48 protein-coding genes and 1 pseudogene are annotated in these 49,217 nt (G+C 58.6%); 29 read left to right on the top strand and 20 right to left on the bottom strand.

All coding sequences use genetic code 11. The features are described 5' to 3' along the window. The coding region (locus AC2VNM_RS00440) for a dynamin family protein (RefSeq protein WP_486912688.1) at positions 1–1,877 on the top strand (1,877 nt) is incomplete at its 5' end. 19 nt (positions 1,878–1,896) lie between these two features. Here AC2VNM_RS00440 and AC2VNM_RS00435 read toward each other — a convergent pair. The 8 genes from AC2VNM_RS00435 to AC2VNM_RS00400 are packed head-to-tail and all read right to left on the bottom strand — an operon-like array spanning position 1,897 to position 7,307. Continuing rightward, positions 1,897–2,235, bottom strand: coding sequence for a hypothetical protein (locus AC2VNM_RS00435; RefSeq protein ID WP_483165830.1), 339 nt, complete (start codon positions 2,233–2,235; stop codon positions 1,897–1,899). A 13-nt stretch (positions 2,236–2,248) separates the two neighbouring features. Continuing rightward, a complete protein-coding gene (locus AC2VNM_RS00430; protein WP_486912687.1) occupies positions 2,249–2,923 on the bottom strand; it encodes a glutathione S-transferase family protein in 675 nt (224 codons plus the stop codon). After that, positions 2,916–3,374 (bottom strand): EVE domain-containing protein, encoded by a 459-nt coding sequence (locus AC2VNM_RS00425; protein WP_483189482.1) that lies wholly within the window; start codon positions 3,372–3,374, stop codon positions 2,916–2,918. The genes AC2VNM_RS00430 and AC2VNM_RS00425 overlap by 8 nt, the downstream gene beginning before the upstream one ends. 3 nt (positions 3,375–3,377) lie before the next feature. Then, the gene (gene cyaY, locus AC2VNM_RS00420; RefSeq protein WP_215871005.1) at positions 3,378–3,695 is read right to left on the bottom strand and encodes an iron donor protein CyaY; all 318 of its coding nucleotides are present in this window, start codon (positions 3,693–3,695) and stop codon (positions 3,378–3,380) included. Then, the gene (gene recQ, locus AC2VNM_RS00415) at positions 3,692–5,287 is read right to left on the bottom strand and encodes a DNA helicase RecQ (protein WP_483165827.1); all 1,596 of its coding nucleotides are present in this window, start codon (positions 5,285–5,287) and stop codon (positions 3,692–3,694) included. Before recQ ends, cyaY begins: the two co-directional genes overlap by 4 nt. Then, positions 5,265–6,083: a hypothetical protein gene (locus tag AC2VNM_RS00410; protein ID WP_483165826.1), complete on the bottom strand. Its 819-nt coding sequence runs from the start codon at positions 6,081–6,083 to the stop codon at positions 5,265–5,267. Before AC2VNM_RS00410 ends, recQ begins: the two co-directional genes overlap by 23 nt. Continuing rightward, a complete protein-coding gene (locus tag AC2VNM_RS00405) occupies positions 6,076–6,957 on the bottom strand; it encodes a symmetrical bis(5'-nucleosyl)-tetraphosphatase (RefSeq protein WP_486912686.1) in 882 nt (293 codons plus the stop codon). Before AC2VNM_RS00405 ends, AC2VNM_RS00410 begins: the two co-directional genes overlap by 8 nt. Beyond that, on the bottom strand, positions 6,954–7,307 hold the full coding sequence (locus AC2VNM_RS00400) for a hypothetical protein (RefSeq protein ID WP_483165824.1): 354 nt from the start codon (positions 7,305–7,307) through the stop codon (positions 6,954–6,956). The genes AC2VNM_RS00405 and AC2VNM_RS00400 overlap by 4 nt, the downstream gene beginning before the upstream one ends. Before the next feature lie 176 nt (positions 7,308–7,483). On the opposite strand from AC2VNM_RS00400, the gene secB reads away from it, so the two are divergent. The 19 genes from secB to gatB all read left to right on the top strand — a co-directional run bounded on the left by secB (position 7,484) and on the right by gatB (position 30,357). Next, a complete protein-coding gene (gene secB / locus AC2VNM_RS00395) occupies positions 7,484–7,933 on the top strand; it encodes a protein-export chaperone SecB (protein ID WP_483165823.1) in 450 nt (149 codons plus the stop codon). A 7-nt stretch (positions 7,934–7,940) separates the two neighbouring features. Further along, the gene (locus tag AC2VNM_RS00390) at positions 7,941–8,924 is read left to right on the top strand and encodes an NAD(P)H-dependent glycerol-3-phosphate dehydrogenase (RefSeq protein ID WP_483165822.1); all 984 of its coding nucleotides are present in this window, start codon (positions 7,941–7,943) and stop codon (positions 8,922–8,924) included. 8 nt (positions 8,925–8,932) lie between these two features. After that, a complete protein-coding gene (locus tag AC2VNM_RS00385) occupies positions 8,933–10,387 on the top strand; it encodes a sensor histidine kinase (RefSeq protein WP_483165821.1) in 1,455 nt (484 codons plus the stop codon). Continuing rightward, complete coding sequence (locus AC2VNM_RS00380) at positions 10,380–11,786, top strand: sigma-54-dependent transcriptional regulator (protein WP_483165820.1); 1,407 nt, start codon at positions 10,380–10,382, stop codon at positions 11,784–11,786. The genes AC2VNM_RS00385 and AC2VNM_RS00380 overlap by 8 nt, the downstream gene beginning before the upstream one ends. 80 nt (positions 11,787–11,866) lie before the next feature. Continuing rightward, positions 11,867–12,931 (top strand): phytoene/squalene synthase family protein, encoded by a 1,065-nt coding sequence (locus tag AC2VNM_RS00375; protein WP_483165819.1) that lies wholly within the window; start codon positions 11,867–11,869, stop codon positions 12,929–12,931. Further along, positions 12,925–14,847 (top strand): squalene--hopene cyclase, encoded by a 1,923-nt coding sequence (gene shc, locus AC2VNM_RS00370; RefSeq protein ID WP_483165818.1) that lies wholly within the window; start codon positions 12,925–12,927, stop codon positions 14,845–14,847. The genes AC2VNM_RS00375 and shc overlap by 7 nt, the downstream gene beginning before the upstream one ends. Continuing rightward, entirely contained in the window at positions 14,805–15,533 is a 729-nt protein-coding gene (locus AC2VNM_RS00365) for a phosphorylase family protein (protein WP_483165817.1), read from the top strand. The genes shc and AC2VNM_RS00365 overlap by 43 nt, the downstream gene beginning before the upstream one ends. Then, positions 15,521–17,650 (top strand): hopanoid-associated sugar epimerase, encoded by a 2,130-nt coding sequence (gene hpnA, locus AC2VNM_RS00360; protein ID WP_486912685.1) that lies wholly within the window; start codon positions 15,521–15,523, stop codon positions 17,648–17,650. Before AC2VNM_RS00365 ends, hpnA begins: the two co-directional genes overlap by 13 nt. Next, positions 17,647–19,074, top strand: coding sequence for a hopanoid biosynthesis associated radical SAM protein HpnJ (gene hpnJ / locus AC2VNM_RS00355; protein WP_483165814.1), 1,428 nt, complete (start codon positions 17,647–17,649; stop codon positions 19,072–19,074). Before hpnA ends, hpnJ begins: the two co-directional genes overlap by 4 nt. A 2-nt stretch (positions 19,075–19,076) precedes the next feature. Then, the gene (gene hpnK, locus AC2VNM_RS00350) at positions 19,077–19,946 is read left to right on the top strand and encodes a hopanoid biosynthesis-associated protein HpnK (RefSeq protein ID WP_486912684.1); all 870 of its coding nucleotides are present in this window, start codon (positions 19,077–19,079) and stop codon (positions 19,944–19,946) included. Continuing rightward, complete coding sequence (locus tag AC2VNM_RS00345; RefSeq protein WP_486912683.1) at positions 19,927–22,623, top strand: MMPL family transporter; 2,697 nt, start codon at positions 19,927–19,929, stop codon at positions 22,621–22,623. Before hpnK ends, AC2VNM_RS00345 begins: the two co-directional genes overlap by 20 nt. Further along, positions 22,610–23,653: a lysylphosphatidylglycerol synthase domain-containing protein gene (locus tag AC2VNM_RS00340; protein ID WP_483165811.1), complete on the top strand. Its 1,044-nt coding sequence runs from the start codon at positions 22,610–22,612 to the stop codon at positions 23,651–23,653. Before AC2VNM_RS00345 ends, AC2VNM_RS00340 begins: the two co-directional genes overlap by 14 nt. Further along, complete coding sequence (locus AC2VNM_RS00335; RefSeq protein ID WP_483165810.1) at positions 23,650–24,492, top strand: ferritin-like domain-containing protein; 843 nt, start codon at positions 23,650–23,652, stop codon at positions 24,490–24,492. Before AC2VNM_RS00340 ends, AC2VNM_RS00335 begins: the two co-directional genes overlap by 4 nt. Positions 24,493–24,591: 99 nt before the next feature. Further along, positions 24,592–25,695, top strand: coding sequence for an adenosyl-hopene transferase HpnH (gene hpnH / locus AC2VNM_RS00330; protein WP_483165809.1), 1,104 nt, complete (start codon positions 24,592–24,594; stop codon positions 25,693–25,695). A gap of 30 nt (positions 25,696–25,725) precedes the next feature. Continuing rightward, positions 25,726–26,379 (top strand): ABC transporter substrate-binding protein, encoded by a 654-nt coding sequence (locus AC2VNM_RS00325; RefSeq protein WP_483165808.1) that lies wholly within the window; start codon positions 25,726–25,728, stop codon positions 26,377–26,379. Next, positions 26,376–27,152, top strand: coding sequence for an MlaA family lipoprotein (locus AC2VNM_RS00320; protein WP_483165807.1), 777 nt, complete (start codon positions 26,376–26,378; stop codon positions 27,150–27,152). The genes AC2VNM_RS00325 and AC2VNM_RS00320 overlap by 4 nt, the downstream gene beginning before the upstream one ends. 11 nt (positions 27,153–27,163) lie before the next feature. After that, positions 27,164–27,448 (top strand): Asp-tRNA(Asn)/Glu-tRNA(Gln) amidotransferase subunit GatC, encoded by a 285-nt coding sequence (gene gatC / locus AC2VNM_RS00315; RefSeq protein WP_483165806.1) that lies wholly within the window; start codon positions 27,164–27,166, stop codon positions 27,446–27,448. Positions 27,449–27,457: 9 nt separating this feature from the next. Continuing rightward, positions 27,458–28,924: an Asp-tRNA(Asn)/Glu-tRNA(Gln) amidotransferase subunit GatA gene (gene gatA / locus AC2VNM_RS00310; protein WP_486912682.1), complete on the top strand. Its 1,467-nt coding sequence runs from the start codon at positions 27,458–27,460 to the stop codon at positions 28,922–28,924. Between the two features lie 2 nt (positions 28,925–28,926). After that, the gene (gene gatB, locus AC2VNM_RS00305) at positions 28,927–30,357 is read left to right on the top strand and encodes an Asp-tRNA(Asn)/Glu-tRNA(Gln) amidotransferase subunit GatB (RefSeq protein WP_486912681.1); all 1,431 of its coding nucleotides are present in this window, start codon (positions 28,927–28,929) and stop codon (positions 30,355–30,357) included. 39 nt (positions 30,358–30,396) lie between these two features. On the opposite strand, the gene AC2VNM_RS00300 is transcribed toward gatB, so the two are convergent. The 10 genes from AC2VNM_RS00300 to pilM all read right to left on the bottom strand — a co-directional run bounded on the left by AC2VNM_RS00300 (position 30,397) and on the right by pilM (position 39,815). Next, entirely contained in the window at positions 30,397–30,903 is a 507-nt protein-coding gene (locus AC2VNM_RS00300; RefSeq protein WP_483189490.1) for an SCP2 sterol-binding domain-containing protein, read from the bottom strand. Positions 30,904–31,034: 131 nt separating this feature from the next. Further along, positions 31,035–32,186: a deoxyguanosinetriphosphate triphosphohydrolase gene (locus AC2VNM_RS00295; protein WP_483165802.1), complete on the bottom strand. Its 1,152-nt coding sequence runs from the start codon at positions 32,184–32,186 to the stop codon at positions 31,035–31,037. After that, positions 32,187–32,993, bottom strand: coding sequence for an FAD-dependent thymidylate synthase (thyX, locus tag AC2VNM_RS00290; protein ID WP_483165801.1), 807 nt, complete (start codon positions 32,991–32,993; stop codon positions 32,187–32,189). It abuts the gene before it with no gap. 3 nt (positions 32,994–32,996) lie between these two features. After that, on the bottom strand, positions 32,997–34,079 hold the full coding sequence (gene aroB, locus AC2VNM_RS00285; RefSeq protein ID WP_483165800.1) for a 3-dehydroquinate synthase: 1,083 nt from the start codon (positions 34,077–34,079) through the stop codon (positions 32,997–32,999). Between the two features lie 77 nt (positions 34,080–34,156). After that, positions 34,157–34,669 carry a shikimate kinase gene (locus AC2VNM_RS00280; protein ID WP_483165840.1) on the bottom strand — a complete coding sequence of 171 codons (513 nt, stop codon included), beginning with the start codon at positions 34,667–34,669 and terminating at the stop codon, positions 34,157–34,159. 4 nt (positions 34,670–34,673) lie between these two features. Then, positions 34,674–37,007 carry a type IV pilus secretin PilQ gene (locus AC2VNM_RS00275; RefSeq protein WP_486912680.1) on the bottom strand — a complete coding sequence of 778 codons (2,334 nt, stop codon included), beginning with the start codon at positions 37,005–37,007 and terminating at the stop codon, positions 34,674–34,676. 28 nt (positions 37,008–37,035) lie between these two features. Beyond that, a complete protein-coding gene (locus AC2VNM_RS00270) occupies positions 37,036–37,575 on the bottom strand; it encodes a pilus assembly protein PilP (RefSeq protein WP_483189493.1) in 540 nt (179 codons plus the stop codon). Then, positions 37,572–38,213 carry a type IV pilus inner membrane component PilO gene (locus AC2VNM_RS00265; protein WP_483165797.1) on the bottom strand — a complete coding sequence of 214 codons (642 nt, stop codon included), beginning with the start codon at positions 38,211–38,213 and terminating at the stop codon, positions 37,572–37,574. Before AC2VNM_RS00265 ends, AC2VNM_RS00270 begins: the two co-directional genes overlap by 4 nt. Beyond that, on the bottom strand, positions 38,200–38,775 hold the full coding sequence (locus tag AC2VNM_RS00260) for a PilN domain-containing protein (RefSeq protein ID WP_483165796.1): 576 nt from the start codon (positions 38,773–38,775) through the stop codon (positions 38,200–38,202). Before AC2VNM_RS00260 ends, AC2VNM_RS00265 begins: the two co-directional genes overlap by 14 nt. Continuing rightward, positions 38,772–39,815, bottom strand: a complete 1,044-nt coding sequence (pilM, locus tag AC2VNM_RS00255; RefSeq protein WP_483189495.1) for a type IV pilus assembly protein PilM — start codon at positions 39,813–39,815, stop codon at positions 38,772–38,774. Before pilM ends, AC2VNM_RS00260 begins: the two co-directional genes overlap by 4 nt. Positions 39,816–40,029: 214 nt before the next feature. Between pilM and tadA the strand changes: the two genes are divergently transcribed. The 9 genes from tadA (at position 40,030) to pssA (ending at position 47,774) form a co-directional block, all read left to right on the top strand. After that, the gene (gene tadA, locus AC2VNM_RS00250) at positions 40,030–40,494 is read left to right on the top strand and encodes a tRNA adenosine(34) deaminase TadA (protein ID WP_483165794.1); all 465 of its coding nucleotides are present in this window, start codon (positions 40,030–40,032) and stop codon (positions 40,492–40,494) included. A 2-nt stretch (positions 40,495–40,496) separates the two neighbouring features. Then, complete coding sequence (locus AC2VNM_RS00245; RefSeq protein ID WP_486912679.1) at positions 40,497–40,925, top strand: secondary thiamine-phosphate synthase enzyme YjbQ; 429 nt, start codon at positions 40,497–40,499, stop codon at positions 40,923–40,925. Beyond that, the gene (locus AC2VNM_RS00240; protein ID WP_483189496.1) at positions 40,922–41,362 is read left to right on the top strand and encodes a hypothetical protein; all 441 of its coding nucleotides are present in this window, start codon (positions 40,922–40,924) and stop codon (positions 41,360–41,362) included. The genes AC2VNM_RS00245 and AC2VNM_RS00240 overlap by 4 nt, the downstream gene beginning before the upstream one ends. Continuing rightward, positions 41,362–42,900 carry an endonuclease MutS2 gene (locus tag AC2VNM_RS00235; protein WP_486912689.1) on the top strand — a complete coding sequence of 513 codons (1,539 nt, stop codon included), beginning with the start codon at positions 41,362–41,364 and terminating at the stop codon, positions 42,898–42,900. The genes AC2VNM_RS00240 and AC2VNM_RS00235 overlap by 1 nt, the downstream gene beginning before the upstream one ends. Positions 42,901–42,998: 98 nt before the next feature. After that, the gene (gene ilvB / locus AC2VNM_RS00230; protein WP_483189497.1) at positions 42,999–44,738 is read left to right on the top strand and encodes a biosynthetic-type acetolactate synthase large subunit; all 1,740 of its coding nucleotides are present in this window, start codon (positions 42,999–43,001) and stop codon (positions 44,736–44,738) included. Between the two features lie 3 nt (positions 44,739–44,741). Further along, entirely contained in the window at positions 44,742–45,230 is a 489-nt protein-coding gene (gene ilvN / locus AC2VNM_RS00225; RefSeq protein WP_483165790.1) for an acetolactate synthase small subunit, read from the top strand. Between the two features lie 24 nt (positions 45,231–45,254). Then, a complete protein-coding gene (ilvC, locus tag AC2VNM_RS00220; RefSeq protein WP_486912677.1) occupies positions 45,255–46,271 on the top strand; it encodes a ketol-acid reductoisomerase in 1,017 nt (338 codons plus the stop codon). 98 nt (positions 46,272–46,369) lie between these two features. Next, positions 46,370–47,038 carry a phosphatidylserine decarboxylase gene (locus AC2VNM_RS00215; RefSeq protein ID WP_483189498.1) on the top strand — a complete coding sequence of 223 codons (669 nt, stop codon included), beginning with the start codon at positions 46,370–46,372 and terminating at the stop codon, positions 47,036–47,038. Continuing rightward, positions 47,028–47,774 (top strand): CDP-diacylglycerol--serine O-phosphatidyltransferase, encoded by a 747-nt coding sequence (pssA, locus tag AC2VNM_RS00210; RefSeq protein ID WP_483165787.1) that lies wholly within the window; start codon positions 47,028–47,030, stop codon positions 47,772–47,774. Before AC2VNM_RS00215 ends, pssA begins: the two co-directional genes overlap by 11 nt. On the opposite strand, the gene AC2VNM_RS00205 is transcribed toward pssA, so the two are convergent. Further along, on the bottom strand, positions 47,771–48,424 hold the full coding sequence (locus tag AC2VNM_RS00205; protein WP_483189499.1) for a YidH family protein: 654 nt from the start codon (positions 48,422–48,424) through the stop codon (positions 47,771–47,773). The two genes, pssA and AC2VNM_RS00205, sit on opposite strands and share 4 nt — an antisense overlap. Positions 48,425–48,438: 14 nt before the next feature. Continuing rightward, positions 48,439–49,023: pseudogene (locus tag AC2VNM_RS00200) on the bottom strand (ATP-binding protein); the annotation flags it as partial. Between the last annotated feature and the right edge of the window lie 194 nt (positions 49,024–49,217).

Below are 49,217 nucleotides of genomic sequence, written 5' to 3'. Positions count from 1 at the left end.
TATCTGCTTTTTCGCATCGTCTTGATTTGTTACCCAGTGGAACCATGCTGCGCTTGGAAATGCTGGCGCGAGAAATTCGCGAAGAACGGGTTATTCTTTCTTTTTACGGGGAATTTGCACGGGGAAAATCCGAGCTGATCAACGCCCTGTTCTTTTATGACCAAGAATACCGCTTCCTCCCCTCTGGGGTAGGGCAAACCACCATGTGTCCAGTGGAAATCTGTGCAGCAAGCGATGCCAGTATTGATTTCCTACCGATGCAGGCAAGCAGCATGCATCACAATATTCAAGACCTCAAGAAAGTACCGGAGAAATGGCGGCGCATGCCTCTGACTCTTGCCGATATGGAGAAAACCCAAGCGTCGCTGCACCAGATTCAGGAAATGCAATGCGTCCCTCTTGCAGAGGCGCGGCGCTTCGGGCTTTGCCCACCGCTGGATAGTGCGCGTCCACAACTTACCCGTTGTCCTTCTTGCGGCGAAGGCCGCGTAAAGATCTCCCGCTGGCGCTATGCACTGTTGCGTGTACCGCATCCCGTATTGGCAGCGGGCTTGATCGTCATTGATACGCCTGGACTGAATTCCCTGGGTAGCGAGGCGGATATGGGCCTCGATGCAACTCGCGGCGCAGATGCATCGATTTTTGTTTTGGGCGCGGATACCGGAGTGACGCAAAGCGATCTGCAAACCTGGGAGCAATCACTATCCATTCACAGCCGCCAGCGACAGCTGGTGGTGATCAATAAATGTGACCTCCTCGTCGATGAGATAGAGCCAACTACGTCGTTTGCGGAAAAGATTCGGGAGCAGTGTGACGCCGCGGCGCAGCGCCTGCAGCTCAATGGGAAACAGGTCGTGGCCATTTCTGCTCGTGAAGCACTACTGGGGCGCTTACGCAATCAGGAGGAGCGGGTCCGGGCCAGCGGCATCGATGATCTGGAGAATGCCATTGGCAATATCCTCATCCCGGAGAAGCGCAAGGAGATCGCTAGCTCGACAAAAGGTATTCTGCAGCGCGTGATCAGCGATCAGCGTTACGTTTTGGAGGAGCAGCTGGAAGCCGTTGCGGCTGACATGGAGAGTATGCGACGGTTGGAAGCGCAAGCGGGAGAACAGGTACTTGTCTTGATCGACAGGCAAAAAAAGATCATTGACAATCTGGCGGTCGACCGAGACCAATTTTTGCGGATGCAGCGTGACGTGAACACACAAGAAAAAGGAAAACTGCTGGAATCGCTATCCCTAGATGGGCTGGAAGAAATCGTTGAGCGCGCCAAGCACGATATGCTTGCGGTTTGGACAACGTATGGTATCTACGAGAGTTTTGGGAAGTTCTTTGCGAATACGATTGCCGGATTTGATGAGGCCTTGGCGCGGGCAAATCGACTATCGGAGAAAATGACGAATGCGTATCGTTCTTTGGAGCAAATTTACGCTCTACCAAAACTGGATACCTTGCCTTATATCTTGTTGCCGAGAAGGGCCGAACTGCTTGCCTTGTCAGATTACTATGAACGCTTCGGCAAGCGTCTGGAAATTGCTGCGTATCCTCAGGGAGTGGTAGTACGCAAGGCCTTTTTCAATCTTGCGAAGCAGGTTCGTACCTTCGTTCTGGAAACGCGCAACGATCTTCTGGAGTGGGTGGAAGAAACCTTTGATCTGATGAATTCGCATCTGCAGCGTTGCAGTTTGCAGGCGCAGGAAAAACTGACGGCGCTTACTGCAATCGCCGAATCATCGGCGAGTATTCAGCAGAGAATTGAAGACCTACGTCTGCGCGAGGCCCGGATTCACTACGAAATAGATGAGTTGGCCTCGCTACAGAGCGAACTGGATCGATATTTTCAAGCCATCCCAGACCTGGCGGGCGCGGCATGACGCAGGGTGCTGCTGTTGTTCACGCACCCTTTTTCTGGCGCAGAGTTTCTTCGTCGAAAGCCTGATCCAGGGTTTGCGACAACTGCAATACCTGACGAAAAAGCTGCGCATCCGCGTCATCGGCCTGGCTGCGAAGACGCAAGGCAGCTAGGCCAGAAAAGCAGTCTGCGCGGGTTACCTCACTGTCCGGAGCACTGCAGGCGTTGGCGTGATAGATACCCGTTAGGACCTCGCTCGCCAGCGGGTCTTCCAGCGTGCCGGCTTCTGCAGCCGACAAAGCGCTGCCCACATCCTGGCCGTGCAGGAGAGAAAAGCTCACATGGCTGTCGAGGAATTCCATCAGTTCGGCATAGGTCATCGGTATACTCCTGTCAGGTTGGGCGCATGCCACTGTTGAGCGAGACTCGACAGCTTTCGGCAACACGCTGAAAATAATACTGTAAATCCAAAGGTAAGGTGACGCCATCGAGTAGTCGAAGCAACTGCAAATCGGCGCAGAGAACCAGATCGATCAGGGATAGGCGGCCCACATAAAAACGCTGTTTGGCAAGCAGTTTGGCTAACGCCGGAAGGCGTCCCCGCTGCGCGAGTTGTTGGTAGCCGCCATAGCGGTCATTCGCTAGGGCTTCCAGGCTTTGGGCAAAACGACGTTCGCTTTCCTGGCGAAAATATTCCAAGTCTTCGGGATCATCCGAGATCTCGGCAAAGGCTGGTTGTACAGGAAGCAACAAGCGCTGCAGCAGCGCATCGAGATCCTGACGCCACTGACAAAAGGCCTGCCACTCCGCTGCTTGGAGTATACCGGTATACAGGGACTCGCCCCCGAGAGTAGCATCGAGAGCGGGGAGTTCGCTGAGCTCCCCGGTCCAGCACTGCTCGCCAATTTGCAGGACGGGTAATCGTGCAAAACCGAGATCGAAGGCGATTGCCAGATCTTGCAGGGGGCGGGCTTCTGCCTGGTAGCTGCAACCCTTGGCGCCAAGCAGTAGGCGCAGGCGGAGTGCCTGGGGGTCGGACCAATGAAAATACAGGACTGGTTCAGACAAGTTCGGCGCGCTCCAGAACGGCAGCCCATTGCGTTTCGCTGATGGGCAGAATGGACAGTCGGTTGCCTTTTCGTACCAGGGGGCTGTCGGCAAACGCCGGCCACTGGCGCAGTTCTTCGAGGGAGATTACCTTGGCAAAGCGGGCACGAAAGCCAACATCCACCAGATCCCAGCGCGGCTGCTCGGGGCGGGAGTTTGGGTCGAAATATTTGCTGCGTGGATCAAATTGGGTGGGGTCGGGATGGGCACTGCTGCGCACTTCGGCCAGGCCCACGATTCCCGGTACCGGAACCCGGGAGTGATACAGGAAAATGCCATCGCCAACCTGCATGGAGCGGAGAAAGTTGCGTGCCTGATAATTGCGAATGCCGTCCCAAGGTTCTTCGCCGCGCACGGCCAAATCATCCAGAGAAAAGGCTTCCGGCTCGGTCTTCATCAACCAGTAGGCCATTGGCTACGACTCCAGCGCCACGGGCTGACCCAGCCGTTGCTGGAGAATCCTGCCGAGATAGGCAGGGAGGGTCTGCCCCGAGCGGGAATCCACCCAGCTGCCGGCAGCGTTCCGGTCGAAGCGCGCTGGGCCGTCACTGCAGGCCAGCCAGATCTGTTCGACGGCTTCTTGCCGATTGAGGATGATTTCGCTGTCATCGGGCAGCCGCAGGGAGAGCACGCTATCGATGAGATCGGCCTCGACTTCCGGGGCCTGCGCCTCGATTTGCTCGAGAAGCCCTTGTAAACATTCCTCTACGGCTGCAGCAAAACTTTGGGTCATCGTGATCTCCTTTCGCGCCATGATCGCCTGCCCGACTCTGGGGAGCAAGTGTTTGCGGTTCCCGAACGTAGCCAGATGCGCTGTTCCTTGCGCAGAATGGGGCGACTGCTGGCATGCAGAATGAGTCCGCTGCCTTCCGGATGCGGCTGCAGGTGGCCGCGCGCCAGCAGATGGCGGAAGACTTGTTGCCAGTCGCGCGGTGGCAAACGTCGCCCAATGCCAAAGACCTGCAGGCGATGATGCTGGGCCTGACGGACCCGTGGCGTGTCGCGGCCAATGAGAATATCGATGAGGTGTTGCACGCCGCAGCGCTGGCCACTGCGGTACGCCGCCGAGAGGGCCATCTGCGCTGCCTCGCTGGCATCCCAGAGGGGCGGCGCGTGCAGGCAGTTGTCACAATTACCGCAGGGGTGGTCAAGCTTCTCGCCAAAATAGCCCAGCAGTTTCTGACGCCGGCAACCGACCTCCTCGGTCAGATCCAGCATGGCTTGCAGTCGCTCTTCCTCGGCACGTCGCTGTTCGCTGCTTGCCCCCGATTGCTGAATCATCTGCCGCAGCAGTAGCAGATCCTGCAGGCTATAGTGCAACCAGGCTTCTGCCGGCTTGCCATCGCGGCCAGCGCGCCCGGTCTCCTGATAGTAGGCCTCGATGCTTTTCGGTAGATTGAGATGGGCGACGAAGCGCACATCGGCCTTATCGATACCCATGCCGAAGGCAATGGTAGCGACCATGATCTGGGTCTTGCCGCTTAGGAAGGCGATTTGATGGGCACTGCGCTGTTCGGCGGGCAAGCCGGCGTGGTAGGGCTGCGCGCGATAGCCCACGCTCTGTAACCAGCTTGCCGTTTCCTCGACCTTACGACGGGACAGGCAATATACAATGCCAGCACCGCGCTGCCGCCGTAGAAACTCAGCGAGGGCTTCGCGCCCGCCGCTGCCCTGCTCGATATGGTAGCGGATATTGGGCCGGTCGAAGGATTGCACGAATACCTGGGCGTCGCCGAGGGCAAGGGACTGCTGGATTTCGGCACGGCTGGTAAGGTCGGCGGTGGCCGTCAGGGCAATGCGAGGTACGCCGGGGAACAAGGCGCGCAGGCGTCCCAATTGGCGATATTCTGGGCGGAAATGATGGCCCCACTGGGCCACGCAATGGGCCTCATCGATGGCGAAGAGGCTGATGGGTAGTTCGCGGAGAAGCCGCAGCATGCGTTCCTGCAGCAGTCGCTCCGGGGCACAGTAGAGGATGCGCAATTCCCCGGCGCGGAGCCGGTGTTCTATGGCGTCCGGATCGTTTGCTGCCGAGTGTAAGGCGGCTGCCGCAATGCCTCGTCGTTGCAGGGTCTGGACCTGATCATCCATCAGGGCAATGAGGGGCGAGACGACAATGGCGGTCCCCGGTCGCGCCAGCGCCGGTATTTGGTAGCAGAGCGATTTGCCGCCGCCGGTGGGCATCAGTACCAAGGCATCACCGCCGCCAATCAGCCGCGTTACGATGGCGTCCTGTGGTGGACGGAATTCCCGGTGACCAAAGGTCTCGCGTAGGATTTTCTGCGCTTGCGCCAGGGCGGGATCAGGGGACGAACTGGGTATCACGGGTACCGCGGACGAGGTTGGCAGCGGCGAGCAGGGTGCAACTGCTGGCCCAGATGAGAGCGGGGAAGAGAAATAGCAGGAAAATCAGGGTGAGGGTGCCGGCAAAGGCGGGGTTGTGGAGAATGCTCGTGCCGATGAGCAGCCCCGCCAGGGCCGAGAAAATCATGGCAAGGAACAGGGCGATACCTGCCAACACCAATCCCACCAGTAGCGGAAAAAACAGCCAACCGAGACGATCCCCAAGCAAGCGGCTCGCGCTGCGCAAAGCATCACGCGTACCCAGACCGTAGGCTGCGTAGAGCGCATAGGTATACTGAAAAAACGTACCAACGAGAAAGGAAACCACCAGCGTGACCCAGAATGCCGGGCGCTGCAGGATGGTGAGGGCCATTGCAGGGTCGTTGTGTCCCTGCAGCGCAAGATAGCCCGAAGACTGCAATAACAGCACGTTGATGATGGCAGGTGGCAAGGCGAGAAGCCAGGCATCGCGCTCGCGTAGGCTCCAGAAGGGTGCCAGCGCTTCATAGGGGCGGCCGGCACTGGCCAGGGCGATAGCACGAAAAAAGCCGATCAGCAGCACATTCGTCCACAGGCTCTCGAGGATCGTCCAAAGGATGCGCAGGGCGGCGGCCTGCTGCGCAGCAATGCCGAGGAGTACAAAACCGAAGAGTGCGATCAGGCCGAGGAGCAGGAGATTGAGGGAGAGACCCCAGAAGTGGGTGCGCAGGATCTTACCGGCACCGGAAAACACTTGACCCACCCCCACTCGAGTGGCGCTAAAGAGAGCTTCAGGCATGGCGGATAGTCTCCAATTGTACGCTGAAGGATGGGACTGGGATCGTGGACAGGTCTTTACACTGGATTTGGACGATGCGGGCGGGATCTCGATCGATGCGTGCCGCGCTGAGCTGGCGCCCCCACACGCAGCCACTGTCTAGGGCCAGCAGACGCTCTTGGACCAGCAAACCTTGGGTGGCCCAGTGCCCGCAGACGAATTGTCCCTCGGGCTGTCGCGCAAAGTAGCGCCCATGCCAGGGAAGGTAACTGTTATCCGGCGCCTCATTGGTCCAGGAGTAAAGACCATCTTCACGCACCCAGCGCGCTCGGGTGAAGACGGCAACGCGAAAGCGCTGGGCATCCGCCTCGTTGCGGCAGTCAGCCCAGCGCCGCGGTGCCTCGCTTTCCCAAAGTCCTCTCAAAAAGCGCTTCCAGTTCTTGCCGCAGAGGGCATGCTGGACTTCTTCGGCATGGCCGGCTGCATCTGCCGGACTCCATTCGGCATCGACGGCGGCGTGGACCAGATTCCAGGGCAGTTTACCATCGCTATAAAACAGCGGCTGTTGACGGAGCCAGTGAAAATAGTCGTCAGCCCTGCGGTCAGTGAGGAGGGCGGCCAGGGTGTCGCTCTTCTTGGCTTTGGCGATTCCAGCCCAGCGGCTGATGGCATAGAGGTCGTGGTTGCCCAGGACCAGGCGGATCCCGTCCTGCTGCGCATAGGCCCAAGCAAGCGTCGCGCGGCTCTGTGGGCCGCGATTGAGGAGATCGCCAGCAAGCCACAGACAGTCATAACTGCCAACCTGCGACAACAGCTGCTCCAATGCAGAAAAACAGCCCTGCACATCGCCGATTGCATAGGTCCCGTTTGGGGCGTCGATAAAATCGTTATTCAAAAACTGATCACCTGATCGCTGCTTTTCATGCTGCGCACGAGAGTCGCCATATTGCCAATCTTTACGCCTGGCAGGAAGGGGTCCCCCGCATCGTTGGGCAAGACTATGGCATAGATTTCGCCGCCGAGCTCGCGAATCTCTGCCAGCAGATCGTGATGCACTGCATGCGCAGCCCGAACCCCCGAACGCAAGACCTCAACCGCCGCCTCTAGGAAGAAAACTTTGACTTGAATGTCGTCGGCAAGAGCGGCAATGGCGGTTCGCAAGGCATGCAATACCGGGTTGCCCTCGCTGCCGGCGGCAGAACGGATCAGAACCGTCCATCGCATTGCGTTTTCGGGTCGTTGCATGGCTGCGATCCTCCGTTGCGGGCGAGGGCATGGAAAGATCTTCGCATCCCTGCTGTTTCCTTGAGTGTAGCAAACATTTGCTACACTCGCGGCGACGTGGCGATTTGCCGCCGGAGTAGGTACACTGGCGCCATTGTTTTTCTGAATCACAAAGGGCAATACCGATGGCGGCAAATATGGCAGAGCAAGAACCAGTATTCATGATCGAGCGGATTTACGTGAAGGACCTTTCTTTTGAGTCGCCGAACGCGCCACAAAGCTTTACCATGGCGGAGGCGCCTTCCGTGGATGTTGGCCTGAACACGGAAACCCATGAAGTGCCCGGATCGACGGATCTGGTCGAAGTAGTGTTGACGGTTACGGTGAATGCCAAGAGTGCGGACAGCACCTATTTTGCTGTCGAGGTTCAGCAGGGCGGACTGTTCCGCATGCAGAACATCCCGGCAGAGCATCAAGCCATCCTCCTTGCCGTACATTGCCCGACCATCCTTTTCCCCTATGCCCGTGAGGCGGTGGCAGACTTAGTTGGACGTGGGGGGTTCCAGCCGCTGCATCTGCATCCGGTGAATTTCGAGGCGCTCTATCAGCAGGCGCAGCTCGAACAAAGCCAGCACACCACCCAGTAATCCAGATATGGCAGTACGAACGGTGCTTGGGGCCGGTCATTGGGGCACGGCCCTCGCCGTTACCCTGGCGCGTCGCGGTGGCCAGGTGCGCCTATGGGGTCGATCACTGGATGCTTCGGCTTCCGGCTCCACCAGCCTGCCCTATTTTCCGCAGATTCCTCGGCCTGAGAATCTGCTCCTTACCCACGATTGGCAGAAGGCCGTGCAGGGTAGTCGGGAACTGGTGATTGCCGTTCCCAGCCATGCTGTACGTGATACCTTGCGCAGGCTGCGGCCCGCGCTGCCAAGGGATGTCGCGCTGACGCTGGCGAGCAAGGGATTGGAGCGCGACAGTCAGGCCCGTCTGGATGAGGTCTTCGCCCAGGAAATTCCAGAATGGTCCTGGGGGGCTCTCTCCGGCCCCAGCTTTGCCAGTGATCTGGCTTGTGGAAGGCCGCTCGCCATCACTCTGGCCAGTCATTCCTCCCGCTACCTGGATACCTGGGTACCGGCATGGCGCTCCGAGCAGTTGCGCATCTACCCAAGCTCAGATGTTGCCGGTGTCTGTCTGGCTGGCGCCATCAAAAACGTCCTCGCCATCGCTGCCGGAATTTCCGATGGGTTGGGAAACGGAGATAGCGCCCGCGCCGCGTTGATTACTCGTGGACTGGCGGAATTGCTGCGCCTGGGGGTGGCGCTGGGCGGTCAGGCCGATACCTTTTTTGGGCTGGCTGGCGCGGGTGATCTGATTCTTACGGCGAGCAGTGACCTTTCCCGGAATCGGCGGCTGGGGCTAGGCATTGGTGCCGGAAAATCACCCGCGCGGGTGCTGCAGGAGCTCGGCGAAGAGGTAGAAGGATGGCGCAGCAGTCATGCTCTGTATCATCTGGCGCTGGCACGGGGGATCGAGATGCCCATCGTCACCGAAGTATATCGTGTCCTCCACGCGGGTCGCTCCGCCGCAGAGGCTTCCCGCGCCCTGATGCAACGCGGGCAGGGTGAGGCCAACTGAAATTGGCCATGTTGCGCTTGCCCGGCGGTTCGGATCTGCAACGACGGATTCCTTTTGCGCCCTTCCGCACCATTGGCATTCTGCTGGTCCAATTCGTGGTCTTTGCGTTGTTGCTGCTGGGGGTGCTGCTGGTGCACACCAATCAAGATCTGGCAAAACTGAAAACCTACACGGCGAACATGATCCGCATTGGCGAAATCAACCGCAACTGCAGTCTGGCATGGCGCCAACACGGAGCCCAGGCCGCCATGCAGGTACTGGCCCGTGAGTTGCAGGATTTGCCCCCTGGCTTTGCCGCCCAAGGTGGCGGAGCGCAACTGAAACAGTTGCAGGCATTGTCGGCGCGCGGAGATCCTGCCGATTTGCCCCAGGTCTTTGCCAATCTCAGTGCCTGGAACCTCGCCGCCCATCTGCATGGGCGGGGCTTGGTGCTTGCCGCCGGTCATGACTCGCGCTACACCCTGATCGGCTCGGTAATTGCCCTGATCGCTTTCATGATCTTCGTCATCGTCACCCTGATCTTTTTCCGTACCCGCATCTTGAGTCCGTTGCGACGCTTGCAGGCGGCAATGGGCTCCCTGGAGTTGGGCAGCTTCCAACGGGTGGGAGAGGGGCACGCGGACCCAGGCATTGTTCCTCTGCTGCACTTTTATAACCAGATGGTGGGACGCCTGGAAGAGCTGGAACGGCAACGCCGCCGCTATCTGCAAGACCTGCAACAGGAGGTGCACGAGGCAGCCAGCACTCTGATGGCACAGCAGGCGGCAATGACCCGTTCCGAGCGCATGGCAGCGGTGGGCGAGGCAGCCGCTGCTTTTGCCCATGAACTGCGCAATCCACTGGCTGGACTGCAGGTTGGCTGTGCCAATATTCGTCGGGAAATCCACGATCCCGAGCTGGATGCCAGGCTGGCGCTGATGGAAGAGGAACTGCGGCGGGTCAGCCGCCTCCTCGATCAACAGCTGCGCGGTGCCCGGCAGGCAGGGGAGTCTGCGCAATGGGTGCAGCCCGGCGAGGTTGTGGAGGCACTGTTGAATCTCTTACAGTACCAGTTACCGCTGCAAATCCGCTTACGGCTGGACGTCGCGCCGGATCTGGGTGGGTGCCTGCTGCCGGTGGACCAGTTCCGGCAAGCATTGCTCAATCTGGTGCTCAATGCCCGTCAGGCCCTCGATGCCCAGGCTGGGGAAATCACGGTGGCGCTGTCCCGCGCCGAGGGCGGCCGTATTCGCTTGGTAGTGGGCGACGATGGACCGGGGTTTCCAGCCAATCTTCTGCGCGACGGCATTCGCCCCTTTGCCAGTGCCCGCGAGCATGGCACCGGCCTGGGACTGGCCATGGTGCGGCGATTCGTGCGCAGCCTGGGAGGAGAGGTGCAGCTTGCCAATCGACCCCTGGGTGGCGCTGAGGTTACCCTGCTGATTCCTTGCCCCACTCAAGTAGAGGAGAATTCCCGTGGCTGATCCCCTGCTGATCATCGAAGACGAGATCTTCCTTGGGCGGGAAATGCGCCGCTACTTCGAGAAGGAGGGCTGGCAGGTATTCTGGGCAGAGCGCCTGGCAGATGCCGAACAGTTGCTCAACGACGATCTCAATCCCATGGTCACCCTGGCCGACCTCAACCTGCCGGACGGCAATAGTCTGGATTTGCTCGACCGCTCCCGCGAGAAGGGTCTGCAGGGCGAGTGGATCTTTTTGACCGCCTACGGTAGCGTTCCGGATTCCGTGCGTGCCCTCCGGCTCGGGGCCTACGACTTTCTCGAGAAACCCTGCGAGATGGAACGTCTGGCCATGGTGGTGCGCTCTGCCGGGCGCGCCGCTCGGGCGCAGCGGCGGGTGGCGGACGACACCAGCCAGCATAGCCGCCGCTATGGTCCTTCCGCCTTTCTGGGAACGAGCATGGCGGCGCAGCGGGTGCGCGAGATTCTCCAGCGTCTGGCGCAGGTTCCCTATAGTGGTCTGATCATTTCGGGGGAGACGGGTACCGGCAAGGGCCTGGCAGCACGCATCCTGCACTACAGCGGATTACGGCGCGAGGGGCCGATGGTAGAGATCAACTGCGCTGCCTTGCCGCGCGAACTTCTCGAGTCCGAACTCTTCGGCTATGAGGCTGGGGCATTCACCGGCGCTACCTCGCGTCATCGCGGCTTGGTGGAGCAGGCGAATGGTGGGAGCCTATTTCTCGATGAAATTTCCGAGATGGATCTCGATCTGCAGGCCAAACTGCTCAAGGTAATAGAGGACCGCAGTTTGCGGCGTCTGGGCGCCGATCGCAGCATTCAGGTGGATGTCCGTTTTCTGGCCGCCAGTAACCGGGATCTCGATGCGCTGGTGGCGGAGGGACGTTTCCGGGCCGATCTCTACCATCGTCTCAGTGTCGTACGCCTCGCTTTGCCTGTCCTGCGCGAGCGCAAGGAAGATCTGCAGGAGCTCGTGCCGCATTTCGTGGCGGAGTTTAACGTGCATGCCGGCAAGCGGGTACGTCACATCAGCCCAGCGGTCTGGGCGGCCCTGGAGGCCTATGATTGGCCGGGCAACGTCCGGGAGCTGCGCAATGTGGTTGAACGCGGCGTACTGTTTTCGGAAGGAGAGGAGCTACCCCTGGAATGGCTGCAACTGCCAGGAATGAGCGCTGCAGGACATTGTCCGGCAGCGGGCAACTGCCCCCTGGATGATCGGCAGCAGATCGTCCTGCCCATCGATGGCAGTATGGATCTCGACAGCATGGAGCGGGAGATCCTCGCCCGGGTCTTGCAATCCACCGATCACAACGTCACCCAGGCGGCACGTATTCTGGGTACCACGCGCGAGACGCTGCGCTACCGTATCCGCAAGTATGGCCTGGCGAATGAGGAGCTCTGAGCTGTTTCGACTGTGGAAACTTGCGCGGGCGGCTCGGGGCGTTTACAGTCCCGCCTTAATTCCTTCGGCATGGACGTAGAATGACCGATAATATTGCCCTAGAGCTGGCCCCAGGAATCACTGATCGGGAAGCCGCCCTGCGCTATCAGACAGCGAGCCTGCAGCGCGTTTCGCGAACCTTTGCCCTGACCATTCCGCGTCTGCCGGCTAGATTGCAGGAGACGGTAGGCAACGGCTACCTGCTCTGCCGTATTGCGGACACCATCGAGGATGATCCGCGGCTTGACTGGGAGGCCAAGGCGCACTGGCAAAAGGTTTTCCTTGCGGTCTTGCGCAAGGAGACACCGGTAGAGGAGTTTGCCAGCGGTTTTGCCCGGGTGATGGCAGCAGAGATGCCCGAGGGCGAACATGACCTGATTGCCAATACTCTCTCGGTCGTGTCGTTGACCCATTCCTTCAACTCCGTGCAGCAAAGTGCTCTCATTCGCTGTGTCGAAATCATGGGTGAGGGGATGGCGGAATTCCAACGTCGGGCCTCGCGTGACGGTCTGCGGGATCAGGCCGACATGGACCACTATTGCTATGTGGTTGCCGGTGTCGTCGGCGAGATGCTCACCACCCTGTTCGTGGAGGAGGAGCCGCGGATGCTTGCCGGCGGCGCGGATCTACCGGTGCTCGCGGTATCGTTTGGCCAGGGCCTGCAGATGACCAATATTCTGAAAGACCTGTGGACGGATTGGGGACGGGGAGTGCTCTGGTTGCCCCAGGACCGCCTCCGCGCCCACGGTCTGGCGCCGGGGCAATTGCACCCAGGTATGAGCCATCCCGGATTCACCGCCTTGTTGATGGAAATGATCGCGTTGGCAGCGCAGCACCTGCGCAACGCCCTGACCTTTACCCTACAGATCCCTGCCGAGCAGACCGGGATGCGGGATTTTTGTCTCTGGGCTATCGCCATGGCAGTGTTGACCTTGCGCCGCATTGCGGAAAACCCCAGCTTTTGTAGTAGCGACGAGGTCAAGATCAGCCGGGATACTGTGCGCAATGTCGTCTTGCTGTCGCGTCTGCTGCATCGCTTCGATCCCTTGCTGGATCTGACCTTCCGGGTGGCCGTCAAGCGTCTGCCGCAGGGGCAGTCATGCTGATGCCCAGCGCCCGCTACGGAGTGACGCGGCAGTTGTACGCGCCCCTGGAAAGAACGATTGCAGCTGCGCTCGCCGCACTACGCCGGCGGCAGGCGGAAGATGGGCACTGGTGCTTCGAATTCGAAGCAGACTGCACCATTCCCGCCGAATATATCCTGATGATGCACTATATGGACGAAATCGACGTCCCCTTGCAGCGCAAGATTGCGGTGTATCTGCGGCGGCACCAGGCAGAGCATGGCGGTTGGCCCCTGTATTATGGTGGGGGCTTCGACATGAGTGCCTCGGTAAAGGCCTACTATGCCCTCAAGCTTGCCGGAGACGCCCCCGAGGCGCCGCATATGCGTCGGGCCCGGGCGGCCATTCTCGCGCACGGGGGGGCAGAGCGCGCCAATGTCTTCACGCGCATCACCCTGGCCTTGTTCCGTCAGGTACCTTGGCGTGCCGTCCCCTTCATCCCCGTGGAAATCCTGCTCTTTCCCCGCTGGTTTCCGATGCACATCTACAAGGTGGCATCGTGGTCGCGCACGGTCATGGTGCCCCTCTTCATCCTTTGCAGTCTCAAGGCGCAGGCGAAGAATCCCACGGGTATCGGTATCGCGGAACTTTTTCGCGAGGCGCCATTCGCAATCCGCGACTATTTTGCCTGTGCGCGCAAAGGTATTGTTGCTCGGGTGTTTCTCGCCGGAGATCGTCTTGGGCGGGCAGTCGAGCCATTTATTCCCGGTGTTCTGCGTCGAGCTGCCATCCGTCGCGCCGAGGCCTGGTTTACCGTGCGCCTGAATGGAGTGCATGGGGTGAACGGTATATTCCCCGCCATGGTCAACGCCCACGAGGCTCTCGCCCTGCTGGGATATGCGGAAGACCATCCCTACCGACAACAGACGCGGCAGGCCTTACGTAACCTGCTCGTCGAACGCGTCCATGAGGCATACTGCCAGCCCTGCGTCTCGCCGGTCTGGGACACCTGCTGGGGGTTGCGCGCCTTGCTCGAGATCGCGCCCGAGCCTGACGAAAATGCCTTGGCTGCCATGCGCTGGCTCCTCGACCGGCAGATCACCGATGCTCCGGGAGACTGGCAGTTCAGTCGCCCAGATCTGCCAGGCGGTGGTTGGGCTTTTCAGTACGAAAACTCTTATTATCCGGACCTGGACGATACGGCAGCGGTGGCCTGGACCTTGCTCCTGGCTGGCCGGCCGGAAGACCGACCGGCGTTGGAACGGGCCGCAGACTGGCTGGTGGGTATGCAGTCACGCAATGGCGGTTTTGGCGCCTATGATGTCGATAATACCCACTACTATCTGAATCAGATTCCTTTTGCCGATCACAAAGCGCTGCTGGACCCGCCGACGGCCGATGTCAGTGGGCGGGTATTGACCTTTCTTGCTGCCCTCGCTCGTCCCCAGGACCGCCCGGCCATCGAACGGCTCGTGCACTACTTGTTGGCGCAACAGGAGGCCAATGGCTCCTGGTTTGGTCGCTGGGGCACCAATTACATCTATGGCACCTGGTCGGTGCTCCTAGCGTTTTCCGAGTTGCGGTACAGCGCCCTGCAGCCCGCCATGCAACGGGCCGCGGATTGGTTGCGGAGCGTGCAGCAGGCGGACGGAGGTTGGGGCGAGAGCAACGACTCCTATTTCGATCCTGGACTTGCCGGCCAGGGGCAAGCGTCGACGGCTGCCCACACGGCCTGGGCCTGTCTGGCCCTGATGGCGGCGGGTGACAGCAACAGCGAGGCCCTGCGGCGCGGCATCCAATGGCTGCAGGAACAGCAGAGTGAAGATGGCGAATGGCATGATCCCTGGGTCAACGCCCCTGGCTTCCCGCGAGTTTTCTACATTACCTACCACGGGTACAAACTGTATTTCCCTTTATGGGCTCTCAGCCGCTATCAAAACCTGCAGGCCGGCGTCTAGGTCTGGTCGTCGCCCTCGCGGTCGAGGCCAAGGCATTGGGGCTGCCAGCCTCGCCCATGGGTAAGGTGCACTCCTGCACGGATGGGCATCTTGCCGTTCTTTCCGGGATGGGACCCGAGGCCGCAGCAGAGGCGGGTCGAGCGCTCCTGGCAGCGGGAGCCGAGGCCCTGCTGAGTGTAGGCACCGCCGGCGCCTTGCGGGGGGACTTGCAAGCGGGTGATCTTTGTATTCCCCGGCAAGTTCTCTGGCGGGAGGACGCGTACTCTGCGGATGAAGTTTTGGCAAGTCATTTTCTCGCCCGGCATCCGCAGGCACGGCGGGAGAGCTTGCTGTCGCTTGCCCAGATGCTGGTCGATCGGCAAAGCAAAGCGGTCTATGCCCAGCAGGCGCTCGCCGTGGATATGGAGAGCGGCGCGCTGGCCGCACTGGCAAAGGCCGAGGGGCGTCCCTTTCTCGCCTTGCGCGTCATCGTCGACAGTATCGATGCTGTCGTGCCCGACGCCGTGCGCTTCGGCGTCGATGCCGTCGGTAGTCCGCGTTTGCCCGGGTTTCTTTGGCTGCTGCTGCGTCGCCCGCAGGATCTGCCGCGGCTGCTTAGGCTCGGCGGACAAATGCAGCGGGCCGCTGCCACCCTGCGGCAACTGCGCAGCGAATGGGAAAGTGGAGAATTGCGATGCGGGCACTGATTACCGGCGCCTCTGGTTTTGTGGGTGCAGCAGTATTGCGGCGCTTGACCCTGGAGGGAGTCCCGGTGCGCGTTCTGGCTCGCGCCGGCGCGGATGACAGCGCGTGGAAAAATTTGCCGGACGCCGAACGGGTGGAGGGCGATCTCTGTGATCCGGCCAGCCTGCAGCAGGCGGTGGCGGGCTGCCGTTGGGTCTTCCATGTAGCCGCGGATTATCGCCTCTGGGTGCCGGATCCCGAACCCATGTATCAGGCCAATGTCGCTGGGACCGAGGCGTTGCTGCGCGCCGCCCTGGATGCCGGTGTGGAACGTATCGTCTACACCAGCAGCGTCGCGGTGCTGGGCCTGCGCGACGATGGGCAACCGAGCGATGAAGAAACTCCATCCACTCTGGCAGACATGATCGGTCACTACAAACGCAGCAAGTTTCTCGCTGAGGAGCGGGTGCGCGCCTTGTGTCGTGAGGAGGGCGCGCCGATCGTCATCGTCAATCCCTCCACTCCCATCGGTCCCGAGGATCGCAAGCCGACGCCGACCGGGCGCATGGTGCTCGAGGCGGCAGCCGGGCGTATGCCCGCTTATGTCGATACCGGTCTCAACGTCGTGCATGTGGATGATGTGGCGCTGGGGCATTGGCTTGCCTTGCAGCAGGGGAAGCCGGGCGAACGCTATATTCTCGGGGGTGACAATCTGTCGCTGCAGGCCATCCTCACCCGCATCAGCGGCTTGACCGGGCGACCCTCGCCGCGCCTGCGTCTGCCGCGTCGCCTGTTGTACCCGATAGCCTGGGGCTCCGAGGCCTGGGTGCGCTGGCGTAGCCGCGGCTTGCCGCTGGTCAGTACGGATGAGTTGCGTATGGCCGCACATCGCATGTATTTCGACTCGCGCAAAGCCGAACAGCAGCTTGGCTATACCCATCGCCCGGCGAGGAGGCCTTGCGCGATGCCGTGGCCTGGTTTGCCGAGCATCGCTATTTCTGACCTCGTGCTGATCGCTGCGTACTTTTTTGCTGCAATCGCTGGCGTTTCCTGTATCTACTGGGCCCTCGCCTGGTGGCAGATGGAGACTTGGCGTCCGCAGTTACCCGAGGACGCAGGGCCGCTTTCATCACCGGACGCATTTGGGGTCAGTATCATCAAGCCCTTGCACGGTGTTGAGCCGGAGCTGTCCGCCAACCTGCAGAGTTTTCTGACGCAGCACTATCCTCGTTTCGAGATGATTTGCGGGGTTCAGGATTCTGTCGATCCTGTTTTGCCGCTCCTTGATGGATTCCGGAGACAACCGGCTTTGCGGGTTGTGCAACACACAACGACACTGGGCAGTAACCCCAAGGTCAATAATCTGGCGGGTATCATTGCCCAGGCGAGCTATCCGGTTTTGGTATTGGCCGACGCGGACATTCGCGTCGGACCGGGCTATCTGGCGTGTCTGGTGCGGGAGCTGACCGTGCCCGAGGTGGGAGTGGTCAGCTGTCTCTATCGGGCGCGTCCCATTTCCGGTTTTTCCTCGCAGCTTTTGGCCGTGCAGATCCAAGAGCATTTTTTGCCGTCGGTGCGCCTTGCCGCAGCGCTCGGGCCTAATATTTATTGCGGTGGTGCAACGATTGCCGTGCGCCGCGAGTCCTTCGATGCGCTGGGTGGTTGTGCCGCCCTCGCCAATGAATTGGCTGATGACTATGCCCTGGGAGCCAGGATACGGGCCTTGGGTTACCGCAGCGCGTTGAGCAACTACGTGGTCGAGACGCTGGTGGCAGAAGACGGATTCGCAGCCTTCTACGCCCATGCCCTGCGTTGGGCGCGCACTACCCGCGCCGTGCAACCCTGGGGGCATACCTTTTCATTTTTGACCTATCCGCTTCCTCTGGTACTGATGGCTGCCGCATTTTGGCAGGGATGGGCCTGGAGTACGGTGGCGCTGGTCGCGTGCCTGCGCCTCGTGTACCATTGGCGGATTGGACGAAAATTGCGATCGCCGTTGTCGGCGATGGCGGTGTTGTTGGCGGACATCCTGGGTCTGTGGATCTGGGCGCACGCGCAAATCGCCGGAAAGGTACGCTGGCGAGGTCGCAATTTTTCCATCGATGCCCACGGGCAAATGCATGACGGAGTACAGCGATGACCATGAAAACCTTGTTCCTGCAGGCGCCTTCCTTTGAAGGGTTTGATGGGGGAGCGGGCTCCCGCTACCAGGCCAAGCGCGAAATTCGCTCTTTCTGGTTTCCCACCTGGCTGGCCCAGCCGGCAGCCATGATTCCCGGCAGTCGTTTGCTCGACGCCCCGCCGGCCGATATTACCGTGGATGAGACCTTGCGCATTGCTGCCAGCTACGAGTTATGCATCATTCACACCAGTACTCCTTCCTTTCCTTCCGACGTCCGCATGGCGGAAATGCTTAAGGCGCATTACCCCAAGATGATGATCGGCTTGGTTGGTGCCAAGGTCGCAGTGGAGCCCGAGGAGTCCCTGCAGGCATCGCCAGCCATCGATTTCGTAGCGCGGGAAGAGTTCGATTATACGCTGAAGGAGATCGCCGAGGGGCGTCCGCTAGCGGAAGTGGACGGTATCAACTACCGCGACAGTAATGGGTTGCTGGTGCGTACTCCCGATCGCGCCATGATCGAGGATATGGATGCCTTGCCCTTCGTTTCAGAAGTATACAAGCGCGACCTGCACATCGAAGACTACTTCATCGGCTACCTGAAGCACCCCTACATCTCTTTTTACACCGGGCGTGGCTGTCGCTCCCAGTGCACCTTCTGCCTTTGGCCGCAGACGGTCGGTGGTCATCGCTACCGCACCCGCAGTGCCGCCAGTGTCATCGAGGAAGTAAAGTACATCCAGAAGGCCTTCCCGCAGGTGCAGGAAGTCTTTTTCGATGACGATACCTTTACCGACGATCGTCCGCGTGCGGAGGAGATCGCCCGTGGCCTCGGCAAGCTCGGCGTCACCTGGTCCTGCAACGCCAAGGCCAACGTCCCCTACGACACCCTCAAGGTGCTGCGCGATAATGGCCTGCGCCTGCTGCTGGTCGGCTATGAGTCGGGCAACCAGCAGATTCTCAACAACATCAAGAAAGGCCTGAAGGTAGAGGCGGCGCGTAAGTTCACCGCCGACTGCCACAAACTCGGCATCGCCATTCATGGCACTTTCATTTTGGGATTGCCTGGCGAAACCAAAGAGACGATTCAGCAAACCATCCAGTTTGCCAAGGAAATCAATCCGCATACCATCCAGGTTTCCCTGGCGGCACCGTACCCCGGCACCTACCTCTATAACCAAGCCAAGGAACAGGGCTGGCTTACCGAAGAGGATGAGGCGCATCTGGTCAACGACCGGGGTGTGCAGATCAGTCCCATGAGTTATCCCCACCTCAATCACACCGAAATTTTTGATTCCGTTGAGGTGATGTACAAGAAATTCTACTTCCGTGCGGGCAAGATCGCAGAAATTACCGGAGAGATGCTGCGTAGTTCGCAAATGATGAAACGTCGCCTGCGGGAGGGGGTGGAGTTTGTGCGCTTTCTTCGTCAGCGGCATGGCTGAGTGTGGCGACCGAACGAAAAGTCATTTTCAATGCAGATGATTTCGGCCTGGATACTTCCGTAAATGCCGCAGTTGCGTCTGCGCATCAACACGGGGTGCTCAATAGCGCAAGTTTGATGGTCTCGGCCGCGGCGGCTTCTGAGGCCATACAGCTTGCGCGGAATCTGCCTGATCTTGGAGTTGGTTTGCATTTGACTCTGGTGGATGGTTATCCGGTATTGCCTGCGGCGCAGGTTCCTGATCTGGTCGATGCCCATGGTCGTTTTGCCGCAGACCTCTGGCGTCGCGGCGTGCGCTATTTTTTTCTGCCGCAGGTGCGGCGCCAGCTCGCTGCCGAAATCGCCGCTCAATACGCGGCCTTTGCCGACAGCGGTCTGCGTCTCGATCATGTGAACGCGCACAAGCACTTGCACGCCCATCCTACTGTGTTGCACCTACTCATCGAAATTGGCAAGCGCTTTGCCTTGCGTGCAGTACGCATTCCGCGGGAGCCGTTGGCACTGGCGCGGCAGCTGGCGCCAGTGACGGGTAGCGCCGCATTGGGCGCGCGGTTATTGCTGCCCTGGGTTGCGCGTATGCGGCGCGTCATCCGCTCGCAAGGGCTCTTCTGCAACGATCTCTTGCTGGGACTGCAGTCCACTGGACAGATGGACGCTAACCGACTGCAGCGTGCCCTCGCCGTGGCTCCGGCAGGGCAGGTGACGGAGCTGTATTTTCACCCCGCGCAGGAACAGACCGCGCAACTGCGGCAACTGATGCCAGACTATCGGCCCGCGGCAGAGTGGCGGGCGCTCTGTGCGCCAGAACTCGCGGCAAATCTGCGCGCCCAGGGTATTCGTACCGGAACCTATCATGATTTCGCCTGCGGCTGAGCGCTTTCTCGCGCGCTTTGGCGAGTGGTACATGCGCCGCATTTGTATGCTCATGGCCTTCTCGGTCCGCCATGCCAAAGCGGTTTTTCTCTTTTTTGTCCTCCTGCTCTTGGCGTCGCTCGCCTACATTGCCACCCATTTCGCGATGAATACCAACACCAGCGATGTGTTGTCTCGTGATCTGCCGTTTCAGAAACGTGAAATCGCCTACCAAAAGGTCTTTCCCCAGGATCGCGACAGTATCGTCGTCGTTCTGCAGGGAAAAGACGCGAGCGCGACGGCGAACGCTGTTGGGCGTCTACAAAGCTGGCTGGAAGCGCATCCCAAATATTTCCGCAGTGTTTATGTTCCGGGCGGTGGCAAATTCTTTGCCCAGAATGGCTTGTTATATCTGTCCGAACAGCAGGTGCGGGAGTTTGCGCAGCGGATCACGGCGGCGCAGCCATTGATTGCCAGCCTTTCTGCCAACCCCAGTCTGGCAGGTATGAGTGATCTGCTTATAGAGGCAGCGCAGCAGAGTCTGCACGGCAACGTCGATATTCAAGGTCTCGTACCCGTATATGATGCCTTTGCGCAAAGTATCGATGCGCAGCTGACCGGGCATCCGCAGCAGATTAATTGGGCCAAGTTGATGGGTGGCGGTTTGGGACATCTAGGACCCCAGCAGCGCTTTGTCATTATCGAGCCAATCCTGAATTATGGCAGTCTGCAGCCAGCCGAGGCCTCCATCCAGTTCTTGCGCAAGGGTCTGGAGACCTTGCACATCGACGCAGCGCATGGACTGAAGGTGGGGATCACCGGCCAGGCAGTACTGGATGCAGAGCAACTGAAAACCGTCAGCGAAGGGGCGTTTACCTCCCTGGCCATCACTTTCGGCCTGGAGATCCTGCTTCTCATCATTGCGTTGCGCAGCACCCGTCTGGTCGTCGGGGTGCTCGTCAATCTCATCGCGGGTATCGTTCTCACTACCGCCTGGGCATTGCTGGTGATTGGTCCGTTCAACCTGATTTCTGTGTCTTTTGCCATTTTATTCATTGGGTTGGGTGTCGATTTTGGTATCCAGTTCAGCCTGCGCTTTCGCGAGGAGCTCTTCAACGGTGCGAGCCACGAAGAGGCCATGAAGCGCGTTTCCCGCGGTCTGGGCGCAGCCCTGTCACTTGCAGCAGTCGCGGCAGCCATCAGTTTTTTCGCCTTTGTTCCTACCAGTTATGCTGGCATTGTCGATCTGGGGCTGGTTTCCGGTGCCAGCATGTTGATTGGTCTATTCCTCACCCTTACCCTGCTGCCGGCCTTTCTCACCCTCTGGCGGGTCTCGGCAACGGCGCGGAAACACGTAGATTTTCCCCACTTTCATCGGGTGCCTACCCTGGCGCGGCATCCCATTCACCGCTACGCCTGGCTGATACTCGCAGTGGTTGCCGTGCTTGCGGTCGCTGCAATACCAGCGGCGCTGCAGGTTCGCTTTGACTTCAATCCGCTACACATGATCGATCAGAACGCGGAGGGGGTAAAGGTTTTTGAGGAATTGCTTGCCAATCCGGATACGGCACCCTATCGCATCGAGGTTCTCGCAAAAAATCTGGATGAGGCACAAGCCATCGCCAAGCGACTGGAAAAGGTGCCGACGGTTGCCCGGGCGTTGACCATTGCTGACTATATCCCGCAAGACCAGGGGCCAAAACTCGCTATTCTCAACAACCTGCAGATCCTCGTACCACCATTCTCGCTGCTGATGCCTGCCAGTTTGACGCCGCCCGCATCGGATACGGCGCAGAAAATGGAGAAGCTACAAGAGAAGTTGCAGGAATTGGCCGCCAAGGACGAGGGCGCGCAAGGACGGGCGGCCGGCAAGCTAGCGAACGCACTGGGGCGCTTCCTGGCTGTAAATGCGCAGAATCCTCAGGCGCTGGCGTCGCTGCAGACCTCTCTGCTTGGCACCTTGCCAGGCGAACTGCATCAGTTGGGCGAGGCGCTCCTGGCCTCGCGGGTAAGCATCGACAATTTGCCGGCGGACTTACGCAGTCGCTACCTCGCCGCTGATGGGCAGGCGCGGGTAGAAGTCTTTCCCAAGGCGGATCTGACCAATAATCAGAAGATGCTGCAATTTGTCTCCACGGTGCTGCAGGCGGAGCCGCGTGCCGTTGGCGCGCCGGTGATGTTGGTGCAAGGGGGAGAGGCGGTATTGGGCGCCTTTCAGGAGGCGACCTACATCGCCATTGCGGGTATCGCCCTACTGCTTTTGCTGTCGCTGCGCCGCTACCGCGACATGTTGCTGATCGTTCTGCCTTTGCTGTTGGCAGCGCTGTTTACAGTGGCCGCAATGTCACTATTGGGTGTCAGTTTCAATCTCGGCAATATCATCGTCTTGCCGCTCCTCGTAGGTCTAGGGGTGGCATTTGGCATCTATATCGTGTTGCGCTGGCGCAGTGGGGTCGATGCTGCACATCTGTTGCAAACGTGCACGCCCATGGCGGTATTTTTCAGTGGCCTCACTACCCTTAGTGCCTTTGGTAGTATGGCGCTGTCCGTCGACCCGGGTATGGCGAGCCTGGGAGACGCCCTGAGTATCGCGCTCGCGGTGGTCCTGCTCTGCATTCTGGTCGTGCTGCCAGCACTTTTGCTCCTCTTTACCCCCTCACCGCGTGAGGAAGGAATCGCGCAGGATGAGGGCAGCTGATCTTTCCTCTTTCTCTCACCGGGGCATAGGCAGCGCCGCACTACTTTCCCTCGGGCTCCTGTTCACCGTCTGGCTGGTCTGGCACGAGGGAGCACGGGGAATATTTTCCATATTGCAGCAAAGCTCCTGGCTGATCTGGCTGCTGTTGCCCGCCCATGCCTTGGTGATTGCTTTGGATGCGATGAGTTGGCGCTGGCTCCTTGCCTCGGTGCCCGGGCGCCCGGCCTTGCCTAGGTTGACTTGGCTGGCCCTACTGCGCGAGGCCGTCAATGGCCTGCTGCCCGTTGCCCGTGTGGGCGGCGAATTTGTCGGTATCCGCCTACTGGCACGTATGGGTGTTTCGCTGGTGCAGGCAGCGGCCAGCGTGGTGGTAGAGGTCAGTCTGACCTTGCTCAGTCAGTTTTTATTTGTCCTCCTCGGTGTCGTCCTTCTACTGGATCGGGCGGGCGGCGTGAAGTTGCTATGGGAGATCTTCTACGCTATGCTCGGGGCCTTGCCGGTCTTGGCTTTGTTGTTCTGGTTGCAGGGTCGTGTCGGCCTCTTTCATATGTTACATACAGTGTTGGGTCGCGTAAGTGGCGGCCGCGATTTTTCGGTCCTGATTGGCGATCCGCGGCAACTGGACGCAGAGATTCTGCTGATTTATCGACGGCGCTGGACATTGCTCTGGGCAAACTTCTGGCAACTGGCAGGGCTCTTTGCCGGTGCTGGCGAAGTCTGGCTGAGTTTCTTGCTCCTGCATCGTCCCATTCCCGTGTCTGCTGCCGTACTTCTGGAGAGTTTGGGGCAAGCCCTGAGAAGTGTGGCATTCTTCATGCCCTCAGCGCTGGGCGTTCAGGAAGGGGGGTTCGTACTCTTTGGCGCAGTCGTTGGCGTTGGACCGGAGCTGGCCCTGGCCTATTCGCTCCTGCGTCGTTTCCGTGAATTGGCTCTCGGACTACCTTTGCTGATTTCCTGGTATGTTTGGGAGGGCCAAGGCTTGCGAAAAAAAATGGTTAGGAAGACAAGGTCTCAAGAGGAGGGCGCATGAGCGTAGTGATGGGAGAGATGGGCGCGAAAAGTCATCGGGAACTGTTTTGTGAGTTTTTTCGCGCTACCCACATCGACTTTGATCCGGCCAGGATCGACTGGCCTGATCTGGATCCTGCGGCGGAGCAGCGCTTGAAGTCCCTGCCGTTCTGGGGAGAAGCAGTGGCCACGGAGAGTGTCACCGCACGTATGGTGCAGCATATGGCCGACGCCGAGAGGGATCCTCTGGTCAAGGCAGCAATTGCCCTGGACGGTTTCGAGGAGCGCCGGCACGCCGAACTCTTGCAGGCGTTGGTGAATCACTACGGCATTGCGATTCCGCCCATGCCGACCCCACCACCCATTCGTGATCCGTATTGGGAATTCCTCTTTACCGGTTATGGGGAATGTCTCGACTCTTATTTCGCCTTTGGTCTCTTTGCGGCAGCGCGCGATTCGGGCTTTTTCCCGGAGGCGTTGGTACAGATTTTTGACCCGATCATGCAAGAGGAAGCGCGGCATATTATTTTCTTTATCAACTGGTTACATTGGTACCGTCAGCAACTGCCCTGGTGGAAGAAGATTCAGCTGGAATTTCGACGCCTCCAAGTAATCGCTCTGCAGGCCTGGGCGCGCATCCAGACGGCGCGCGGGATGGGTAATGGGGGAGAGGAAAACTTTACGATGACTGGGCATGAGCAAGTCAGTCAGGACATGAGTCTCACCAAGCTCCTTGCTCTCTGCCGCAGCGAAAACGAGCGACGCTTTGCCCCGTATGACGCGCGTTTGCTGCGCCCCAAGTTGGCTCCGCGCATCGCCAATTTTCTGTTTTTCTTTCTATCGCGCAGAAAAACGGCGTAACGAAAAGGTGCTTGGGTAACATACGCTACGGTATGTTATACTTGGTACATGAATTCTATTGCCCGGGCATAAAACCCCGAGGAAAGGAGTAAGCTGGAAATGGCAGTGCCACTTATACAGAGTTATCGCGTAGGCCGGTATATCATCGGTCAGAAATTGCGTGGTAACCGCCGTTATCCCTTGGTGCTCATGCTGGAGCCGCTGTTTCGTTGTAATCTGGCCTGTGCTGGTTGCGGCAAGATCGATTACCCCGATGAGATTCTGGACAAGCGACTTTCCGTGGAAGAATGTATCGGCGCGGCCGAGGAGTGTGGTGCGCCCATCGTCTCCATCGCCGGCGGGGAGCCGCTCATCCATAAGGATATGCCCGAGATCGTTGCCGGTCTCGTGCAACGCAAACGCTTCGTATACCTGTGCACCAATGCCCTGCTGCTGAAGAAGCGTATGGGAGACTATCAACCGTCGCCCTACCTGACTTTCTCGGTACACCTGGACGGCAATGAGCATCGCCATGATGATTCCGTCTGTCAGCCGGGAACCTACAAGCGAGCGGCAACGGCTATTCGTGAGGCGGTGGAAAAGGGTTTCCGGGTGACAGTCAACTGCACCTTGTTTCAGGGCGAGGGCGCGGAGGAGGTCGCAAACTTCCTGGATGACTGTAAAGCGCTCGGCGTGGAGGGGGTAACGATCTCCCCTGGCTTCAATTATGAGCGTGCGCCGCAGCAGGAAGTCTTCATCAAGCGGCAGGCGTCACGGCAGCTCTTCCGCGACATCTTCCGTATTGGCAAGGAGCGCAAGGCCAAGTGGAAGTTTAACCAATCTAGCCTGTTTCTGGATTTCCTTGCCGGTAACCAGACCTATCAATGCACGCCTTGGGGAAATCCGACGCGCAACATCTTTGGCTGGCAGAAGCCCTGTTATCTCCTCGTCAGCGAAGGCTATGCCCCCAGTTTTCGTGCGCTGATGGAGGAAACTCCGTGGGAGCGTTACGGGGTGGGAAACAACAGCAAGTGTGACCAGTGTCAGGTGCACTCGGGCTTTGAGCCAACGGCAGTGAACGATACCTTTGCGCATCCGCTTAAAGCACTGAGGGTGTCCTTGTTTGGGCCGAAGACTCGAGGTCCGATGGCGCCAGACATGCCTTCCAGCCCTCCGAACCCGGGATCGGAAAGACCTGTGTTCCCATTGCGGGTAGAGCGCTGATTCGCTGAAGTGCTTGCAAAGGAGATTTTTATGTTTCGTGGCATCCGATTGATCCTGCCAGTCTTGGCTCTAGGCTTGGTATCCGCGGGTAGTAGTCCCGCTGCCTGGGCAGATGCAGCCAGCGGTCAGACGGCGGCACTGAGCAGTCCCAAGGCGACGATCGAGAATCTGGATAATGCCCTCATCGCCACCATGAAGGCCGGCAAAGCTGCTGGTTATCAGGGGCGGTACAAAATTATCGCCCCTGTCGTGGAGAAGACCTTTGATTTTCAGCGGATTGGCGAGTTGGCGTTGGGGTCGGACTGGGGCAAGCTCAATGCGGATCAGCAAAAGCAGTTTGTGAAGGTGCTACGCGAGTATACCGCCGCGACCTACGCTGGCCGTTTTGATGGTTACGATGGCGAGCACTTTGCCGTTGTTGAGGTGCAGCAGTTGCGCCCGGGCACCATGGGGGTTTTTACGACCTTCACGACGAAAAATGGCCGAGTGCATCGCTTTGACTACCTGCTCGAGCAGGCTGGTGGAAAAGATTGGAAAATCATTAACGTCGTTGCCGACGGCGTCAGCGACCTGTCGCTCAAGCGTTCGGAATACACGACAATGATCGAGAGTAAGGGCTTCCCGGCACTGCTTGCGCATCTGCGAAAGGAAATCCAGGACTACGCATCCGGGAGTAGCTCGTGATCGTCCGCCGTCTGGTTCTTCTGCTCGGTCTCGTTGCTTCCCTTGGCTTGAGCGGCTGCGCGACCATGCATGGCCCCGCAAGTACTTCTTCTGGGGCGAATGACCCCCTAGAGCCGGTCAACAAGCCCATTTTTAACGCTAATTTATGGCTGTTCCGCAATGTGTTGAGCCCCGTGAATAAGGGCTATAAGGCCGTTACTCCCAAATTCTTCCGCATCAGTGTCAGCAATGTCTTCGCCAATGCCGACATGCCCTATATCTTCCTCAACGATTTTCTACAGGGACGGGTGCAGCCGGGAATGGAAGGCCTGAGTCGTTTTTTGGTCAATACCATTTTCGGCTTGGGCGGTATTTTTGATGTCGCCAATAAGCTCGATCTTCCCAAGCAGGATAATGGCTTTGGCGTGACGCTGGGGGTATGGGGAGTGCCACAGGGACCGTATCTGGTCTTGCCATTTTATGGTCCCAGTTCGCTGCGCAACCTGCCCGGTATGGCGCTGGCGATTTTTGTTGCGCCCCCGTATTATTTTTCGAGCAGCAATGCGCAGTGGGCGTGGGGCGGGATGGGCGTAATCAACACCAGCTATGTGAATGCACCGCAGGTGAAAATGGTGGAAGATGCCGTCAACCCCTATATCTTTGCCCGCAATGCCTGGGAGCAGCATGAGCAGTTTCTGATCGATGGTGGTAAGGTGAACAAGAATCAGTTGTTGCAAGGTTTGGATTTGCCGCCGCCGACTGCAGGGACGGCTTCCGCTGCTAAGCTACCGTGAAGGGAGAAAATTTGGATACGGAAATGGTCAAGCGCATCGCGCAGTTGAGTCGTATTGCCTTGCCAGATAACGAGTTGCCGCAGATGGCCAGGCAGCTGGAGCGGATTTTTTCGCTGGTGGCGGAGATGCAGTCCGTGCCCACGGAGGGAGTCGAGCCGATGGCACACCCGCTGGATTTGCGGCAGCCGTTGCGACCCGATGAATTGCGGCAGGAATGCTTGTCCCGAGAAGATTTGATGGCTTCGGCGCCACGCGCGCAGGACGGGCTATTTTTGGTTCCCAAGGTTATTGAATAAGGTTTGGTCATGGAACTCCACCAGATGGGCGTTGCGGAGCTCTCGGCAGGATTGCGCAACAAGGATTTTTCGGCGGTGGAGCTCAGCTCTACCCTGTTGCAGCGCCTGCGGCAAGCGCAGGATTCGCTCAATGCGTGCATTACCATTAGCGAAGAACCAGGGCTGGAGCAGGCCCGCGCTGCGGATCAACGCCGTGCACAAGGCGATAGTGCCCCCCTGCTGGGGATTCCCTTGGCGCACAAGGATATCTTTTGTACCCGCGGGCAACGTACGACCTGTGGATCGAAGATGCTGGCGGAGTTTGTCTCTCCGTACGACGCCACGGTGGTCCAGCGTTTTCAGAAAGCGGGTATGGTGACTCTGGGCAAACTCAACATGGACGAGTTTGCCATGGGCTCGTCCAACGAAACCAGCTTCTTCGGTGCGGTGCGCAATCCCTGGGACCTTACCCGGGTTCCGGGTGGTTCTTCGGGCGGTTCGGCGGCCGCGCTGGCGGCGCGTCTGCTGCCTGCCGCTACCAGTACCGACACGGGCGGTTCCATCCGCCAGCCAGCGGCGTTCTGTGGAGTGACTGGCCTGAAGCCGACCTACGGGCGCGTATCCCGCTACGGGATGATTGCCTTTGCTTCGAGCCTTGACCAAGGGGGGCCGATGGCGCGTTCGGCTGCCGACTGTGCCCTGCTCATGGACGTCATGGCCGGTCACGATCCGCTTGACTCTACCAGCCATCCGCAGGCCGCCGGACGCTTTTCGGCAGCCTTGGGGCGCAGCGTGAAGGGTCTGCGTATTGGGGTTCCGGAGGAATTTTTCGGTGAGGGACTGGATCCCGAGGTGGCGCAGGCCGTGCAAGAAGCCATTCAGTGGTATGTTCGGGAGGGCGCGGAAATTCGACCGGTGCACCTACCCAATAATGTCCATGCCGTCAGTACCTACTATGTCCTGGCGCCGGCCGAGGCTTCCAGCAACTTATCCCGCTTCGATGGGATCCGCTACAGCCATCGCAGCGGCTCGGCTGTCGATTTGCAAGATCTCTACTTGCTGTCGCGCTATGAGGGCTTCGGTCCCGAGGTGCGCCGCCGTATTCTGGTCGGCAGTTACGTGCTCTCCGCTGGCTACTACGATGCCTACTATCGCAAGGCGCAGCAGCTTCGTGCTCTGATCCGTGAGGATTTTCGCCGTGCCTTTGCCGAGGTGGATGTGATCATGGGCCCGACCACTCCAACTCCCGCCTTCGCCTTGGGGGCCAAGAGTGCCGATCCGGTAGCCATGTATCTCGCCGATATCTACACTATCGCGGTGAATCTGGCGGGTATTCCCGCCCTGAGTTTGCCTTGTGGCTTCAGTAAGGCAGGGTTGCCCATCGGTCTGCAGATCATGGGAAATTACTTTGCAGATGAGTTGATTCTCGGCCTTGGGGACGCCTACCAGCGGGATAGTGATTGGCACCAGCAAGAGCCAGGCTGGGAGGAGCAATGAGCATGGCCTGGGAAGTCGTCATCGGGCTTGAGGTGCATGTGCAGCTCAACACCCGCAGCAAGATCTTTTGCGCTTGTTCTACCGCGTTCGGCGCAGAGCCCAACGCGCATACCTGTCCCGTTTGTCTGGCCATGCCCGGAGCACTGCCAGTACTGAATGAGGCTGCTGTCGACAAAGCTATAGCCTTTGGCCTGGCCATTGGCGCCGAGCTTAACCACCGCAGTGTCTTTGCGCGAAAAAACTACTTCTATCCGGATCTGCCGAAGGGCTATCAGATCAGTCAGTACGAAATCCCCATTGTCGGGCGTGGACATCTCGATGTTTTGCTGCCGGATGGAAGCGAAAAACGCATCAACATTACCCGAGCGCATCTCGAAGAAGACGCCGGCAAGTCTCTGCATGAGGCCTACGCGGGCGAGTCGGGCATTGATCTCAACCGTGCCGGAACGCCGTTATTGGAGATCGTCTCGGAGCCGGATATGCGCTCTGCGGTGGAAGCCGTCGCGTATCTGAAAAAGCTGCATGCCTTGGTGCGCTATCTCGATATTTCTGACGGCAATATGCAGGAAGGTTCCTTTCGTTGTGACGCAAACGTGTCCCTGCGGCGTCCCAGTGAACCCTTCGGCACCCGGGCCGAGATCAAAAATCTCAACTCCTTTCGTTTCCTGGAAAAGGCGATTAGCTACGAAATTCTGCGGCAGCAGGACATCCTCGAGGCGGGCGGTAAGGTCGTGCAAGAAACCCGCCTCTTCGATGCCAATCATGGCGAAACGCGCTCCATGCGCAGCAAGGAAGAGGCAAACGATTACCGCTATTTCCCAGATCCCGATCTTCTCCCTTTGCAGTTGGAGGAAAAGCGCATCGAGCGGGTTCGCGTTGCGCTGCCGGAGCTGCCGGATGCACGTAAGGCTCGCTTCATCGAACAATATGGCTTACCAGTCTACGATGCTGCGGTGCTGACGGCCGCGCGGGAGTTGGCGGATTATTATGAAATCGTCGCTACAGGTCAGGATGCCAAGCTGGCGGCCAACTGGGTAATGGGAGAATTGCTTGGGGCACTGAACAAAGCGGGTCTGGAGATTGATTCCTGTCCTGTCGCCGCAGAAGAGTTGCGGCAATTGCTGGCACGCATCGCCGATCAGACAATTTCTGGAAAAATTGCCAAGGAAATTTTCGAAATCCTCTTTGCAGAAGGGGGCTCGGTGGATGCAATCATCGATGCGCGTGGCCTGCGCCAAATTACCGATAGCTCTGCCATCGTTGCCATGATCGACGAGATCATCCAGAAAAATCCACAGCAAGCTGCCGATTATCGCGCGGGAAAAGAAAAGCTCTTCGGATTTTTTGTGGGGCAGGTCATGAAGGCCAGCCAGGGAAAGGCCAACCCCGATCAGGTAAATGCCTTACTGCGGGAGCGCTTGCAGGCACAATAGAAAACGTCCGGCATTGTTGCCGGACGTTTCCGCCCAGTATCAGGATGCCGGAACCGTAGCCGGGACTTCCTTCACCAGTTTCAGGAACTCCGAGAACGGACCCATGTTTTCCATGGCCTCTATCTTAGGTCCCTTGAAGTTTAGGCGTCCAAACATCATCGCCATCATCGGGGAACCCATGTGATGCCAGTCGTGGGTAGTGGCCCACATTTTGTAGTCGTAGTCATAGTTGAGATCAGTAACCTTCACTGCGCCGCCGTATATACATTCGGCCTTGCCATCCTTGGGCGCAATTTCCAGTTGCACGGGCGGGGTCGATTTCATGGATGAATCGGAAATCTCCATGATTTTATAGCCCTTTCCACCGTTGTTCTTGATCCAGGATCCAGCTAGCTTGGTGGTCAGGGTGTCATTCTGATTCCAGGCAGAGCATAGCTCATTTGCCCATTCCGGCGACATGAAATCTGGGGCCGCCGCAAAAGCCAGGGCAGGTGCCGCAAGGATTGAACCGAGTACGGCAGACATCAACAAATTTTTGATCATCATCCTTCTCCTCTTCCCGCTTGTTGATAAAACTTCTTGAGTCTATAGCAAAACCGAAATGCGGGAAAACAACAGATTTTTATTTTGGAATAAGCCAGAAAGATAAAGAATATCAGTAGATTCTCAGAACCTGTCTATGCTCCCGATCGAGGATTAAAGAGCCTTTCATATTCGGCGATGGCAAAACGATCGGTCATGCCGGCAATGTAATCTGCCACTACCCGGGCACGGCGCCGCAGATCGCCAGGATGGTCCCGCAAAAAGCCTTGCTGTTTGCGCGGCAGGAGCTGCGGATCCGAAAAGAGCAGCTCGAAAATCTGTCCTACCGTGCGCTTCGCCTTTTCGGCTTGCCGATGCACCTGGGGATGGCGATAGAGATTCTGCATCAAGAAGCTTTTCAGGGAGCGAATGGCGCGTACCCTGTCTGGACTGTGGGCGGCGAGGGGTTCGCGGTATTGGCGTACGTCCGCAGGACTCTGAATTCCTGCGGCGGTGATCCGAGAGGAGGTATGTTCCACCAGATCGGTAATCAGCAGATTGATCAGGCGACGACCGGCTTCGTGCCGTAACACCGTGCGCGATGCCGTGGGATACCGCTGCGCGACTTCGCGGTAGATGGGGCCAAACATGCTTTCTTCGATGAGCGCATCGAGATTGAGCAGGCCGGCGCGCAAGCCGTCATCGATGTCGTGGTTGTTATACGCGATTTCGTCCGCCAGATTGGTGATCTGCGCCTCCAGGCTGGGCTGTTCGCCCTTGAGAAAGCGCTCGCCCACATCTCCCAGTTTCTCTGCACGATTGCGGCTGCAGTGTTTAAGTACCCCTTCGCGGGTCTCGAAGGTCAGGTTGAGACCTGGGAAGTCTCCGTAGCGCATCTCGAGCATGTCGACGACACGCAGAGACTGGATGTTGTGTTCAAAGCCGCCATAATCCGCCATGCAGGCGTTCAGGGCATCCTGTCCGGCATGGCCAAAGGGGGTGTGGCCCAGGTCATGGGCAAGGGAGATCGCCTCCACCAGGTCTTCATCCAGACCTAGCTGGCGGGCAATGGAGCGTCCAACCTGGCCCACTTCCAGGCTATGGGTGAGGCGGGTGCGGTAGAGATCGCCCTCGTGATTGACGAAGACCTGGGTCTTGTACTCCAGGCGGCGGAAGGCGGTGGAGTGAATGACGCGATCTCGATCGCGCTGGTATTCGCTGCGGCCCCCGGTCGGCTCGCTCTCAGCATGACGCCGCCCCCGGCTCTGCCCCGTTTGCGCTGCGTAACTGGCGAGGCCCCGCTCCATTTATGCGTGACTCTCCTGCAGAACCTGCTCCATGGTCTGGGCCAGCAGCGGCAGGCGGCGGGAGAAAAGCAGGTAGGCGGCGTCGGCGTACTGACGGATTTCGTACTGGGCATCGGGCTTGCGCCGCAGGCGGAAAAAGTTCATCAGGCTGCGGAAGTTCACGGTCCAGTAGACATCGGAATAGACCGCTACCGGCATCACGTTGCGCAATAGTTCCCGTGCCCGGCCACGGTAGGGATCGCGGCCGCTACTTTTGGCCGGCAGGGTGCCCTCCGCACGTGCCGCCTCTATCCGCGCGCAGGCGGCTTCATAGTGCCGCTCGTACCAAGTGAACAGTTCGCTCATCAGCGACTCGTATTCGGCCATGGCATCGTTGTCGAGAACGGCATAGCCATCGACGCTGCGGGCAGCGAGGTCGGGCACATAAGCCTCCGATATCGGCTTGCGGTAGCGCATGGAAAACTCGTTCCAGCTCGATATCCGGTGCTTGACCCATTGGCGCAAAACAAAGATGGGGGCGATGAAGCGGAAACGGAAATAGACCGTTTCGAAGGGAGTGCCATGCTGATCGCGAAGCAACTGATAGAGCAGGGCGCGATCACGTTCGCTGAAGGCTTCGGCATTGGCTAGGCGATTGTTGGTGGTACTGATGCGGGCGGTATTGACGATGGTGGCTTCATCGCCCCAGCTGTCTTCAAGCTCGATGAAGCCGAAATTACCGATGCGCAGGCAGGCGTCAGGATGCACGCGCAGGCGCTCGGCAATTTCTTCCTCCAGCTCGCTGGTGGCCTTGTTATGTGCTGCCATGATTCACTCCATGAAGGCGTTGAGGGTCTGCCGCACGGCAGCTTCCGGCACGTCACCGGTGATGATCGACTCGCCGATGCTGCGCAGGAGGATGAAGCGGATCTGTCCGCCGGCAGCCTTTTTGTCGATGCGCATAAAGCGAAGGTACTCCTCTGCCGGCAGACGTGGGGCGTGCGTCGGTAGACCGGCCGCCTGAATCAGGCGGAAGATGCGCGCCTGCTCGCTCTCGCGCAAAAGATCGAGACGGCGGGAGAGATCTGCGGCCATGACCATGCCGATGGCAACCGCCTCGCCGTGCAGATAGGTGCCGTAACCGGTGGCGGCCTCGATGGCGTGGCCAAAGGTATGGCCATAATTGAGGATGGCGCGCAGGCCGCCTTCGAGTTCATCGCGCGCCACGACTTCGGCCTTGTCGGCGCAGGAATCGTGAATAATCCGCGCCAGGGCGTCGCCATCCTCGGCGAGAATGGCGTCCAGATGATCTTCCAACCAAGCAAAAAAGCCCGGATCGTTGATCAGTCCGTACTTGATAACCTCGGCCAAGCCGGAGCGAAATTCGCGCTCGGGCAGACTGTCCAGAGTGTCGACATCGGCAATCACCGCGCGCGGCTGGTAGAAGGCGCCGATCATGTTCTTGCCCAAGGGATGATTGATACCCGTTTTGCCGCCCACCGAGGAGTCCACCATCGCCAGCAGGGTCGTCGGGATTTGCAGAAAGGGAATGCCGCGCTGATAGATGGCGGCGACGAAGCCGCCGAGATCACCAATCACGCCACCGCCCAGGGCACAGAGGGTGCTATCCCGTCCCAGCCCAGCCGCCAGCATCTGCCCACAGACCTCTTCCACCCGGGCGAAGGATTTACTCCCCTCGCCATGCGGCACAATGATTTCCACCAGCGGGCGCTGTGCGTGCGCCAGGGTCTCGCGCAGGGCAGGCAGGTACAGGGGGGCCACCAGATCGTCGGACAGGATGGCGATGGCGCCCGCATTCAGGTGGGGGAGAAAGCGTTGTGCCTCGTGCAGAATCCCCGAACCAATCTGTATGGGGTAGGAGCGTGCACCGAGCTGGACTTGAAGACTAGGCATTTCGGGAATCTCTTCCTGCGACGTTCTCCCCATTGTAGGGGGCTCGTGCCGCAGTGCAAAGTGTTTTCGCTATCGCGCTACTGGCCCGTACAAAGGTCGCGCAGATGGCGTAGGATCTGCCGTAGTACTTGGTCGGAACGTAGCCCATCGCCACGTACCCGCCAGTGGGCGGTCTGCCGATAGAGGGGCGTGCGCTCCGCAGCCAGTTCCTCCAGGCGCTGGCGTAAATTGTCCACCTGCAGCAGCGGACGCTGACGATCATGGCGGAGCCGTTTGCGCTGTTCGTTGACGCTGACTTCCAGGTAGATCACCTCGCCCATGTGGCGCAGCAGTTCCCGATTGCGCGGATCGAGTACGGCGCCGCCACCAGTGGCCAGCACGATATCTTCATCCTCCTGCGCGATGTCGTAGAGCACGCGATGCTCGCGTTCGCGAAAACCCGCCTCGCCCTCAATGGCAAAGATCGTGGGAATATCCACCCCGGTAGCAGCCACGATGCGCGCATCGGAATCGACGAAGCGCCAACGCAAACGGGCCGCCAAAAGGCGGCCGATGGTGCTCTTGCCAGACCCCATGGGGCCAATGAGGATGATTCTAGCCAGCGTCGTCTCCTATGCTCTCCCCACCCACCACCTTGGGGGTAATGAAGACCAATAATTCCGTCTGCGCCGTATTATATTCCTTGGCCTTGAACAGCCAACCCAGCAGCGGAATATCCTTCAGCAAAGGAACCCCCGACTGAGTGCTGCTGTCGGTTTCGGAATAAATACCGCCAATGACGACCGTCTGCCCATTGTTGACCAGCAGTTTGGTCTTGACTTCCTGGGTATTGATGGGAACACCACCCGCCGTCACCTGGGCGTAGTTCGGCTGATTGTTGGTGGCCTCCACGTCCATGGTGACCTTGCAGTTGGGGGCGATGTGCGGGGTGACCTTGAGGCTCAGCTCAGCCTTCTTGAAGGAAACCGCGGTAGCGCCACTGCTCGATGCCTGCTGGTAGGGGATCTCCGTACCCTGGGCAATGGTGGCGGTTTCGTTGTCCTCGGTCAGCACTTTCGGGCTGGAGATGATCTTCGCTTTGTTGGCCGCCTGCAGAGCCTGCAGTTGCAGGTTCAAAATCCGGCTGCCGGAAGCATTGCCCAGGGCAAAGCCAAGGGAGGCGGGATTCAGGCCGGTTAGCGGACTACCGGTGGGCGCATAGGCGGGCAGGTTCACCAGCGCAGGCACGCCACCACTGGTGCTGCCGGTGCTGGTGCCAGTGCCACTGCTGCTGCCGAAGCTGCTGATCGGATAGTTGCCACCCTGGGTGCTGGTACTACCCGAGGCGCCGGTACCCGACAGATTGATGATGCCGCCGCCGCCACCAGAGGTGTAGGTGCCACCCCATTGGATACCCAGAGACTGCGCGGCATTGGTGGTGATCTGGACGATACGCGCCTCGATCAAGACCTGGGGAACCGGCTTGTCGATTTTGGCAATCAGCTTTTTAATGTTGTCGATGTCTTGCGGGGTATCCCGCACCAGGAGACTATTGGTGCGGGTGACCACGGCGACGGACCCCCGCGGACCCAACAGGGAATTGCCAATGAGATTTTCCGAGGGAATTCCCAGGGCAGAGGCGAGGGCGCGACTTTGCTGAGCATTGAGGCCAGATCCGGAATCGTTATTGTTGATCTGTTGGGAGAAGCCACGCAGCAAATCCGCAATCTGGGTTGCCCGGGCATATTGCAGGGGGATGAGTTCGGTCTCTAGCGGCTCCAGCTTGCGCTTGCTAGCCTCGGCCTTCAATTCCGCCTCTTCCTGGCTGGTGATCTGGTTGGCCGGGGCAACCCAGAGAATGTTGCCGATGTGTTTTGCCGCAAGTCCTTGCGATTCCAAAATCACCTTGAAGGCCTCTTCCCAAGGTTCATTCTTCAGGCGAATGGAAAGAGTACCGGAAACACTATTCGAAACCACGATATTCTGGTGGGTGAAGTCGGCAATGACCTGTAAGGCATCCCGTACGCTGATGTTCTGGAAGTCCATGCTCAGGCGCTTACTTTGCATGGGATTCTCTGCGGCGGCATTGGCATCCTCATGGCGCACTGAGATCATGGTCTGCTGGCCGAGCTGATAGGCAGAGTACTGAAATGGCCCATTGATGTGAAAGATGAGGCGGGTGCTGGTGCCCAAGGGATAGACATCGACGTACTGTACCGGGGTACCGAATTGATCCGTACCAAAGCGATGGGTGAGGCTACTGGACACCTGGGTGTTGTGCAAGGTAACGACCAGGCGCCCTGGCTCCCGATTCACGTCCATTTGCGGCTGCATCCCCTGAATGCTGAGGGAGAGCATACCAGCGCCATCCTTTTCCCGATGAAAAGCCAGGTTTTCCACGCTCGTGCCGAGGGTGGCAGGTACGACTGACGTCTCCGGAGCAGCGGCAACGGGCGCGCTGGATTCAGTGTTAGGAGTAGGAGTGGCTGTGACCGCAGGCGTAGCTGCTGGCTTCTTCTGCAGGGCAACGAAGCGCAAACGGTAACCACCGGGAGCGGGTTCCACCATCACCGCCTGTGGCGAGCGCAGCAGCAGGTCTAGCCGGGCGTTGTGTCCGTCATTTTCGCTAAGAATGTTTTCGATTACCCCCCCACCCGCGACGTTGTCGGCTTGGGGGAGGAAATGGGTGTCTTGAAAGTCGATCTGCACGCGGTAGCCATGGTTGAAGGTATTCACATCATAGGATGGACGCGAATCGCTCTGGATGTTGACTACCGTTCCCTGGGCATTGGCCTCCACCTGTATCCCCTGGATCAAGCTTGCGGCCCAGCTGGTACCGGTGACAGCCATGCAGCTCATTGCAGTCAACAGGGCAAGCCGCAGGGTGGCAGGCCGTTTCCGCTGCTTGCTCTGGGACGCTACCACTGCGAAAGAATCATTCTGGTTCATGTGCTTCATCCTTGCTCAGATCCTTGACTCAAGCATTGCTCTGAAAGTGCAGAGTCGTGCTTTGTTTTTCGTAGCCGCCGAACGCATTGGGCAGATACTGAATGACAACGACTTCATGACGCTGAGCGTCGATGGACACGATGTGGCCATTCTTGTCGCCGATGCCGCTACCTACGTCCGCACGATAGACCTTGTCGTCCGGGGTCAGAAATACCGCCCAGTATTTTCCATCCGCCTGCATGATTCCGGTTAGGGTAAGGCTGCCAAGCGCATATTTTTCCAAGGGCTGGAGTGGGCCCTTCCGCTGCGGAGCTATTTTCGTTCCAGCCGCTGCCGCCTCGGCGCGTAATGCTAGAGTGGAAAAACTGGTGAAGGGATCGCGGTTCGAAGGATTGCTATAAGCCGTAGCCGTATAGTGTGGTATCGGCGGCAGTGGCTGAATCTTGGGGTGCAGCTGCGGCCCTTCCTGGACAAAGGCCTGCAGCTTTGCCAGATTTTCGTTTTGCGAGCAGGCGCTCAAGAGCAGGGTGAGCGTCGCCAGACTGACAATGCGGCCGGAAACCTTCATTTTTGTGCTCCTGTCTGCTCGGGCTTGACCTCAATATAGCGGTAGGTCGTTGCCACGCAGGACATTTGCAGTTGCTGGGCCGCCAGCGCCTTGGCGGGCGAAACGGGGCCACTGGCGCCTGCCGTGGGTGAGATAGTGATGTCGTTGATCGTCACGATCCGCGGCATCGCCGCCACCGCCGCAACGAAGCGCCCCATGTCGTTATACGTTCCCACCACATTGATCTTTACTGGAATTTCGGCATAAAAATTCTTGTTTACTTCCGGAAGTGGTTGAAAGAGGGTGAACTCCAGCCCGCGGCTCCGGCCGGCTAGCGTGACGTCGTCGAGCAGGGAAGGGATTTGTGCGCGATTCGGTAGCTGGCTCAGAAAACGCTGGAAGCGCTGTTTCATTTCCTGGATTTGCTTTTGATACGCAGGCAGATTGGCGGCCAGGAGCTGCTTCTGGCGCACCTGCTCTTTCATGCTTTCCACCTGTAAATGGAGATCGTGATATTTGTCGTTTTCTGGGGAAATGAACCAGAACCAAGCAAAAACACCCAGTAAAATGATGATGACAGCCGCAATGATGGCCTTGGCCTTTAGCGGCAGGCGCATGAGATCATCAAGCTGCAGGTTGTTGATTTCATCCCAGGTCATGAGTGTGCTCCGGCTTTGTCTTGGGCAAGCGGGTTTGCATCTGCAGAGTGAACTGATTTACTTCGTCGCCGCCCAGTTTGGCTTTGCTAATGATGTCCAGCGTAGGTTTGTCGAAAACGCCACTGGTTTCAATTTTTCGCATGAATTCGGCCACTTGATCGTTACCCTCGGCGTAGCCGGAGAGGGTCACGTTGTCTCCCTGTTGTTGTAGCTTGATCAAAAACACCCCTTGCGGGGTGATGGCCGCCAGCGAGTTGAAAATCCTGACGCTGAGATCACGTTGATCCTGAAGTGTGCTGATGATTCGTTCCCTTGCAAGCAAAGCATCACGTTTTTTACGTAGATCGGCAATAGAGGTAATTTTTTGATCCAATTGTTGGGTGACACCCTGCAAGTAGAGGATTTTTTCCTGTTCTGCCTGCACACGCCCAACGAATACCTGATAAACTCCATAATAAATAGCTGCTGCGACAAGCAGCACAAGAAGCAGCCCCGCGAGGAAAACTTGTTGCTGTTTTTTTCTCTTGGTTTCGCGATGAGGAAGTAAGTTGATGAAGATCATTCAGCAAACCTCCGAAGAGCGAGTCCGCAGGCTACCGCCATGGCAGAACCTTCGCTACGCAAGAAACGCTCGTTCACGGCCGATCCGATGCTCATCCCGGTAAACGGGTCGGGCGTCTCGACCGGTAAGGAAGCGAGCTGTTTGGTAATGCCCGCCAGATTGGCCCCGGGGCCGAAGAGTGCGATTTTTCGCAAATTGACATCGGGTAGGCTGGCTTGAAAGAAGTCCAGAGCACGCAGGATTTCTCGACCTAGATCGGCGACAAACGGGGCGAGTACGTCCTTCTCGTATTCTTGGGGCAGGCCACCGAAGCGCTGCATCCGTATGGCATCGTCACGACTTAGGCCAAAATGCTGTGAGATCCTTTCGGTCAGCTTCGCCGTGCCAAAATTGTGGTCGCGAGAATAAATGGGTTGGGAGTTTTCGAAAACGTGTACCCCAGTCGTGCTACCGCCGATCTCGATCAGGACGATGCCACCTTTTTCGCTACGGATCTGCGGTTGCAGATGATTGATGAGCGTCCACAGGGAAAATTGCCGCACATCGAGAATGCTAGGCTTGAGGCCGGCGCCTTCCAGTATGGCGGAAATGTCCTCCACATGATCTTTTTTGCTGGCAACGAGGAGAATCTGCTGATATCCCTTCCGTTCTGGATCCGGCCCCAGCGCAGCGAAGTCAAAATTGACCTGCTCCATGGGGAAGGGAATGTATTGTTGACCCTCGTAGCGAATCTGGTCCTCGACGACGTCATCGCGCATTCCCGATGGCAGAGAGATAATTTTGACGATGGCGTTGTTGGACGGTAATGCCGTTGCGGTCTTTTTGGTGCGGATGCGTGATCGCTGCAGAATCGTGCGGATAGCGCTACTGCTGGACTCGAGCTCCCGTCCATCCGGCTCTGCACCTAGGTAACTCAGTATCGTCTCGCTGTCGGCATGGGTAACGGTAAACTGTCCCCGCGTCGAAGACAGCTCTACAAGTTTTACTGCATCCAGTCCAATATCGAGACCGAGCAGCGGGGGACGGGGCATGCGTAGCATGTTTTCCTCACCTTGGTGCGTAATGAATCGCTATGCTGTTCCCAAGCAAGCGAGCGTCTACTTTTTGCAACTTGCCCGGAAAATTAGCAGCATTCCGCAGCCTGTCAAGGCATACTCGGAAAAATCTTCGCGGCTTGTCCGCTTGGGGTTTGGTGCTGCCGGACAATCTCGCTAGACTGGTAACCCCGATCCAGTGCGCAAACGGTAGGAGTCCGTGCAAGAAAAAGACCAGATATGGATGCAAACGGCGCTGACTGCGGCGCGGGCAGCGGCAGCGTTGGGCGAAGTCCCGGTCGGCGCAGTACTGGTCGATGCTGGGGGTACGCATTTGGCGAGTGCGCACAATGCTCCCATTGCGAGTCGGGATCCGACGGCGCACGCGGAAATCCAGGTATTGCGTCAGGCCGCGCAGCGCCTCGGAAACTATCGTCTGGGCGGCTGTACTCTATATGTTACCCTGGAACCCTGCGTTATGTGTTTTGGCGCTATCCTGCACGCGCGTCTCGCGCGGGTCGTGTATGGCGCAGCCGACCCAAAGGCGGGGGTGATCGAGAGTCATCTGCGGCTCCCCGAATCAGCACCGAGCAATCATCGTCTGCAATGGGAGGGTGGGGTGCTGGCGGAAGAGGCATCGCTCTTGCTCAAGGAGTTTTTTCGCATGCGGCGGACTAGGCTATGACAATGAAACAATGGGATGAAGAATGGGTTCTGTCTACACAGGGCCGGCGTTTTTATGAGATTTCCGACCCGCTGCGAGCCTGGTTGAGCAAGATTCGGGCGAGTCACGGTTGGTTGCTTCTGTTCTTGCCGCATACCTCTGCGAGCCTTGCTCTGCAAGAAAACGCGGACAGCGACGTGCAAGCAGATATCCTCGACTTCCTCGCGCGCTGGGTCCGGGATGATGATCCGCTCTATCGCCATCGCAACGAAGGGCCAGACGATATGTCGGCGCACATTCGCACCCTGCTCGGAACGCAGAGTCTGCAGATTCCCGTGCGGGCCGGTCGCCTGCTCCTGGGAACCTGGCAAGGTGCCTATCTTCTGGAACATCGCGAGCGCCCGCAGCGGCGGCGAATCATGATCAGTTTTTTGGGGGAGAGAGAAGAATGAAAGATTTCGCAAGCGTATATGGTGGCATGCTCTGGGCGATTCGCGACTGGGCCCAGTGGGATGCTTTGGTAGCTACCTTGCAGACAGAGGCAGGCGACGACTGGTATGTCTACTTTGTCGGACAGGAGCCACCGCAGGCTCCCTTGTCCGCCGAGACCTTCTGTCGGGTGCTGACGGAGATCGATGTGCTGCTGCACCACGATCATCGCGAGCGATACCTTGGGATTGTTTATGTGGATGACCGCGAGCATCCCAGTTTGCTCAAGATCTATGATCCCAACAATCTCGGCGCCTCGTGTGGCAGCAGTGGCAAACAGATACCACCAGGTTGGGTCCTGTCTCGTATGCCGCCCGAACGACTGCCTGGCCCGGTAATCATTCCCGAGGGGCGACTGCGTTGGTGGCGAGAATTATTTGACAGACAGCGAGGTGCATGATGGAAGGGGACTGGAAGTTGCTGGATTTTGAGGGGATTCGTCGATTGCTCGAAAAACTCTCTGCCACGCCCATGGGTGCCGATGCCGCGCGGAATCTGGGTCCAGCACCTTCGGTAGCAGCCGCTCGACAGTTGCAGGAGGCGATCACGGCGGCACGCTTCGGCCTGGAATCGGGCGCCGGCCCCGTATTGCCCGAGCTGCCGGATCCGCGTCCGGCCTTGCGGCAGGCGGCGACACCAGGCGCAGCGCTATCCGGCCAGGCGTTCCGCAACCTGCATCGGATTCTGCGTGTCGGGCAGGAGTTGCGTGCCTTTGTCGAGGCGCGGCCGGCACTGCTGCCGCTGGGGGCGGAGGTCCTCGATGCGGCGGGTTCCCTGATCGATGCCATCGATGCCATGCTGCTGCCCAATGGTTCCGTTCGCGAAGACGGTAACGGCACCTTGCGCCGCCTGCACAGTGAACTCAAGCAGGAGAGGGAAGCCGTGCAGCGGCAGATTCAGCCGCACCTGCGTGGCGGAGGCAAGGCGCACTGGGCCGGACAGCGACTGTCGGTGCATTTGCCTGATGGCTCGCGAGAAGAGATCCGTGGCGTGCGTCGGGGAGCGGGGCCCGGAGGACACGGTACCGTGATCGAGCCAATGGAGCTGGTGGCGCTCAATAATCACTTGGAAAAGATCTCCGGCACGATCGAACAGGAAAATCAGAGTGTGCTGCGGGCCCTGACCGATGATGTGCGCGCGCTGCTGCCGGCGCTGCAGAAATTGGTGGACGCCCTGACCTGGCTCGATCTGGCCATCGCCGGAGCGCAGCTCTCCTTGCACCTGCAGGCGCAGGCTGCGGAACTGGTGGAAGAGCCCATTTTGCAATTCGCGGGTGCCGTGCATCCGCAACTCTGGCTAGCGCACGTGGATCATCGTGGGCCCAAGCCCAAGCCTCTTTCGGTTCGGATCGATGCGGAAAATCCTATCCTGGTGGTGACCGGCCCGAACACTGGTGGCAAAAGTGTCTCGCTGAAAACCGTGGGCTTGCTCGCAGTGATGGCGCAGTGCGGTTTGCATGTGCCGGTTTCGGGGCGGGCCGTCGTGGGGCGCTTCAGTAAGATTTTTGTCGACATGGGTGACCCGCAAAGCATGGCCTTTGCTTTGTCTACCTTTTCTGGTCATATCGATATGCTGAAAAAACTCTTGGCGGAGGCCGACGCATCGACCCTCATCCTGCTCGATGAACTGGGGACCGGCACCGATCCGGAAGAGGGTGCGGCGATGGCGATGGCAGTACTGGACGAGCTGGCGCGGCGCGGCGTGCGCGGTATGGTCACGACCCATCTGACGCCTATTAAGAGCTTTGCCGCCGAGCATCCGGCCCTGCAAATCGCCTCTATGCGCTTCGACCATGAGCGCCTGGAGCCTACCTACGAGCTCGAAATCGGCGTTCCCGGAAAGTCCCTTGGGCTCTTGATTGCCGAAAAGTCCGGCCTACCGGTGGAATTGGTGCGCGAAGCGCGCGGCTATCTTGCGCGTCTGCATCAGGGTGCATAGAGGAACACGCGGTTTCGCCAAGGCATTTTTATTTGACGCTGTCGTCAAAACTGCATAGCGTTGGGCGCAGTATGTTGATCTTGTGAGGAGCCTTGACCATGTCTGCCCCCAATCAGACTCGTGAACGCACGCGTTCTTCCACTGAGACCGAAGAACTTACCGGCGCTGAAATTGTTGTGCGCGCCCTGCGGGATGAGGGCGTGGAGACGGTATTTGGTTATCCCGGTGGCGCCGTGCTCTATATCTACGACGAACTGGACAAGCAGGATGCTATACAGCATGTGCTGGTCCGCCACGAGCAGGCAGCGGTGCATGCAGCCGATGCCTACTCGCGCAGTACCGGCAAGATTGGAGTGGCCCTGGTCACCAGCGGCCCGGGTGCTACCAATGCCGTTACTGGCATTGCGACAGCGTACATGGACTCCATTCCTTTGGTTGTTATCACTGGGCAAGTTCCCGTGGCGTTGATTGGTAACGATGCCTTCCAGGAGGTGGATACCGTCGGGATCACTCGTCCCTGTACCAAGCACAATTTTCTGGTGCGCGACGTGAACGAGCTTGCCCAGACCATCAAGACTGCTTTCTATCTGGCCGCTTCCGGGCGGCCGGGTCCGGTACTCATCGACATCCCCAAGGATGTCACCGCCAAGCGTTGCCGCTACGAGTACCCGGAAAAGGTGCAGTTACGCTCCTACAAGCCGACGGTGAAGGGACACTCCGGGCAATTGCGCAAGGCTCTGCAGCTCATTGCCGCGGCGGAACGTCCACTGTTTTACACTGGCGGCGGTGTCATTCTTTCGGACAGCGCGGACGAGCTCACCCAGCTGGTGCGCCGTTGTGACGCGCCCATTACCAACACTTTAATGGGGCTGGGTGGTTATCCGGCCTCTGATCGCCAGTTTCTGGGCATGCTCGGTATGCATGGCACCTACGAAGCGAACATGGCCGTGCAACACTGTGACGTCCTCGTTGCTCTCGGTGCTCGTTTTGATGACCGGGTGACGGGCAATCTCAGCCACTTCGCGCCGCATGCCAAGATTATTCATGTCGATGTCGATCCCGCGTCTATCTCCAAGAACGTGAAGGTCGATGTGCCAGTGGTTGGCGATCTGCGTTCGGTGTTGCGCGAGATGAACGAGCTGGCGGAGGAAATGGGCATCGGCGGCGGGTCGTTGGAGCGCTGGTGGGCGCAAATTGAGGAGTGGCGGCAGCGCGATTGCCTGCACTACACCCAGACGGATACCATCATCAAGCCCCAGTATGTCGTCCAAAAACTCTTTGAACTCACTGTTGGCAATGCCATTGTCACCTCCGATGTCGGTCAGCACCAGATGTGGGCGGCACAGTTCTATGGTTTTGACCGCCCACGGCGCTGGATCAACAGCGGTGGTCTGGGCACCATGGGCTTTGGCCTGCCGGCGGCGATGGGCGCGCAGATGGCGGAACCGCAGAGCACGGTTGTTTGTGTGACGGGGGAGGGCAGCATCCAGATGAACATTCAGGAGCTTTCCACCTGTCGGCAGTACAAGCTTCCCATCAAGGTGGCCTGCCTCAATAATGGCTATCTGGGCATGGTGCGGCAGTGGCAGGAGTTTTTCTACGAAGAGCGTTATGCCTCCAGTTATATGGAGGCGCTGCCGGACTTCGTGAAATTGGCCGAGGCTTATGGTCACATCGGCCTGCGTGCGGAAAAGCCCGCCGACGTCGAGCCCGTGATTCGCGAGGCCCTGCGCCTCAAGGACCGCATGGTTTTCATGGACTTTCTTGTCGATCGCACCGAGAATGTCTATCCCATGGTACCGGCGGGAGCCGCGCTGTCTGACATGATTCTGGTATAACGCATGCACCGACATATCATTTCTGTTCTACTGGAAAACGAAGCTGGCGCCTTGTCGCGGGTGGCAGGACTATTCTCGGCGCGGGGCTATAACATCGAGGCGATGACTGTTGCCCCCACTCATGAGGCCAGCGTCTCGCGTATGACCATCCTCACCCAGGGTTCAGAAGAGATCATGGAGCAGGTACTCAAGCAGCTGAACAAGCTGGTCGAGGTCATCCGGGTCAATGATCTGAGTGAGGGTCCGCACATCGAGCGCGAGCTGATGCTGATCAAGGTGCATGCGGTGGGGTCGGATCGGGAGGAGGTGAAACGTCTTGCCGATATCTTCCGGGGGCGCATCATCGATGTGACCGATCGGAGTTATACCATCGAGTTGACGGGTACTGGAGAAAAGCTCGACGCCTTTCTCCACGCACTCGATCCCGGTATGGTCATCGAAGTGGTACGCAGCGGCGCCAGTGCCATCAGCCGCGGTGCAAAGAGTATTTGATTTTTTACGTGCTTAGAGGATTTCATGAAAGTTTACTACGATAACGACGCCGATCTTTCCCTCATCCAGAAAAAGAAGGTCGCCATCATCGGCTATGGCTCCCAGGGGCACGCCCATGCCCTCAATCTCAAGGATTCTGGGGTTCAGGTTGTTGTCGGCCTGCGCGAAGGTTCGGCCTCCTGGGACAAGGCCAAGAATGCCGGATTAACGGTCAAAACCGTGGGCAAGGCCGTTGCGGATGCGGATCTAGTCATGATTTTGACTCCCGATGAGGGCCAAGCGGCGCTCTATCGGGAAAAAATCGCTCCGCACATCAAGGAAGGCGCGGCGTTACTCTTTGCCCACGGCTTCAATGTGCATTTTGGGCAGATCCACCCGCGCGCCGATCTCGACTGCTTTCTGATTGCCCCCAAGGGTCCGGGCCATCTCGTCCGTTCTACCTATACCCAGGGCGGCGGGGTGCCTTGTCTCATCGCCATCCACCAGGATGCCTCGGGCAATGCGCAAAACCTCGCCCTGTCCTACGCCAAGGCGATCGGCGGCGCGCGCGCCGGCGTGATCGAGACCACCTTCCGTGAAGAAACCGAAACGGATCTCTTCGGCGAACAGGCGGTGCTCTGTGGTGGTGTCAGTGCGCTGGTACAGGCCGGCTTCGAGACCCTGACCGAGGCGGGCTACGCCCCGGAAATGGCGTATTTTGAGTGTCTGCATGAACTCAAGTTGATCGTCGACCTGATGTACGAAGGCGGAATCGCCAATATGCGCTACTCCATCTCCAACACCGCCGAATATGGTGATCTGACCCGTGGTCCGCGGGTAGTCGATGCGCGTACCAAGGAAGAAATGCGCCGCATCCTGACCGAGATTCAGAATGGCGAATTCGCTCGCGAATTCATCCTCGAGAATCAGGCGGGCAAGGCGACCATGCAGGCCAAGCGCCGTCTGGCTGCTGAGCATCCGCTGGAAGTCGTCGGACAGAAGTTACGCTCGATGATGACCTGGATCGGGCAAAACCGCATCGTCGACCGGTCCCGTAACTGAGCACTTCTATTGTTCCCTGCTGGGACTGCCTTATCACTGGGGCGGTCTCCTTGGCAGGAGCGCTTCCCCAAGCCTTGGCGACTTGCTAGGCTTGCGCCATGTCGAGTTCTAACTATCCCTATACTTTGCTGGCGCGGGAAGGTTGGCCTTTCATTGGCTTGTTCCTTCTGCTTACCATCCTGGCGGGGCTTTTTGCGCCCTGGTGGGTAGCTATTCCCTTTCTTCTCCTGTTTCTCTTCAGTGTGCAGTTCTTTCGCGATCCTGCTCGAGCACTGCCCGCAGCGCTGGCAGGCGGAATCCTTTGCCCTGCCGACGGCCGCGTCATTGCCATCGAAACGATGGAGGATCCCTACCTGCAGCGGAAGGCCCTGAAGATCAGCATTTTCATGAATGTCTTTGATGTGCATGTCAATCGCTTGCCCATCGGCGGAGTCGTCCAGCAACGTTGGTATTTTCCGGGTAAGTTTTTCAATGCGGCGCTGGACAAGGCCTCCCTAGAGAATGAACGTAATGCCCTGTGGGTGCGCACGGAGGATGGGCAGGATGTGACCGTGGTTCAGGTAGCCGGGCTCGTGGCACGACGCATCCTCTGTTACGTGCAGCCAGAAGAGCCGGTCCGCACCGGCCAACGCTTTGGCTTCATTCGTTTTGGCTCGCGGGTGGACACCTATCTGCCGCCCAACGCGCAAGCGTTGGTCCACCTAGGGCAACGGGTGCGCTCTGGTGCGGAGTGGATCGCGCAACTGGAGCATGCGGATGATGAGTAGACGCTATCCTCGTCGGGGGGTCTATCTGCTCCCCAATCTCTTTACCACCGCCAGCCTGTTTGCCGGATTTTATTCCATCGTGGCCTCGATTCACGGGCATTTTCGGGTGGCGGCGATTGTCATCTTCATTGCGATGATCCTGGATGGGCTGGACGGGCGGGTAGCGCGCATGACAGGCACGCAAAGCGCCTTTGGTGCGGAGTATGACTCTCTGGCTGATGTGATTGCCTTTGGTATCGCGCCCTCTCTGTTGGCGCTCCTCTGGGGATTACAGAATTTCGGCAAGTTTGGTTGGCTTGGCGCCTTTGTGTTTACGGCATGTGGTGCGTTACGTTTAGCTCGATTCAATAGCCAGGCGCATAGCGCTTCCAAGCGCTATTTTCAGGGCCTGCCCATCCCGACAGCGGCAACGGTCCTGGCCAGTTTGGTCTGGGTGGCGGTGGGGGAAGGGTATCCTTGGCTCACGGAAATCGCCCGATATCTGGCTCTGGCTTTGGTGTATTTGCTGGGGTTACTGATGGTGAGCAATATCCGCTACCGGAGTTTTAAAGACATTGATTTGCACGGGCGTATGCCCTTTGCCCTGGCGATCAGCGTGGTTCTGATTCTAGCCGCCATTGCCGTGCACCCACCCTTGGTGCTGTTCGTTATTTCGCTGGTTTATGTGCTGATTGGCGTACTCAGCACCCTCTGGCAGCTCAGTCAGCGGCGCCGCCACCGCCGCGATGCGCATTAAGGGGAAACCCGCACGATCATATAGGCAAGTACTGCGGTCACGGTAAATAGAATTAATCCATAGAGAGCGTACAACCATTTATGGATGTGGTATTGACCTTGATCGACTTTTTTGACAGTACGCACAAAATTGATGCCACCGATCACCAAATTGCTTACGCCAAGGACGATAAAAATGATTCCCATACCGGAGAATCCCTCTCCGGCGCTGAGTTTGGTGTGCAGCATCGCCGATAACTGTTCGAGGAAGAAATCGAATTTCTCGATCACGAAACCGAAGGCAATCAGACCAATGCCCGTACGCACCCAAGCGAGAAAAGTGCGCTCTGCGGCCATATATATGCGCGGGTCGATGATTTCTTTTTCCGACACGGTAATTCCTTTTCCGATATGATGAAGGTCGGCGAAAAACCAGAAACCGACCACAAAAATGAGCCCTATGGGCGGCCAAATGAGTAGGCGATGCAATTCGCGAAACAGCCGCGCGTAGTGATTCTCTCCTAAGGCGAGAAAAAGAATTTCCAGACGATAGGCGAGCAAGCCAGTGCCAATGGTAAAGAAAATCAGCTTGAAATAGCCCAGATAGGTGCGTTCCAACGCCATATACAGGCGTGGCTCCTGCGCGGTAGGTAGATGCCGTAGCAGAATCATGAAGGCAAAGAATCCTATGGATTGGCCAGGGTATGGGCGAGGCGTCGATACTGCAGTGCCTCAGCTAAATGCTCCTGACGTATGGCGCTTTCCAACGCAAGATCGGCAATACTGCGGGCGACCCGCAGGACACGATGATAAGCTCGCGCAGAAAAGTGCAGGCGCTCTGCTGCCAGGCGCAGAAAGCCACGGGTATCTGCGTCCAGGGCGCAGTGCTGGTCCAGGGCGTCGCCCTGTAACTGCGCGTTATTACAGCCTTGGCGTTGCCATTGCTGCTCGACTGCGCGACGGATGCGTTCCCGCCACAGCGCGCTGCTATCGCCGCGGGGTGCCTGTTCCAGATATTCCGGCGCGAGCACAGGCACCTCCACTTGCAGATCGATACGGTCCAGCAGAGGCCCCGACAGGCGACTGCGATATTGCTGGATTTGTGCAGGGCTGCAGCGACAGGCCTGCAATGGATTGCCCAGGTGCCCGCAGGGACAGGGATTCATTGCCGCGATCAACTGGAAGCGGGCGGGAAAACGTGCGCGCTGACGCGCACGGGCGATGTGGATTTCCCCGGTTTCCAGAGGTTCACGTAAGACTTCCAGAACGGAGCGGGAAAACTCCTACTGGGAAATTCCAATATTGGGTGGAAGCTTCCAATATTACCCTTGAGGCAGAGAGACCACCAGGACAGGGACACAGAAGAAAATCCTCGCGCTTGCAGTTGCGCAGTGTCACGGGTCAGCATCACAGAAGACCCAGCATCGAGGCTTGGAGAACTGCTGCGGTTTTGTTGTTCACCCGT

It is taken from the genome of Acidithiobacillus sp. TH-A67, from assembly GCF_057473545.1.
The sequence above is the reverse complement of the archived record's forward strand: the minus strand, read 5'-3'. Positions and strand labels throughout refer to the sequence as shown.

Bases quoted from the DNA above. Each gene is read 5' to 3' on its own strand.
- shc (WP_483165818.1), top strand. From the start codon at position 12,925: ATGCTGATGCCCAGCGCCCGCTACGGAGTGACGCGGCAGTTGTACGCG.
- secB (WP_483165823.1), top strand. From the start codon at position 7,484: ATGGCAGAGCAAGAACCAGTATTCATGATCGAGCGGATTTACGTGAAG.
- AC2VNM_RS00300 (WP_483189490.1), bottom strand. From the start codon at position 30,903: ATGATGATCAAAAATTTGTTGATGTCTGCCGTACTCGGTTCAATCCTT.
- AC2VNM_RS00215 (WP_483189498.1), top strand. From the start codon at position 46,370: ATGTCGAGTTCTAACTATCCCTATACTTTGCTGGCGCGGGAAGGTTGG.
- ilvC (WP_486912677.1), top strand. From the start codon at position 45,255: ATGAAAGTTTACTACGATAACGACGCCGATCTTTCCCTCATCCAGAAA.
- AC2VNM_RS00345 (WP_486912683.1), top strand. From the start codon at position 19,927: ATGATTTCGCCTGCGGCTGAGCGCTTTCTCGCGCGCTTTGGCGAGTGG.
- AC2VNM_RS00325 (WP_483165808.1), top strand. From the start codon at position 25,726: ATGTTTCGTGGCATCCGATTGATCCTGCCAGTCTTGGCTCTAGGCTTG.
- ilvN (WP_483165790.1), top strand. From the start codon at position 44,742: ATGCACCGACATATCATTTCTGTTCTACTGGAAAACGAAGCTGGCGCC.
- pssA (WP_483165787.1), top strand. From the start codon at position 47,028: ATGATGAGTAGACGCTATCCTCGTCGGGGGGTCTATCTGCTCCCCAAT.
- cyaY (WP_215871005.1), bottom strand. From the start codon at position 3,695: ATGACCCAAAGTTTTGCTGCAGCCGTAGAGGAATGTTTACAAGGGCTT.
- AC2VNM_RS00240 (WP_483189496.1), top strand. From the start codon at position 40,922: ATGAAAGATTTCGCAAGCGTATATGGTGGCATGCTCTGGGCGATTCGC.
- AC2VNM_RS00260 (WP_483165796.1), bottom strand. From the start codon at position 38,775: ATGATCTTCATCAACTTACTTCCTCATCGCGAAACCAAGAGAAAAAAA.
- hpnJ (WP_483165814.1), top strand. From the start codon at position 17,647: ATGACCATGAAAACCTTGTTCCTGCAGGCGCCTTCCTTTGAAGGGTTT.
- thyX (WP_483165801.1), bottom strand. From the start codon at position 32,993: ATGGCAGCACATAACAAGGCCACCAGCGAGCTGGAGGAAGAAATTGCC.
- gatB (WP_486912681.1), top strand. From the start codon at position 28,927: ATGGCCTGGGAAGTCGTCATCGGGCTTGAGGTGCATGTGCAGCTCAAC.
- AC2VNM_RS00390 (WP_483165822.1), top strand. From the start codon at position 7,941: ATGGCAGTACGAACGGTGCTTGGGGCCGGTCATTGGGGCACGGCCCTC.
- hpnH (WP_483165809.1), top strand. From the start codon at position 24,592: ATGGCAGTGCCACTTATACAGAGTTATCGCGTAGGCCGGTATATCATC.
- AC2VNM_RS00385 (WP_483165821.1), top strand. From the start codon at position 8,933: ATGTTGCGCTTGCCCGGCGGTTCGGATCTGCAACGACGGATTCCTTTT.
- pilM (WP_483189495.1), bottom strand. From the start codon at position 39,815: ATGCTACGCATGCCCCGTCCCCCGCTGCTCGGTCTCGATATTGGACTG.
- AC2VNM_RS00435 (WP_483165830.1), bottom strand. From the start codon at position 2,235: ATGACCTATGCCGAACTGATGGAATTCCTCGACAGCCATGTGAGCTTT.
- aroB (WP_483165800.1), bottom strand. From the start codon at position 34,079: ATGCCTAGTCTTCAAGTCCAGCTCGGTGCACGCTCCTACCCCATACAG.
- AC2VNM_RS00235 (WP_486912689.1), top strand. From the start codon at position 41,362: ATGGAAGGGGACTGGAAGTTGCTGGATTTTGAGGGGATTCGTCGATTG.
- AC2VNM_RS00340 (WP_483165811.1), top strand. From the start codon at position 22,610: ATGAGGGCAGCTGATCTTTCCTCTTTCTCTCACCGGGGCATAGGCAGC.
- AC2VNM_RS00410 (WP_483165826.1), bottom strand. From the start codon at position 6,083: ATGCCTGAAGCTCTCTTTAGCGCCACTCGAGTGGGGGTGGGTCAAGTG.
- AC2VNM_RS00295 (WP_483165802.1), bottom strand. From the start codon at position 32,186: ATGGAGCGGGGCCTCGCCAGTTACGCAGCGCAAACGGGGCAGAGCCGG.
- AC2VNM_RS00425 (WP_483189482.1), bottom strand. From the start codon at position 3,374: ATGGCCTACTGGTTGATGAAGACCGAGCCGGAAGCCTTTTCTCTGGAT.
- AC2VNM_RS00275 (WP_486912680.1), bottom strand. From the start codon at position 37,007: ATGAACCAGAATGATTCTTTCGCAGTGGTAGCGTCCCAGAGCAAGCAG.
- AC2VNM_RS00400 (WP_483165824.1), bottom strand. From the start codon at position 7,307: ATGCAACGACCCGAAAACGCAATGCGATGGACGGTTCTGATCCGTTCT.
- hpnA (WP_486912685.1), top strand. From the start codon at position 15,521: ATGCGGGCACTGATTACCGGCGCCTCTGGTTTTGTGGGTGCAGCAGTA.
- AC2VNM_RS00270 (WP_483189493.1), bottom strand. From the start codon at position 37,575: ATGAAGGTTTCCGGCCGCATTGTCAGTCTGGCGACGCTCACCCTGCTC.
- AC2VNM_RS00245 (WP_486912679.1), top strand. From the start codon at position 40,497: ATGAAACAATGGGATGAAGAATGGGTTCTGTCTACACAGGGCCGGCGT.
- AC2VNM_RS00205 (WP_483189499.1), bottom strand. From the start codon at position 48,424: ATGATTCTGCTACGGCATCTACCTACCGCGCAGGAGCCACGCCTGTAT.
- gatA (WP_486912682.1), top strand. From the start codon at position 27,458: ATGGAACTCCACCAGATGGGCGTTGCGGAGCTCTCGGCAGGATTGCGC.
- AC2VNM_RS00265 (WP_483165797.1), bottom strand. From the start codon at position 38,213: ATGACCTGGGATGAAATCAACAACCTGCAGCTTGATGATCTCATGCGC.
- AC2VNM_RS00375 (WP_483165819.1), top strand. From the start codon at position 11,867: ATGACCGATAATATTGCCCTAGAGCTGGCCCCAGGAATCACTGATCGG.
- ilvB (WP_483189497.1), top strand. From the start codon at position 42,999: ATGTCTGCCCCCAATCAGACTCGTGAACGCACGCGTTCTTCCACTGAG.
- AC2VNM_RS00365 (WP_483165817.1), top strand. From the start codon at position 14,805: ATGGGCTCTCAGCCGCTATCAAAACCTGCAGGCCGGCGTCTAGGTCTG.
- AC2VNM_RS00335 (WP_483165810.1), top strand. From the start codon at position 23,650: ATGAGCGTAGTGATGGGAGAGATGGGCGCGAAAAGTCATCGGGAACTG.